This window comes from Mucilaginibacter sp. SG564 (assembly GCF_013149275.1).
Classification (GTDB): domain Bacteria; phylum Bacteroidota; class Bacteroidia; order Sphingobacteriales; family Sphingobacteriaceae; genus Mucilaginibacter.
The window spans coordinates 230,687-288,357 of record NZ_JABGNA010000008.1 but is presented as its reverse complement, the minus strand read 5'-3'; the positions used below and the strand labels follow the sequence as shown (position 1 = coordinate 288,357).

Annotated in this window: 55 protein-coding genes (2 of these 55 running past the window's edge); 23 read left to right on the top strand and 32 right to left on the bottom strand. The window is 41.1% G+C overall.

The annotated features are described in order from the left end of the window. Together FHW89_RS19860 and FHW89_RS19855 are read right to left on the bottom strand one after the other, a co-directional pair. Positions 1-530, bottom strand: the beginning of a protein-coding gene (locus FHW89_RS19860) for an alpha-L-fucosidase (protein ID WP_253952277.1). The gene continues 1,267 nt to the left of window position 1, outside the view; only the first 530 of its 1,797 coding nucleotides appear in the window; the start codon lies at positions 528-530; its stop codon lies off the left edge, out of view. Between the two features lie 204 nt (positions 531-734). After that, positions 735-1,670, bottom strand: coding sequence for a cation diffusion facilitator family transporter (locus tag FHW89_RS19855; protein WP_172336785.1), 936 nt, complete (start codon positions 1,668-1,670; stop codon positions 735-737). A gap of 209 nt (positions 1,671-1,879) precedes the next feature. On the opposite strand from FHW89_RS19855, the gene FHW89_RS28680 reads away from it, so the two are divergent. Further along, a complete protein-coding gene (locus FHW89_RS28680) occupies positions 1,880-2,278 on the top strand; it encodes a hypothetical protein (protein WP_216650633.1) in 399 nt (132 codons plus the stop codon). A 142-nt stretch (positions 2,279-2,420) separates the two neighbouring features. Here the strand turns inward: FHW89_RS28680 and FHW89_RS19845 are convergent, their stop codons facing one another. Then, positions 2,421-2,981 carry a hypothetical protein gene (locus FHW89_RS19845; RefSeq protein ID WP_172336784.1) on the bottom strand — a complete coding sequence of 187 codons (561 nt, stop codon included), beginning with the start codon at positions 2,979-2,981 and terminating at the stop codon, positions 2,421-2,423. A 167-nt stretch (positions 2,982-3,148) separates the two neighbouring features. On the opposite strand from FHW89_RS19845, the gene FHW89_RS19840 reads away from it, so the two are divergent. Next, positions 3,149-3,430 carry a pyrimidine/purine nucleoside phosphorylase gene (locus FHW89_RS19840; protein WP_172336783.1) on the top strand — a complete coding sequence of 94 codons (282 nt, stop codon included), beginning with the start codon at positions 3,149-3,151 and terminating at the stop codon, positions 3,428-3,430. A 143-nt stretch (positions 3,431-3,573) separates the two neighbouring features. Then, positions 3,574-3,903 (top strand): YbjQ family protein, encoded by a 330-nt coding sequence (locus FHW89_RS19835; RefSeq protein ID WP_172336782.1) that lies wholly within the window; start codon positions 3,574-3,576, stop codon positions 3,901-3,903. 136 nt (positions 3,904-4,039) lie between these two features. Here the strand turns inward: FHW89_RS19835 and FHW89_RS19830 are convergent, their stop codons facing one another. Both FHW89_RS19830 and FHW89_RS19825 read right to left on the bottom strand, forming a co-directional pair. Further along, on the bottom strand, positions 4,040-4,237 hold the full coding sequence (locus FHW89_RS19830; protein WP_172336781.1) for a hypothetical protein: 198 nt from the start codon (positions 4,235-4,237) through the stop codon (positions 4,040-4,042). 31 nt (positions 4,238-4,268) lie between these two features. Next, a complete protein-coding gene (locus FHW89_RS19825) occupies positions 4,269-4,763 on the bottom strand; it encodes a hypothetical protein (RefSeq protein ID WP_172336780.1) in 495 nt (164 codons plus the stop codon). 283 nt (positions 4,764-5,046) lie between these two features. Between FHW89_RS19825 and FHW89_RS19820 the strand changes: the two genes are divergently transcribed. Continuing rightward, complete coding sequence (locus tag FHW89_RS19820; protein WP_172336779.1) at positions 5,047-5,640, top strand: helix-turn-helix domain-containing protein; 594 nt, start codon at positions 5,047-5,049, stop codon at positions 5,638-5,640. A gap of 104 nt (positions 5,641-5,744) precedes the next feature. Here the strand turns inward: FHW89_RS19820 and FHW89_RS19815 are convergent, their stop codons facing one another. Continuing rightward, on the bottom strand, positions 5,745-5,933 hold the full coding sequence (locus FHW89_RS19815) for a hypothetical protein (protein ID WP_076372763.1): 189 nt from the start codon (positions 5,931-5,933) through the stop codon (positions 5,745-5,747). 397 nt (positions 5,934-6,330) lie between these two features. Between FHW89_RS19815 and FHW89_RS19810 the strand changes: the two genes are divergently transcribed. The 5 genes from FHW89_RS19810 (at position 6,331) to FHW89_RS19790 (ending at position 10,255) form a co-directional block, all read left to right on the top strand. Then, complete coding sequence (locus FHW89_RS19810; RefSeq protein ID WP_172336778.1) at positions 6,331-7,257, top strand: hydroxypyruvate isomerase family protein; 927 nt, start codon at positions 6,331-6,333, stop codon at positions 7,255-7,257. Positions 7,258-7,503: 246 nt separating this feature from the next. Then, positions 7,504-8,676, top strand: coding sequence for a M28 family metallopeptidase (locus FHW89_RS19805; RefSeq protein ID WP_172336777.1), 1,173 nt, complete (start codon positions 7,504-7,506; stop codon positions 8,674-8,676). A gap of 101 nt (positions 8,677-8,777) precedes the next feature. After that, a complete protein-coding gene (locus FHW89_RS19800; protein WP_172336776.1) occupies positions 8,778-9,329 on the top strand; it encodes a GNAT family N-acetyltransferase in 552 nt (183 codons plus the stop codon). 143 nt (positions 9,330-9,472) lie between these two features. Beyond that, entirely contained in the window at positions 9,473-9,688 is a 216-nt protein-coding gene (locus tag FHW89_RS19795) for a hypothetical protein (RefSeq protein ID WP_166088316.1), read from the top strand. A 273-nt stretch (positions 9,689-9,961) separates the two neighbouring features. Next, positions 9,962-10,255 carry a hypothetical protein gene (locus FHW89_RS19790; RefSeq protein ID WP_172336775.1) on the top strand — a complete coding sequence of 98 codons (294 nt, stop codon included), beginning with the start codon at positions 9,962-9,964 and terminating at the stop codon, positions 10,253-10,255. A gap of 16 nt (positions 10,256-10,271) precedes the next feature. On the opposite strand, the gene FHW89_RS19785 is transcribed toward FHW89_RS19790, so the two are convergent. The 6 genes from FHW89_RS19785 to FHW89_RS19760 form a co-directional block, all read right to left on the bottom strand. Further along, positions 10,272-10,745 (bottom strand): CYTH domain-containing protein, encoded by a 474-nt coding sequence (locus FHW89_RS19785; protein WP_172336774.1) that lies wholly within the window; start codon positions 10,743-10,745, stop codon positions 10,272-10,274. Between the two features lie 55 nt (positions 10,746-10,800). After that, the gene (locus FHW89_RS19780) at positions 10,801-11,385 is read right to left on the bottom strand and encodes an O-methyltransferase (protein WP_172336773.1); all 585 of its coding nucleotides are present in this window, start codon (positions 11,383-11,385) and stop codon (positions 10,801-10,803) included. Positions 11,386-11,504: 119 nt separating this feature from the next. Next, positions 11,505-11,912, bottom strand: coding sequence for a hypothetical protein (locus FHW89_RS19775; protein ID WP_172336772.1), 408 nt, complete (start codon positions 11,910-11,912; stop codon positions 11,505-11,507). Between the two features lie 115 nt (positions 11,913-12,027). After that, positions 12,028-13,443, bottom strand: a complete 1,416-nt coding sequence (locus FHW89_RS19770) for a serine hydrolase (RefSeq protein ID WP_172336771.1) — start codon at positions 13,441-13,443, stop codon at positions 12,028-12,030. Positions 13,444-13,537: 94 nt separating this feature from the next. Beyond that, positions 13,538-14,482 (bottom strand): nitrilase family protein, encoded by a 945-nt coding sequence (locus FHW89_RS19765; RefSeq protein WP_172336770.1) that lies wholly within the window; start codon positions 14,480-14,482, stop codon positions 13,538-13,540. A gap of 79 nt (positions 14,483-14,561) precedes the next feature. After that, positions 14,562-15,359, bottom strand: a complete 798-nt coding sequence (locus tag FHW89_RS19760) for a DUF6597 domain-containing transcriptional factor (protein WP_371742467.1) — start codon at positions 15,357-15,359, stop codon at positions 14,562-14,564. Positions 15,360-15,568: 209 nt separating this feature from the next. On the opposite strand from FHW89_RS19760, the gene FHW89_RS19755 reads away from it, so the two are divergent. The 4 genes from FHW89_RS19755 (at position 15,569) to FHW89_RS19740 (ending at position 20,180) form a co-directional block, all read left to right on the top strand. After that, complete coding sequence (locus FHW89_RS19755) at positions 15,569-16,153, top strand: outer membrane beta-barrel protein (RefSeq protein WP_172336768.1); 585 nt, start codon at positions 15,569-15,571, stop codon at positions 16,151-16,153. A gap of 274 nt (positions 16,154-16,427) precedes the next feature. Then, entirely contained in the window at positions 16,428-19,148 is a 2,721-nt protein-coding gene (locus tag FHW89_RS19750) for a carboxypeptidase regulatory-like domain-containing protein (RefSeq protein WP_172336767.1), read from the top strand. Between the two features lie 173 nt (positions 19,149-19,321). Beyond that, entirely contained in the window at positions 19,322-19,726 is a 405-nt protein-coding gene (locus FHW89_RS19745) for a DUF1761 domain-containing protein (protein WP_172336766.1), read from the top strand. Between the two features lie 67 nt (positions 19,727-19,793). Continuing rightward, positions 19,794-20,180 carry a hypothetical protein gene (locus FHW89_RS19740; protein ID WP_172336765.1) on the top strand — a complete coding sequence of 129 codons (387 nt, stop codon included), beginning with the start codon at positions 19,794-19,796 and terminating at the stop codon, positions 20,178-20,180. A gap of 14 nt (positions 20,181-20,194) precedes the next feature. Here the strand turns inward: FHW89_RS19740 and FHW89_RS19735 are convergent, their stop codons facing one another. Next, positions 20,195-20,626 (bottom strand): DUF6526 family protein, encoded by a 432-nt coding sequence (locus tag FHW89_RS19735; protein WP_172336764.1) that lies wholly within the window; start codon positions 20,624-20,626, stop codon positions 20,195-20,197. A gap of 152 nt (positions 20,627-20,778) precedes the next feature. Here FHW89_RS19735 and FHW89_RS19730 point away from each other — a divergent pair, with 152 nt between their 5' ends. Both FHW89_RS19730 and FHW89_RS19725 read left to right on the top strand, forming a co-directional pair. After that, positions 20,779-21,636 (top strand): aldo/keto reductase, encoded by an 858-nt coding sequence (locus tag FHW89_RS19730; RefSeq protein WP_172336763.1) that lies wholly within the window; start codon positions 20,779-20,781, stop codon positions 21,634-21,636. A 78-nt stretch (positions 21,637-21,714) separates the two neighbouring features. Next, positions 21,715-22,134, top strand: a complete 420-nt coding sequence (locus tag FHW89_RS19725) for a hypothetical protein (protein WP_172336762.1) — start codon at positions 21,715-21,717, stop codon at positions 22,132-22,134. Between the two features lie 413 nt (positions 22,135-22,547). Here FHW89_RS19725 and FHW89_RS19720 read toward each other — a convergent pair whose 3' ends face one another. Beyond that, positions 22,548-22,838, bottom strand: a complete 291-nt coding sequence (locus FHW89_RS19720; protein ID WP_172336761.1) for a YciI family protein — start codon at positions 22,836-22,838, stop codon at positions 22,548-22,550. A 248-nt stretch (positions 22,839-23,086) separates the two neighbouring features. Here FHW89_RS19720 and FHW89_RS19715 point away from each other — a divergent pair, with 248 nt between their 5' ends. Together FHW89_RS19715 and FHW89_RS19710 are read left to right on the top strand one after the other, a co-directional pair. Further along, positions 23,087-24,253, top strand: a complete 1,167-nt coding sequence (locus tag FHW89_RS19715; protein ID WP_172336760.1) for a galactokinase — start codon at positions 23,087-23,089, stop codon at positions 24,251-24,253. 110 nt (positions 24,254-24,363) lie between these two features. Beyond that, positions 24,364-24,894, top strand: coding sequence for an RNA methyltransferase (locus FHW89_RS19710; protein ID WP_172336921.1), 531 nt, complete (start codon positions 24,364-24,366; stop codon positions 24,892-24,894). A gap of 132 nt (positions 24,895-25,026) precedes the next feature. Here FHW89_RS19710 and FHW89_RS19705 read toward each other — a convergent pair whose 3' ends face one another. Further along, positions 25,027-25,998, bottom strand: a complete 972-nt coding sequence (locus FHW89_RS19705; RefSeq protein WP_172336759.1) for a zinc-binding alcohol dehydrogenase family protein — start codon at positions 25,996-25,998, stop codon at positions 25,027-25,029. Between the two features lie 275 nt (positions 25,999-26,273). On the opposite strand from FHW89_RS19705, the gene FHW89_RS19700 reads away from it, so the two are divergent. After that, complete coding sequence (locus FHW89_RS19700) at positions 26,274-26,933, top strand: YdeI/OmpD-associated family protein (protein WP_172336758.1); 660 nt, start codon at positions 26,274-26,276, stop codon at positions 26,931-26,933. 373 nt (positions 26,934-27,306) lie between these two features. On the opposite strand, the gene FHW89_RS19695 is transcribed toward FHW89_RS19700, so the two are convergent. Beyond that, positions 27,307-29,880: a phosphoenolpyruvate carboxylase gene (locus tag FHW89_RS19695; protein WP_172336757.1), complete on the bottom strand. Its 2,574-nt coding sequence runs from the start codon at positions 29,878-29,880 to the stop codon at positions 27,307-27,309. 294 nt (positions 29,881-30,174) lie between these two features. Here FHW89_RS19695 and FHW89_RS19690 point away from each other — a divergent pair, with 294 nt between their 5' ends. Continuing rightward, positions 30,175-32,322: an FUSC family membrane protein gene (locus FHW89_RS19690; RefSeq protein WP_172336756.1), complete on the top strand. Its 2,148-nt coding sequence runs from the start codon at positions 30,175-30,177 to the stop codon at positions 32,320-32,322. Between the two features lie 43 nt (positions 32,323-32,365). Here FHW89_RS19690 and FHW89_RS19685 read toward each other — a convergent pair whose 3' ends face one another. The 10 genes from FHW89_RS19685 to FHW89_RS19640 all read right to left on the bottom strand — a co-directional run bounded on the left by FHW89_RS19685 (position 32,366) and on the right by FHW89_RS19640 (position 49,028). After that, positions 32,366-32,524, bottom strand: coding sequence for a hypothetical protein (locus tag FHW89_RS19685; RefSeq protein WP_172336755.1), 159 nt, complete (start codon positions 32,522-32,524; stop codon positions 32,366-32,368). Between the two features lie 349 nt (positions 32,525-32,873). After that, positions 32,874-34,292, bottom strand: coding sequence for a RagB/SusD family nutrient uptake outer membrane protein (locus tag FHW89_RS19680; protein WP_172336754.1), 1,419 nt, complete (start codon positions 34,290-34,292; stop codon positions 32,874-32,876). A gap of 26 nt (positions 34,293-34,318) precedes the next feature. Further along, the gene (locus tag FHW89_RS19675; RefSeq protein WP_172336753.1) at positions 34,319-37,390 is read right to left on the bottom strand and encodes a TonB-dependent receptor; all 3,072 of its coding nucleotides are present in this window, start codon (positions 37,388-37,390) and stop codon (positions 34,319-34,321) included. Positions 37,391-38,200: 810 nt separating this feature from the next. Continuing rightward, on the bottom strand, positions 38,201-39,685 hold the full coding sequence (locus FHW89_RS19670; protein WP_172336752.1) for a SusD/RagB family nutrient-binding outer membrane lipoprotein: 1,485 nt from the start codon (positions 39,683-39,685) through the stop codon (positions 38,201-38,203). An 18-nt stretch (positions 39,686-39,703) separates the two neighbouring features. After that, positions 39,704-42,970, bottom strand: a complete 3,267-nt coding sequence (locus FHW89_RS19665) for a SusC/RagA family TonB-linked outer membrane protein (protein ID WP_172336751.1) — start codon at positions 42,968-42,970, stop codon at positions 39,704-39,706. Positions 42,971-43,313: 343 nt separating this feature from the next. Further along, the gene (locus FHW89_RS19660) at positions 43,314-44,183 is read right to left on the bottom strand and encodes an AraC family transcriptional regulator (protein WP_172336750.1); all 870 of its coding nucleotides are present in this window, start codon (positions 44,181-44,183) and stop codon (positions 43,314-43,316) included. Positions 44,184-44,191: 8 nt separating this feature from the next. Beyond that, on the bottom strand, positions 44,192-44,548 hold the full coding sequence (locus FHW89_RS19655) for a VOC family protein (protein ID WP_172336749.1): 357 nt from the start codon (positions 44,546-44,548) through the stop codon (positions 44,192-44,194). A gap of 245 nt (positions 44,549-44,793) precedes the next feature. Continuing rightward, the gene (locus FHW89_RS19650) at positions 44,794-45,420 is read right to left on the bottom strand and encodes a response regulator transcription factor (RefSeq protein WP_172336748.1); all 627 of its coding nucleotides are present in this window, start codon (positions 45,418-45,420) and stop codon (positions 44,794-44,796) included. A gap of 17 nt (positions 45,421-45,437) precedes the next feature. Beyond that, positions 45,438-48,386: a sensor histidine kinase gene (locus tag FHW89_RS19645; RefSeq protein ID WP_172336747.1), complete on the bottom strand. Its 2,949-nt coding sequence runs from the start codon at positions 48,384-48,386 to the stop codon at positions 45,438-45,440. Between the two features lie 159 nt (positions 48,387-48,545). Further along, positions 48,546-49,028, bottom strand: coding sequence for a nuclear transport factor 2 family protein (locus FHW89_RS19640; RefSeq protein ID WP_172336746.1), 483 nt, complete (start codon positions 49,026-49,028; stop codon positions 48,546-48,548). 301 nt (positions 49,029-49,329) lie between these two features. On the opposite strand from FHW89_RS19640, the gene FHW89_RS19635 reads away from it, so the two are divergent. The 3 genes from FHW89_RS19635 to FHW89_RS19625 all read left to right on the top strand — a co-directional run bounded on the left by FHW89_RS19635 (position 49,330) and on the right by FHW89_RS19625 (position 50,903). Beyond that, positions 49,330-50,214 carry a helix-turn-helix transcriptional regulator gene (locus FHW89_RS19635; protein WP_172336745.1) on the top strand — a complete coding sequence of 295 codons (885 nt, stop codon included), beginning with the start codon at positions 49,330-49,332 and terminating at the stop codon, positions 50,212-50,214. After that, complete coding sequence (locus tag FHW89_RS19630) at positions 50,204-50,611, top strand: DUF983 domain-containing protein (RefSeq protein WP_172336744.1); 408 nt, start codon at positions 50,204-50,206, stop codon at positions 50,609-50,611. Before FHW89_RS19635 ends, FHW89_RS19630 begins: the two co-directional genes overlap by 11 nt. A 139-nt stretch (positions 50,612-50,750) precedes the next feature. After that, the gene (locus FHW89_RS19625; protein ID WP_172336743.1) at positions 50,751-50,903 is read left to right on the top strand and encodes a hypothetical protein; all 153 of its coding nucleotides are present in this window, start codon (positions 50,751-50,753) and stop codon (positions 50,901-50,903) included. A 139-nt stretch (positions 50,904-51,042) separates the two neighbouring features. Here the strand turns inward: FHW89_RS19625 and FHW89_RS19620 are convergent, their stop codons facing one another. Next, the gene (locus FHW89_RS19620; RefSeq protein WP_172336742.1) at positions 51,043-51,360 is read right to left on the bottom strand and encodes a hypothetical protein; all 318 of its coding nucleotides are present in this window, start codon (positions 51,358-51,360) and stop codon (positions 51,043-51,045) included. A 270-nt stretch (positions 51,361-51,630) separates the two neighbouring features. After that, positions 51,631-53,469 carry an ABC transporter ATP-binding protein gene (locus FHW89_RS19615; protein ID WP_216650632.1) on the bottom strand — a complete coding sequence of 613 codons (1,839 nt, stop codon included), beginning with the start codon at positions 53,467-53,469 and terminating at the stop codon, positions 51,631-51,633. Between the two features lie 146 nt (positions 53,470-53,615). Between FHW89_RS19615 and FHW89_RS19610 the strand changes: the two genes are divergently transcribed. Beyond that, entirely contained in the window at positions 53,616-54,260 is a 645-nt protein-coding gene (locus tag FHW89_RS19610; protein ID WP_172336741.1) for an HAD family hydrolase, read from the top strand. 425 nt (positions 54,261-54,685) lie between these two features. Here the strand turns inward: FHW89_RS19610 and FHW89_RS19605 are convergent, their stop codons facing one another. The 4 genes from FHW89_RS19605 to FHW89_RS19590 form a co-directional block, all read right to left on the bottom strand. Next, complete coding sequence (locus FHW89_RS19605) at positions 54,686-55,195, bottom strand: GNAT family N-acetyltransferase (RefSeq protein ID WP_216650631.1); 510 nt, start codon at positions 55,193-55,195, stop codon at positions 54,686-54,688. 62 nt (positions 55,196-55,257) lie between these two features. Further along, complete coding sequence (locus FHW89_RS19600; RefSeq protein WP_172336740.1) at positions 55,258-55,749, bottom strand: c-type cytochrome; 492 nt, start codon at positions 55,747-55,749, stop codon at positions 55,258-55,260. A 211-nt stretch (positions 55,750-55,960) separates the two neighbouring features. Continuing rightward, positions 55,961-56,824, bottom strand: a complete 864-nt coding sequence (locus FHW89_RS19595; protein ID WP_172336739.1) for an SDR family oxidoreductase — start codon at positions 56,822-56,824, stop codon at positions 55,961-55,963. Between the two features lie 152 nt (positions 56,825-56,976). After that, positions 56,977-57,671, bottom strand: the 3' portion of a protein-coding gene (locus FHW89_RS19590; RefSeq protein ID WP_172336738.1) for an ABC transporter permease. 1,663 nt of this gene lie beyond the right edge of the window; 695 of the gene's 2,358 nt are visible here — the last part of the coding sequence; its start codon lies off the right edge, out of view; the stop codon is at positions 56,977-56,979.

Here is a 57,671-nt window from a genome sequence, read left to right as displayed (position 1 = left end):
TCCTGGTTATGATCCCAGCCGTCAGGGTGTTCCCAATCCAACCAGTGCGAATAATAAAAGCCCAGCTTCATGCCGTGTTTTTTGCAGGCGGCGGCCAGTTCTTTCAATACGTCGCGGTTGGTACCACTCAATTTACTTAAATTGTTGTCGCTTACTTTGGAGTTCCATATCGCTATACCATCATGGTGTTTGGCGGTGATGAGGATATATTTCATTCCTGCTTTTTTGGCCTGTAATACCCACTGTTCGGGGTTTATCTTATCCCAATCAAAGCGTTTGGCCAGTTGCACATATTCCTCTTCGGATATGCGGTTACGGTAGCGGATCCACTCTGCATAGTTATTTCCGTTTCTGAGGCGCTCGCCTTTCCATATCCCTTCGGCCGCGCTGTACAATCCCCAGTGAATAAACATCCCGAAACGGGCATCGGTAAACCATTTAACTTTTTCGCTATCATTTGATACTTGTTGAGCGTTAACAGTACAAATGGAAAAGAATAATAATAAAGAAAGTAAAGTACGTTTCATCATTTTACTGAGGGGATATTTTGTTTAACAATCAGGCACGTTTATAATGGTTTATAAAAGTACAGATCGTTCACACCTTAAAATTTCAGGTATTTATCATTTGATTGAGCGAAATTGGCACAATTCAATTATTCAGGACACCTTATCTGAACTTTCCCGGTTTCCGGAATGCGGAATTATGCTTTGTATGTGGTTTGTTTACAAACCTTAAATATACGTTTGCACATCCGGGCTTATTTTATCCAGGTAAATATCCGGCTGGATGATCACAAAATGGATCAAACCGTACTCATCCTTTACCCGGTTGCGGATTCGTGAAATGGCTTCATTGATCTGTGCGGTATCCAGATCGGGTTTAAAAGCGATGATGAGCATCAGCAATATTTCGCTTGGCGACTGATAAGTTGACAGGATATGCATCAACTTTAATACATCGTCATCATGCTCCACAATTTCGGTGATGCGGGCCTTGGTTTGTTGGCTTATCCCCTCGCCCATCAGCAAACTGCGGCTTTCCCGTGCCAGTATAACAGATACGCCAACCAATAACAAACCCACCAGTAAGGAGGCTACACCATCCAAATAATCGAGGTGATAGCGGTGCCCGATGAATAAACAGATCATCACGATAAACAAGCCGATAACCGCGGCCCCATCTTCAAAAAGCACCAGGAAAGTTGATGGATCCTTACTATTGGTGATAGCCTGCCACCAGGTTTGATCGCCCCGCAATTTATTAAACTCCTTTGCCGATATCACAAACGATGTACCCTCAAACAAAACCGATGAGCAAAGTACAATATAACTCCACATAGGGTTACCCGGCACATCGGGAGTGATGATGTGGTTGATACCCTGGTAAATGGAAACACCGCCACCCAGGCCAAAAATGAGTATAGATACGATGAACGAATAAAAATACAATTCCTTGCCATAACCAAAGGGATGCCTAGTATCGGGTTTCTTTTTGCTCCGGTACAAACCCAGTAAAAGCAGCAGTTGGTTTGCTGTATCAACAAGCGAGTGTACGCCTTCAGAAAGCATGGCGGCGCTGTTACTTATGGCACCCGCCGCAAATTTGGTAACCGCAATAAGCAAATTGGCCGCAAGCGCACTGTAAATTGATTTTTTTGATGATGCCATACCCTAGCTAAATACTCATACAAGGGTATTTGTTTGGATTTATAAAAAGCGAGGATTCGTTTTTGAAAAGCAATCTTACATCATATTTATTTGGTGATAAAAATCTAATTATCAATACAATGCATAAATAATTTTCAATTAATTAAAACCATTCCCGGTTGCGCATGTTATCATATTAGTTAATTTTTAAATCATTTAAAGAAAAAACTATGAAAAATTCAAGGATAACAGCAGCAGCCGTAGCGCTTACCTTCGCGGCTTCTGTGGTGTTTGCCGGTAATCACAAGGCTGATAACCTGCAAAAAGTTAAGGGATCAAATATAAAGGCAATCACGATGGTTACAGATACCATTCCGGATAAAAAGAAGAAGAAAAAAGAACCGAAAACGCCAACTCCGGCGCCTACACCTGCACCAACCCCTACGCCTACTCCAACGGATCCAACCAATCCGAGTCCTACACCTATGCCAACACCAAGCCCGTCAACACCAAGTCCAACACCAACACCCAATCCTAATCCAACGCCTTCGCCTACGCCAAGTCCGTCAACACCAAGTCCAACGCCAAATAACCCAAGCCCATCAACGCCAACGCGTCCGGGTCAGTAATTTGGTTTTGATCGTTATAAAACAAAAAGCCCGCTGTGAAAAATTCACAGCGGGCTTTTTAAATATGTAAGGCGCCTATCGACTAATTGACACCCCCGGATATATTTTCTGATTTAACTTAAATATGAGATGAAAAACCACCTTAGTTGGTTACAAAAGTATAAGGCAAGTTGGTAAATGATCCTGATAGTATTTGTTGAATATTGATTGATATAATATTACCACTACCATCATAATTAACCTGTTTAGATGTAAATGAATAAGTACCTGTTATCACTTTTTTAACCGAATCAATGGCGGTTGTAGTAACAGATCCCGATCCCGGCTCCACGGTACCTATCTGGGTAAAAGGGCCATTAACTACAGTCTGAGTATAATAAGCAAGTTGAACTTTGTTGTTAACAGAATCAACTTTAAAGGTCGCGAATGGAAAACCAGCGGTATTTGTGCTGTTGGGTACAGCTACGCTGATGCTTACTTTTTTCTGTAAAGCAATACCAACAACAGAAAAAGTCTTGGTTTTAGTGGCAGCATTATAAGTTATAGCAGCGCTTACCGTATCCGGATTCCACGCAACACTGTTAATACTAGCAGACAGTATTTTATCGGAAGTTGTAGAAGCAGAAGTAGTTACGTCCTTTTTACAGCTTTGAATACATATAGCTGATAAAAGTAACAGCATTATAAGTTGAGTTTTCTTCATATATAAATTTTATGCAAATAACGCTTTTTAAGAAGTAATAATTACAACCGAAGTTGCTTTTTTCACATATTTTAACATTCGGCGCCGGGTGGGCAATATAATTGAAGTTTGTAAATCATCAAACAATTGATTTTAATTAAGCATATTAGGACCTAAATTTTTTAAGTATGATCAACGTTAATGAATATTTTGAAGGCGCGGTTAAATCACTGGCTTATACAACCGAACATGGCAGGAGTACTATTGGTGTTATTGAAAAAGGCGAATACGAGTTTGGCACATCAAGCCATGAAACCATGACCGTTATAGAAGGCCAGTTAGAAGCTTTATTACCCGGTGAAACTGCCTGGCAAACCTTTACCGCCGGACAAAAGTTTGAGGTAAACGCAAATACCGTATTCAAGGTTAAAACTGAAGTACAAAGTTCATACCTGTGCACCTACCGGTAAACATATAATGTTTTAGCCCTGGGCGCCTGGTAAAATAAAAAGAGGATTATTTGTAATTATGCAGGTTGTGTTTTATCTAATCGTAAAACATAGCAACCTATTAAATGGTTCACCTAAACATCATTACCAAAAATTAAAAAACAATGGATACTTCACTTATTACTACCAGTACCTCTTTAGAGGGTTATCGCGTCACCAAACATTTAGGTGTTGTTCGTGGCATTACCGTACGCAGCCGTAGCGCTTTAGGCAATATTGCAGGTGGCTTTCAATCGCTTTTTGGCGGCAGGCTTTCCATTTATGTAGAGCTTTGCGAAAATGCCCGCGAAGAAGCTTTCCAGCTTCTGGTACAACACGCACAAGCCTTAGGCGCCAACGGCATTATCAATATGCGTTATGATGCCAATGAAGTAATGCAGGGCATTACCGAAGTACTGGCCTACGGCACTGCCGTTGTGGTTGAAAAAGTGTAAAACTATGATATGTTTTGTTCAGAAAAGGGGCGGCAATTAATGCCGCTCTTTTTTTATATCCCACAATGAAGCCCTGAGATACAAAAAAACCGGCTATAGGCCGGTTTACATAAACAATATCAAAAAATACCCGTTTTTAATTAAAATACGAAAGCGGGATGGTTTTCCACATACCATTGGCCAGGTGGCCAATTAGTAATTCATAAATCAGGTAAACCGGCCAAAACAAATAGTGTATCAACAGCAATATCAGCGAATGATTATAATACCAGCTGATCATCAGCGTGTACAAGCCTAATACAAGGTATAGTATACTGGTTTCTCTTTTCTTCATTATTATTTTTAAGCTAATGTAATTATTCGGCTTAATTAGTACAATTTTTCATGTTGTAAATTACGCTGTAATCGGCTTTTGTATTGGTTTGCTGTCTGCCGGTTTTGGCATCATAACTATAGGGCTTCTGGGCAAGGGCATTGCCTCTTAACTGAAATTCAACACTCATGGTATCTTTTGAACCCTCCTGGCTAAATGTCCATAGCGCTTTAATAGCGTTGCCGTTAAGCTTACCGCTGATAGTTCCCTTACGCGCGTCTTTTTCCTTCGGGACCCAGTTCATTTTCCCGGTTACCTGATCACCATTGATCAGTATATTAACTGTGGTGGTATCCTGGGCGGCGGTACCATCGGTATGATAAAAGCAATACTGCATATTTACAACCGGCGCGTCGGCCGCGTTGGCTAATGCCGTATCTTTTTTACCAGCGGTACCAAGGGTATCTGTGTTATTACTGTGGTTGCCTGAACATGAGGCAGCCATCATACCTGCCACAAGCAGGCAAAGTTTTATTTTTATGGCCATTTATAAATATCGATATAAGTTATGACAAATTAATTATCAAAAGGTTCAAGAAAGTGTCATGATATTTACAAACTGATTTATAGGCGGTTAGCAAAACCAGTCGATAAATGGGGCCGGTATGTATTCAACAAATATGCGTGCAGACATAATTGCCGTACAATTGCCGTAAGAAAATGAAGATACCGGAGCAGTTTTGGCGCAAATGCCGTATAAATGCCGTAAGCATGTCGCAAGGAAATTTAAACCGGTAAAATACCTTTGCTCCATATCAAACAATTAAAAAATGAAAGAAACCGACCTATCCAAAAAGATTAAAGAATTACGTATCCGTTTGGGCTTAAGCCAGGACCAGTTAGCTACCGCATCACAACTCAATTTAAGAACAGTACAAAGGGTTGAAAACGGCGAGACCGAACCAAGGGGCGATACGCTGAAACGCTTGGCCAATGCTTTAAATGTTACCCCGAATGACCTTATAGAATGGACCGAAAAGGAAGACCGGGGCTTTTTAACTTTTTTAAATTTATCTGCATTAGCTTTTTTCGCGTTCCCTTTGTTGGGTGTTATTGTACCACTTGCCTTGTATATGCTCAAGAAAGATAAAATAAAGCATATTGATTATACAGGCAAAAAAATACTCAACTTTCAAATATCCTGGTGCTTACTGATATTTGCGGGTTATATCCTGTTCATAGTTATGTTTGTGTTTCACATTACACCTATCCACATGACTTTGGGTATCGGATCATTAGAATCGGCAATGATCGTCCCCTCCATTTTTTATTTATCAAATGCTTGTTTTGTGGTGGTTAACGCTTTCAGGAGTTATCAGGGTAAGCCAGTAGTTTACAAACCGGCTATTCCATTTTTAAGGTAATGCGCTTGCTGCGAAGGCTATAAAATGTGCGGGAAACAGGTACTTTACAATGCTTATGCAGTGTAAACTATAAGTGTTACACTACATACATTGTAAGTTGAAATTTATACTTTCTTTTCGGGCGGGGTCGATACGATCTCGCCAAATTCATTAACGTAAGCCATCATGCTTTCCAGGTCGCTACCGCCGCTATTTTGCTGGCGCTCTTGTTTACGCAGTTCTTTTTCTTCTTTCTTTTTTTGCCTGTTTTTTTCGAGCTGTTTTTTCATGAAGGTTGCTTGCGATTTAGCCATATTGATTAAAAAATTTAGTTAAACAATGCGCTACTCCCGGTTAAAACCTGTAAAACCCTATCAATTAAACAAAAGTTCTGTACCGAACTGAATATGCATGAAGAGGAGGATCATCAATTTAATTTCCGGGCAGCAACGGTATCAGCGGGGATAAAAATGAACCCTGGTCAACAAGGATTGATTAGCGGGTGGCTATATGGGAAATAGCAATAAATTTTCCGTTTATGATACAAATGTACGATTTTTTAGGGAAAATCACGAATGTGTTCATCCTGAAAGTTTGAAGGCGCCCCTATCTGCTATTTGAGTTAAAAGCAACTCGCTGCGGACAACAGTACTCCAAACCCAAAATCACATCTTTTTTTTATATTGCTGCCTCAAATCCCAATTACCTATTATGAAACGCAGAAACTTTGTGCAAAACTCTGTACTGGCAGGTGCATCACTATTAACAACCGGACTTTTAAAAACAGATCCCGCGGCAGCGGAGACCTCCGCCCCCGATAACGGTAAACCTTTTCATTTAAACTATGGCATTCATGATGGTATGTTTAAAAACCATGCCGGCGACGATTTTATTGATCAGATCAAATTTGCATATGACCAGGGCTTTCGTAGTATTGAAGATAACGGGATGGCCCGCCGGCCGGTTGATCAGCAGAAAAAAATTGGCGATACGCTGGCTAAACTGGGCATGGCCATGGGTGTTTTTGTACAACCCGGTTTAGGTAACGATACCAACCTGCTGGCATCGGGCAAAGCCGAATACCTGGATAAGTTTATTGCCAGCTGTAAAGAAGCCGTTGAGGTGGCCAAACGCATCAATGGTAAGCTGGTTACCGTTGTTCCGGGCGATTTTGTGCGTAACCTGCCCATCGGTATACAAACGGGCAATGTAATTGAAGCACTAAAAAAAGGCACCGCCATTATTGAACCTCATGGCCTGGTAATGGTACTGGAACCCCTGAGTGATAATCCCGACTTGTTTTTACGTACGCCCGATCAGGCTTATGCCATCTGTAAGGCGATAGGCAGCCCCTCTTGTAAAATTCTGTACGATATGTATCACGTACAGCGTAACCAGGGTAATATCATCCCCACCCTTGATTGGGTTTATGACGAAATTGGTTATTACCAGATTGGCGATAATCCCGGTCGTAAAGAACCCGGAACGGGCGAGGTTAATTACAAAAACATATTCAAACATATTTATGATAAAGGCTATAAGGGCGTGCTGGGTATGGAACATGGCACGGCAGGTGCTGGTAAAGAAGGCGAGCTAGCCCTGATCAAAGCCTATCGCGAAGCCGATAGTTTTATATAACCGGGCTAACTATAAAAGATGAAAGTAACTATTCCGGTGAATAGTTATGATTTGTTTAAATGGAATTTTCAAGAAAGGGCGTGTGCGATTCCCCTCTTGAGAGGGGTGGAGGGGTGTGTTTTACTGAGCTGATGAATAAACACACCCCTGCCACCGCGCAAATCCAGCACACCCCCTCTCAAGAGGGGAGCCAACACACTTAAAACAGCATTCAATGAATAACAATGTATATATGAATAGTTACAGATGAAATATAAACTTACATTTCTGTTATTGCTAACTGTCAACTGCCTGCTCGCCCAGGACACCGTATTCGCCCGTAAAATGGTGGATACTTTAACTTCGCCCTGCTTTTGGGGCCGCGGTTATACCAAAGATGGGGTACACAAGGCAGCCGCTTTTTTAGCAGGCCAGTTTAAAACTTATGGTTTAAAACCTATGGACGACAAAAACTACCTGCAGGAGTTTAGCTACCCGGTGAATACATTTCCGGGGAAAATGAAGGTGGCGATCAATAATGTAGAGCTCAGGCCAGGTGTAGATTATATTGTAAGTCCGGATAGTAAAGGGGTAACCGGCGCGGGTAAGCTGGAGCAGGTTGATAGTACACACTTTGTTGATAAGGAAAATCGTGTGGTGCTGTCGCTCGAAGATAAACTCACCTGGTCTGTTGAAGGCAAGGTACTTGATTATACACTGATACAGATGGATAAAAAGTCGGTGAAACAAACACCGGCTTCTATTCAGATCGATATCGAGAACCAATTAATCCCCGATTATAAAACGGCAAACATCTGCGGCATTGTCAAAGGCACCTCCAAACCCGACTCGGTATTGGTTATCACCGCGCATTATGATCATTTAGGGGGCATGGGTGGTAATACTTACTTTCCGGGGGCTAATGATAATGCCAGCGGGGTTACACAATTGTTAAGCCTGGCCAAATACTATGGCGCCCATCCGCAGCGCTATAGCATGGCTTTTATCTGCTTTTCGGGCGAAGAGGCCGGGCTGCTGGGCTCTAAATATTTTACCGATAATCCTTTAATTCCATTGAAAAATATCCGCTTCCTGATCAATTTGGATCTTGACGGTACCGGTATCGAAGGCTTAACTATAGTAAACGCTACCGTTTACCCCAAAGAGTTTGCTGCTTTGAAACAAATTAACAGCCAGGGTAATTACCTGGTAAAAGTAAACCCACGCGGAAAAGCCGCCAACAGCGATCATTATTATTTTACAGAGAAAGGAGTCCCTGCTTTTTTTATATATACCCTGGGTGGCATCAAGGCTTATCATGATGTTTTTGACATCAGCAAAACTTTACCACTTACGGAGTATGCCGATCTGTTTAAGCTCATCCTGAAGTTCAACAGCAGCCTGATGCCTAAACAACGTTCTGCACTATCAGCTAATTAACATGTTCGTGATTCCCGCCCGGTGTCTCCCCCCCTTTATCATGCAAAATTTCGGCTTTTGTGTTATCTTGAGTCTTGATTCTTAACTCCTTCTTCTCTATTATGCTCGAACTTAACTTCACCCCGTTTCCTGTTCTCAGTACCGAACGTTTGATACTGCGCCGGTTTACTTTTGACGACGCGCCCAGGCTTTTTGAGCTGCGAAAAGATCCGGTTATTATGCAATATATATCCCGCCCGCTCACAAAAACCATTGATGATGCCATTAACCTGATAAAAGTTATTAACGAATTACTAAGCGGCAATAATGGTATTACCTGGTGCATTACACTTAAAGGTGATCATGAGTGCATCGGCAGCATAGGTTTTTGGCGTATTGAGAAAGAGAATTACCGGGCCGAGATAGGATATCTCCTAAATCCGGCCTACCAGGGTATGGGTATCATGCAGGAAGCCATAGAAACCATTATTAATTACGGTTTTGGGCCCATGAGGCTGCACTCCATACAAGCTAATGTAAGTCCGGGCAACCTTGCTTCGATAAAATTGCTTCAAAAAAACAGCTTTGTAAAGGAAGGACACTTCAAAGAAAACCACTTTTTTAACGGTGTATTTGAAGACACTATAGTTTACACGTTATTAACAAAAAATTAAATATGTTAACAAAATATTTACTTCAGGTATTTTGATTTAAAAATTTTTAATGCATGTTTACAGCACAATTACCAATTATAACTAAAGCCGAAACAATTCGGTTTAAATGGGGTTAACAATTATTAAAAACAAAAGAACTTATCATGGCAACAGAAAAAGGAAGCGGCATTACCGCGTATTCAGTAAAAACCAAAACTAAAAATGTACCAATGATCGATCCTGTTATCGACGTAAAATCAGGAAGGTACATAGCCACTGGAAAAGATAGCGCTGGTAATAAAATGGCAGCTATCATGGGCAAAGCAACTGCCGAAGAGCATATCAAAAACGGTAACGCCAAAAAAGGCACTGGCTGGTAAATAGCACAATAAAAGCCCTGGTATCAATAATATCAGGGCTTTTATTATAAATCTATCTCTCCCCTCCTGTTTTCTTCAATTTCGCCCCGCTTCAAAGGGCATTATCTAATAAACTTTAAGCTAAAATTTTACTTACTAAACGATAGTCAATTATTTGACTTTTAGCCTACTTCGGGGGGTTTTACGCAAAAAAAATGGGTGAAAACACCTATTTCCCTTCATTCTCATTTGTTTTAATTTTGTAGAACCTGTTAATTAAAAACGAATGAGCCGATGTCTGTACGTATTCTTTGTATAAAAACCGATGCTAAACTGCACAAAAACCCTTATGTAGCTATTGATTCATTAGAATGGGTAAACGAACGTATTAATGTAAAGGGAGTTACCGAAAGGGCAAAACTTTATGACTGGATAAAGGATGCCGATGGGGATGCCTATATTATTGATGAATATGGCAATAAAACTTCACTGATCCCTGCTCTTTGTCCGGATGGTAATAAATACGTTAAAACTGTATCTGACGAGTCAATGCCGGATTATTTATTAGCCTTGCCTCAAAGCGCATAAGTTCTGTTTTAAATAATTACCCGTTCCACCTTTTAAACGGATTTACCGATAAAGCCGAATTGTAATATTTTTTGTCGCCGGTAACTTCAACAGTGACCCATGGTGGCAACTTAAACGTTTCCGTTTCATCTTCCAGTTCAATTTCCGCCACCAGCAAACCCTGATTTTCACCCAAAAACTCATCAACTTCCCAAACTTTACCTTCGTAAGTAATGCAATAACGGGTCTTTTCCAGCTCTGACGATGCAAAGTTATTCAGCAATTCTCCCCCCTCATTCACGGGGATGGTATATTCATATTCCAACCGGCTGAAACCTTTTGTTTTGCCTTTTATGGTTATATACCCCAATTCGTCGGTAACACGCACCCGGATGGTTTTGATATCGTCACTTGAAATATATCCCTGGCGAAAATGTTTACCCACGGGTTTATGAAGAAGCTGCCACTGTTCGTGATCAACCAGGAACTTGCGTTCAATTTCAATAGCCATAATTTTTATACCTGAGCGGTAAAGATAGAATGAAACAACATTTATTTTAAAGTTATCATACTGCTTTTTTAACCGCTATCACAATGCCGGTGGCCCAGCATTGTTTGGTAAGTACCAGGTCAGTCCGTTGTTCCAGATCTTCAACTAATTTTATAGCTTTTTCGTGATGGCCATCGGGCCAGTTGGGCTGGGGCAGCATATCATCAATAATATATAGCCCACCCGGGTTAAGCATGGCTATGGCCTCATCAAGCAGCAAATATTTACCGTGCCAGGTATCAGCAAAAATATAATCAAATTTTTGATGCTTGTTTTGTTCAAACCAGTCGGCGCCATCAATGCAAACCAGTTCTAATCGCTTATCATCACCCAAAAACTGATTGGCAATGGCTAAAAAAGGGGCATCGTTATCAATGGAAATAAGTGAGGACGCATTATCCATCCCATCCAATATCCATGAAGTGGATAAACCTGTACCCGTACCCAGCTCCAGGAATTTACCGCCAGGCTTTGCAGCAGCCAGCGTTTTTAGTAAAGAGCAGGTTAAAGGATCAGATGCCATGGTAAAACCCGATTCGATAGTGGCTTTATCAATATCGGTATACGATTGGGGATAAGGTTGTTTGATGTCCTGGTTCATGGGATAGCAGTTTAGATTATGCTTGTTTACTTTTACAAGTATAGCCAACAAAATCATAACTTAAAACAAATTAAGATATATTTTATACCAAAAACCACTTTAGTATTTTGAATTTAAAATCAAAATATCAATTTCAGTAATAACGGGATCACAATAATGCCTATGGTTATCAAAAAATACTTGCGGTACAACTCCCCCCTGCTATCGCGATATATTCTTAAAAGGTTGTTATAGCGTTGATTATAAAAAATCAGTAAATAATTAAGTATTACAAAAGGTACAAAAAAAGTAAACGCTCCTGCAAAAAAGGTATTCAGTGCCCGCTCCCGGAAAATATTCAGGCTCAAAACTACCGGCACGGCGCGGTGTGTAATTATCCGGATCAGAAAAATAAAGGTTAATAAATTGATACCCTGCAAAATAGACATTGGAATTATGGTAAATGCTTTCCAACTGCCCTGCTCTCCTTTTTTGGATCTTTCTACCGTAATAGCGTCAACCCATATCCTGTAATATGTATCCAACATGGTCAATAATTTTTGATTCCTTTATTATTAACCTAAACACCAGGCATAGGTTTTAATAAATGTTGGCGACTAAAATCTAAGGCCGTACAAGCCCGTTAATTTTACAACGCTGCATTTATTTTTTATTAAATGAAGGCAGGATGTATTTACTGATCAGCTCATCTGATGGAGATTTGGAGTTATAATTACCGCCGGTTATGGCAACAACCAAGTCCTGATCTGGGAAAATGTATATTTTTTGACCACCGTTACCCTGTGCCGCCTTGCCATAATAACGTACACCGCCATCGGCGTCGAGGTATTTTAGCCACCAGAGATATCCATAATCAACACCCTGTACTACGGAATGTTTCCGGAACGATTCTGTTACCCATTCGGCAGGAATAACCTGTTTCTTATTCCAGACTCCTTTATTAAGATATAACAGGCCAAATTTGGCCATATCGCGCGGGTGCAGGTAAATTTGGCAATATTCATTAATATTTGACCGGTCGGGCTTAAAATTCCATTTGTAACCGGTAATACCCAGCGGACCAAAAAGATTCTTTTGGCCGAATACCGGCAGATCCATATGCGTAGTTTTCTCTACTATCCGGCCGATAGTGATGGGATTACCAGAGCAGTACCGGCCATCGTTACCCGGCCTATCGATCATCGGCAGATCGAGCGTAAATTTCACCCAATCGTCAGATGCGTCCATGGCTTCCTCAGCACCTGCCGATTTGGGGTTACTTACATCACAATCCAAACCGCTTTGATTGGCCAGCATATTTTCAACAGTAATTGTTTTCTTGATATCGGTATTATTGGCCAGGTTGTATTCCGGAAAATAAGAAACCACCCGCTCGTTTTTACTCTTGATAAATCCCTGGTGAATAGCAATGCCGGTAAGTGCCGATACGATACTTTTAGTTGCCGAGCGCATTTCCTGCAGGCTATCTTTGGTATACTCGTAAAAATACTCTTCAAATACCAGTTTGCCGCCTTTTATAATTAGAACGCTGTGCACATTAGGGTATTGGCCGCGCACAATTTTGTTCATCATTTTATCAAGCAAAGCGGTGTCCAAACCAACTGCGGTGGCATCTCCAGGTTGCAAACCATCCTTAAATTTACCTGGAGTAGTATATTTATACTGATAGGTTTTAACGTCGGCACCCATTTTAGGATACCACATTTTTGGCGAAAATTTAACACTGCGGGCAATGAGCCTATTAGTATCGTTACCTTTGGCGTATCCTATGATCTGGCTGGATGAATTCCTTAAAAAAGTGATCTTATTTTTGCCAACGTCTGTAAAAACATCTTTATCCGCGCTTTTTAATGGATAAACGCTTAATTTAATAATAGCAACCAAACAAGTATCAACCGGCGAGGCAGCGATTGTTAACTTATCCTCCTTACCATATTGGTAAACACCTTCATACTCTTTTAATTGCTGATAGCTTATTTTATAGGATCGTTGTGCAAATGCGAATCCTGTTGTTAACAAAAAAACAAATGCGAATAAGGAGGTTTTTAGGTTTCTCATGTTTCAGGGTTGGTTGGGGTTTGGTTTAGTATGGCTATCGTAAATAAGGGCGTTATATGTCCCTCATTTACGTTGCTAATATTAGCCATATTTATTATTTATACCAAACCACCTTTTGTTGGCTCTGATGTTCCTTTCCAATAATATCCCGATACAGTTCGGGTCTCCGGGCCTTAATATACCGGTAACCACCAGCCATTGTTAATTGATCAGCACTTATATCGGCTATAACAAATTCATTATCCAGCGACCGGCACTCAGCTATAATATCGCCATAAGGATCAATAATCATAGAGCAGCCATTTTTAAGCTGATCATCGTCCATACCTATAGGGTTGGAGAAAACTGCATAAACCGCGTTATCATAGGCCCGGGCGGGCAGCCATTTCATGAGCCAGGCGCGGCCTTTAAGGCTATCAAACTCCCCGCGTAATTGTTCGGCGTTGGCAGTTTTATCCTTCCAGAGTGTGGCATCAACAAAACCGGCACCGGGACGGGTAGATGGCGTGCACATGGTTACATGCGGCATAAAAATAATATCGGCGCCCAGCAACTTGGTAGCCCTCACATTTTCAATAATATTATTGTCATAACAGATTAAGATGCCGCATTTCCATCCCAAAATTTCAAAAACGGTATAGCTATCTCCCGGTTGTAAATACGGGTTGATGAATGGATGCAGCTTGCGATGTTTGGCAACCAGGCCATTTTTATCAACGCACACATAAGGTTTAAACAGGTTATCATTCTCGTCTTTTTCAAACAGACCGGCCAGTATAATGATGTTAAATTCCCGGGCATAAGCAGTAAGTTCGGCTATACTTTCTCCTCCGGGTACCACTTCGGCCAGGTCAAGCATCTGCTGTTTATCCAGGTGCCGGGCAAAAGTATAACCGGTAATGGAGCATTCATGAAAGGCGATCACATCAGCACCCTGCTCCGCCGCTTTTTGCGACATTTGTTTGATAACAGATAGATTATAAGCCTTGTCGCCACTTTTGTTTTCGAATTGCGCGGTAGCTATTTTCAGATTTTTCATAAGCCTTGTGTTTATATACAGCAAAGCTATGCCTGCTTTTAAAGACCACCTTGTAAAAAACCGACAATCATGAAAGCTGCTATACCTGCATGAAATTAATAGCCAGCAGCTTATTGGCTTTGTAAGCCGATGGGGTTATCCCGATATTCTTTTTAAAATGGTTATTCAGATGTGCCTGGTCATAATAACCACTCTCATAAGCCGCATCGGCAATTCTTGTACCTGGCGAACTATTTTGGAGGCTCTTTAAAAAATACTGCAGCTTTACAGTGGCCGAGAAGCGCTTAGGACTTATTCCAATATACTGGTTAAACCTACGTTCAAGCTGTTTTTCGGTTATGGGTAGTACCTCCAACAAATTGGAGATAATTATATTGCCCCTATGGCTATCGATCAGCTTTAAAGCGGCTGTAAGGATTTTATCGGGGTATTGCACATTGGCCAGCTTTGCCGATATAAAGGCTTCAATATGGCCAACTTTACTTTTGATATCAACAGCGTTCAAAACCCTATCCTCCAGATCCGCTCCATCAGTTTTAAAAAGCTCGTTTAATTTGATGCGGCAGTCATTCAATTCAACGGAGGCCATACCCAGCAAAGCATTAATACCATAAGGCTGTAATACAACTACCAGTATACCTAATTTACCTGTTGATTTGAGGTTTTTGTATTGCGTTATCTGCCCGTAAACAAAACTACGCGAGTGGGCATATACCTGCCCTTCGGTCTGTTCAACCATCGGCGATTTGAAATAAAAAACCATGCCGGGGTTGCCATCTGAGAACAAACGATAATTCAATTGCCCACCGAAATCGTTTTCCAACAACAAATAATGTTTAACAATATGGGAAAGATGTGGCGATGGGGGTATTTGCATAACAAACCTGGCAAGAAAGTAAAATTACATTTTTTAATTGCTAAAACTCCAATCAGCCTTATGATGTTGTACACATTAACAATGTTTACACGCACATGATTTTTAACCCGCTGCTCAAAATCATCTTGAATTGAATACCTTAGCCCTATCTTATTATAAACATCCTATGAAACCATCGTGAGCCCCAGCTCCGCAAACAAATTACGCTAATGAAAATCAAACTCATCCTTGCCTTACTTATTTTATCAAGCACACAGGTCTGGTCTCAATCAAAAAATAATATATCCTTGTACTTTGGAGCAGCTGTTAATGATGTAAACATTCACAGCGGCGGTGGCGATTACGATTACAAATCAAAAAGCGGAAGCATTGTGGGCTTTGGGTATACCTATAATTTAACCAACTCCTTTGCCCTGGAAACAGGCTTGCAATACTCCAGCAATAAACTTTTGTTAAGCAATAATGTTCCGGCCAAAGGATATGTCATTAGCACGGGCAGGGCTAAACTGATCACTATACCTGTTTATGGAAAATATACTTTTTTAAAATACCTGTATGTGAATGCCGGGGTCCTGGTCGACTTTGATTTTGGTCACGATAATGATACCGGTATAAATGAGCAAAAAGGCATAGGCGCAGAGATAGGCATTGGGGGTAAATATAGTTTTGACCAGATAACTGTTTTTATAAACCCGTTTTTTGTGGAGCACCGGCTGATAGGGTTTAATCGTAACGGCCAGATTAACAGCCTGGAAAACGCCGGTGTAAAATTTGGTGTGGGGTACAGTTTTTAAGGATTTCCCTTAACAAAAAATCAAGCCGCATAATCGACTCCCCCAACAAGTAACAATGATGTTATGATGCTCCCCTGTGCAACATATTGGTTATAACTTTTCGTTGATACATAAAAACCCATAGTTTTGCATGTTGCCTGTGCCGCAAACGGATAAATTGAACAGCATTCAAATTTACCCCGATTGTAAAAAAATGTTAAATGGCAAGCCCGTTCGGCACGCTGCAACCCTAAATGTTTATATTAGCCCCAGTTAGCCGCTTTATATTATATTAATGATATCAAGAAAATTTTTACTCATCGTTTCCCTGTTATTCTCAATTAGTTTTGCTGCTTCGGCACAACAGGATAGCATCCCTTTAAATACGCTTATTCAAAAAACTGCGAAATTTCAAAGCAGTTACCCTATCGAAAAAGTTTATCTGCATTTGGATAAGCCCTATTATGCCGTAGGCGATACCATTTGGTTTAAGGCCTATGTAACGGTCGAAAAACATCAGCCATCAGGTTTAAGCGGTATTGTTTACGTAGATATCATCAACAGCCAGGACTCCATCATGGATAACCTGCGTTTGCCGGTTAAAAACGGCTTTGCCAACGGAAGTATCACCCTCACCGGCGATACCTATAAACAGGGGCCCTACCGTATCAGGGCGTATACCAACTGGATGCGCAATTTTGATCCGGATTACTTTTATGATCATACCATTAATGTAGGTAACGCCATCGACAACCAGGTGAATACTTTTATCAGCTATAAAAGTTCGGCCAAAAAAGGAACGGTAAAAGTTGATGCGGATATCCTTTATAAAGATCCTACAAACACGCCTTATGCCAATAAAAAAGTAAGCTGGCAATTGGTACGCAACGGCGATGCTATAACCAAGGGCAGCGGTCGTACCGATGATAAGGGCCACTTACAGGTTGATATACCCGAAAATGAGGCTGCTACCATTACATCCAGTTCGTTGGTAACTGCCATTGATATGGGCGAACGTAAATCGGTTACCAATTCATTTTCTTTAAAAGGAGCGGTAACCGCTTATGATGTACAGTTTTTCCCCGAGAGCGGACAGCTTACTAATGGCATACGTTCCAAAATAGCCTTTAAAGCTATCAACTCTAAAGGATTAGGCGTTGATGTAAAAGGCACTATAAATGACGATCAGGGTACGGTTATGGCCAGTTTTACCTCCGCGCATTTGGGTATGGGCGTATGTGCCTTCACGCCCGAAAGTGGCAAAACCTACACCGCAAATGTTACTTTCCCCAATGGTTCTACGGGTACTTATAAGCTTCCGAGGGTACAGGCTATGGGTATAAATCTATCAGTATCCAGTCCCGATGCCGATAACCTGAACGTTAAAATATCGGCCAACGAATTATTTTTACAACGCAAACAAAATAAGAGCTTTTACCTGGTGGCACAAAGCGGCGGTGTTATTTACTATGCCGCCCAAACCGTATTGCAAAATGCCACTTATACCGCCAATGTACCCAAAAACAAGTTCCCTACAGGTATTGTACAGTTCACCCTGTTCTCATCAGGAGGTTACGCCTTGTGCGAACGCGTTGCTTTTGTACAGCATAACGACCTGCTGAACCTGGCTTTAAAACCCGATAAACCATCGTATACCACCCGGCAAAATGTGCGGATAGCAGTATCGGCAAAAAACAGCGCCGCCCCTGTTGAAGGCAGCTTTTCTGTAGCAGTGCTTGATGATACCAGCGTGCCTACCAGCGAAGACGCGGAGTCGACCATATTAAGCAACCTGCTGCTTACATCCGATCTGAAAGGATATATCGAAAAACCGAATTATTATTTCAATAAACCCGACCAGGAAAAACTGGATAACCTGGATATATTGATGCTTACCCAGGGCTACCGCCGGTTCTCATACGAGGATATACTTGCCGATAAAAACCCGCCTATCTTCATCGCACCAGAGCAGGGCATCGAGGTATCGGGTATATTAAGAACCAATACAGGCTTACCGGTAGGCAAAGGCAGTATACGTCTGCTGATACCAGATCGTAATTTTTCGGCAGAAACCATAACAGACCTCTCGGGTAATTTTAAGTTCAGCAATGTGGTGGTGATGGATACTTCTAAAATAACCCTGAGCGCCCGTAATAATCCGAATGGCAAAAATATGGTAATCAGCGTGAACGGCGAATTGTATCAGAAATTAACCAAGAACCCCAACCAGCCCGACGAAATTGTAAATATCGACAGCGCGATGCGCCCATACCTGGATAACAGCCGCAGGCAGTATCAAAACTCCCGCGTGTTGAAAGAGGTAGTAGTTAAATCAACCAAGTTCGAGAAAAAACCAAGCCATAACGACTATGGTACATTTGCGGGTTTGCCCGGCCAGGCCGATCATGAAATATCTGGCGACCAGTTAAAGGATTGCCCCCTGCTGATTAACTGTTTAAGCACTATGGCTTTTGGTTTAACTTATGTAGACAATAACTTTTATATCACCCGTGATTATAATGCAGGTAAAAAAATACCTGTGCAGATATATGTGGGCAGTATGCCGGTTGATGTGAACTTTTTAGCAACCATTACCGGTGCCGAAGTAGCATCTGTAGAAATATTTCTGACCGACGGCGTGAGCGGCATTAACCGCATGAATCAAACCAATGGTATTCTGTTGATCAATAAAAAAGTGATCAAAAAGCAAAAAATAACAATGGCCCAACTGCAGGCGCTTATTCCTAAGCAAAACGTGGTGACTTTTGCCGTACAGGGTTATAGCAAATCCAAAGAGTTTTACATGCCAAAATATGATGTAACCAAACAAAGCTCGCTTGGTGCCGATCTGCGTAACACCATTTACTGGAACCCTAAAGTGATAACCGATAAAAACGGTGTAGCCTCATTCAACTTTTTCAACAGTGATGCCCGTGGCTCATACCGCATAGTTATTGAAGGTCTGGATGCCGAAGGCGATCTTGGCCGGCAGGTAATGCACATCCAGGTGAAATAAACCTCACCCCAACCCTCTCCAAAGTAGAGGGAGTTAAAATAAAAAATTTATCAAAAGCCCTTTCCCTTGGAATGGGCTTTTTTGCATCTGGCGCGATAAGTATTCATCCGCAAATGTGCATATATCAATAAGAATTAATTTCCTTATATTAGAATACACATAAACTTATCATTATGGACATTTCTCACATTAACTGGCTGGCTGTAGTTGTGGCCGGTATATCAGCATTTTTAGTTGGCGGCATTTGGTACTCTCCCTTGCTGTTTGCCAATCCCTGGATGGCCGATAACAAATTCACCACCGATGAAGTAAAAGCCTCCAACAAGGCCCGCATCTTTGGGTTTTCGGCTATATTTTCCATCATCATGGCAGTTAACCTGGGCATGTTTCTGGCTGATGCCAAAACCGATGTATCCTGGGGTGCTACAGCTGGTTCACTGGCCGGGGTCTGGACCTTCTGCGCCATTGCCATACAAGGCCTTTTTGAACTAAAAAGCTGGCGACTGATTTTTATTAATGGCGGCTACAGCCTGGTATCGCTAACCCTCATGGGCACCATTATAGGTTGGTGGAGATAGACGATGAGAAATCCCAAATCTAAACCCGAAATCCTAACTTTTAGGAGCCAATATCTAAATTTACAATATGGATGCAAGGACGCAGACTATACTGAATTTGTTTCATGAGTCGTGGACAGAAACATTATTGCGATATGATGATCTCATCACCAATTACTCCGGTTTTGAACGGTTTAAACCTTTAAGAGAATTTATTTTAAAACTGCAGGTACAGGGCGAGGATAAATATTTTCGCATTGGTACATCAGTGCATTATCTTATTATCTCCAGATCAGTAAACCATGGGCTACGAACGGATCAAAAGTCCATCAAAATAGATGTAATAAATGAAAATGATTATTACGTAACATTTCGGGATGATACAGTAACCTATCGGGAATACCGGCTCCAAACTCTTGATGATCCCCGAATGTACAAATTACTCAAAACGCTAAAAGATACGCTTGTAGATTAATTCTATAATGCCGTCTACACGCGATGATGGTCTGCCCTCCAGTTTCTGATAGCTCTTTTAATTTCGGCAGGTGAAAGATTTTCTTTTATCACCTTTTCTGTTAGCGGGATCAGCTCATCATCTGGTGCGAAACGCAGGGCAGCTATTTGGGCTATGGTAAGCCGGCTATCCAGCGGCTGGCGGGTGAGTATAAAATAACGCAACCCTTCTTCGGCACGTATGGCCCTGTCCTGCGCTTTTAGCGGGAACATGCGCACAAACAAGCTCATCAACAAACAGCAACCAAAAAGCAGCAGGATAAGCAATGCACTCAATAAATTGGCCGAATGCCATTGCAATACTACATTAACGGCCGAAACGATCAATCCAAAAATGAGCATGGCGCTCAGCAAATAATGAAATCCTATAACGGTGCGTTTGTGATTGGCCAGGTTTTGTGATGTCATGGTTTATTTTTGAGCGAAAGATACCACTAAATTAATATCCTTGCTCTTTGCTCCAAAAATCCTTATTCCTAACTCATTATTACAATGGTGTTATAATATTTTTAAACAATGCAGCCATATTTGAGTTGATTTTAATAACAACAACTTACACTATGGCAAACACATTTGAAAAAACGTTCACATTAGGTGGCGATTTCACCATAAACCGCCTGGGCTATGGCGCCATGCGCATCACAGGTCAGGGTGTTTGGGGGCCGCCTAAAGATAAGGATGAATGCATCCGTGTACTCAAACGCGCTGTAGAACTCGGGGTAAATTTTATTGATACCGCCGACAGCTATGGCCCCAATGTATCAGAAGAACTGATAGCCGAAGCGCTTGCACCATACCCTGCCGGATTACTTATCGGCACCAAAGGTGGTTTCCTGCGCACAGGCCCTAACCAGTGGAATATCGATTCATCCCCTGCTCACCTGCAGGAAGCCCTCGAGGGTAGCTTAAAACGCCTGAAACAGGACCGTATCGACCTATATCAACTCCACAGGATAGATCCTAAAGTACCCGCCGAAAAAACCTTCGAGTTTTTACAAAAAGCGCAGCAACAAGGCAAGATCAAACATATCGGCTTGTCAGAAGTAAGCGTAGCCGAGATTAAACATGCGCAACAATTTTTCGAGGTGGTATCGGTACAAAACATGTACAGTGTTGATAACCGCAAATGGGAAGCCGAACTGCAATACACCCGCGAACAAAATATCGCCTTTATACCCTGGTACCCACTGGGCGGCGGTAATGTAAAAGGCGAGCAGGTTTTACAGGGCGTGGCCGATAAACACAACGCCACCATTCACCGGGTAGCTTTGAGCTGGCTGTTGCACTATGCACCCAATATCCTTCTTATTCCGGGCACATCAAGCGTGGAGCACCTGGAAGATAACATGAAAGCAGCCGATATCAAGCTTGACGAGGCAGATATGCTTATACTCGAAAGCTTGAATGACATCAAATAAATCACCCTATAAACCGGGTAAATAAAGGGATGCCATAAAATACGGGCATCCTTTTATTTTTGTATTATAATCAAGTACATGAAGAGTAAAGAAGAGATCCTGAACAGCTATAACACCACCGGCAACGATGGCCTCCCTGAGATATCAGCGCCCGACCTGTTGAAAGCCATGGAAGCCTACAAAGACCAATGGGCCGAAGCAGCTTTTATCGCGGCCCGCCAGCTAAAGGATAGCGACTCCGGATACGCGTTTGTCACCTACGCAGATTATGCCAGCCATGCCCTGCAGCAGATTCGCCAGCAAGAGCAAAACCACGACGAATTTGCCGAAGCCATCACCCTGGCCGCCAACAGTGTATTACCACATTTTATACCACACGACCGCTCGGCACAGGAATTCTCGTTCAATTTTGCCATGCAGGGTAAAACCTATACCGCCCTTTATAAAAAAGATGCCGAAGGTTACTGGCAGCTCAACAGTTGGACCGCCGCTATCTGATATTCCAACGATATCGTAGATAACTCAGCTCGTCTATCTTCCGTTTTGCACCTTAAAGTTATTCTCTCCCGTCAGCAGAACAGCTTCGGGCGAAAGTGGGCAGAACAATGGTGGCCTTGTGCCGCTGTATGGGCATAGCGGACCTTACCTGAAGCGGGGATAATGAGCGAACGAAGTGGAGGTAAGGTTTAGTCCCGATAGCTATCGGGATGGTTCTGCCCGCTTTGCAGGGCTAAGGCCTTGTGCGGCAAAGAAGCATTTCTGCTGACAGCCTTTTGGTTACTTTTGTGGCGACAAAAGTAAAGGCCCTACCGCGGCCAAGAGCGGGTATACGACATACATTTACGCTCTGTATAGTATGCGATTGCCACGCTTCGCTCGCAATGACATGATTTTGATTATCCTCTCCCTCCCTACAACACCGCTACTTTAAACGGCTTCACATCAACAGATTCCCATACTTTTTGGGTAATGTAGGGTTCGTTCTGTTTCCAGGCTTCCAGGGCTTCGTCGGTTTCAAACTGCATGATCATTACCGAGCCTATCATATTGCCCTCGTCATTCAGTAAGGCTCCTCCCTCTATGTAGTTGCCATTTGCTTTCAGCACTCTCACGCCATCTAAATGATGGGGACGCACATCCATACGACGCTGCAATGCGCCTTCGTCTGTATAATCATATCCCGTAACCAGGTACTGTTTCATGTTTTAATTATTGAATTATTGATTTAGTGAATTAGTGATTTGCAGACATTGCCTGCTACTGTAACTTAGCCAACAGGCGGCAAGCGGTTCTGTTTGCCTGTATTGCTATAAAACTATACATTTAAACCTCCTGCCCGGTTAGATTTCTACCCTAAAAAATTAAAAATTTCTATTTTAAATTTATTTTATAAATGTATATTTGACAATTTTTACAATATTTGTTATTCCAAAATAACTAACCTGAAATAATGAAGAATACTTTGCAGCAGGAATTTGCTAAAATTTATAATAAAGAGGCCGACGCCACCTATTTTTCTCCTGGTCGCGTAAATCTTATCGGCGAGCATATCGACTATAACGGAGGCCTGGTAATGCCATGCGCAATAACCTTTGGCACTTACCTGTTAATATCGCCTAATGAAGATGGCGTTTTTCGGTTCAGGAGCTTAAATTTTGATGATAAGGGAGATATTCCTGTGCAGCAGCAATATGAAAAAAGTGGTGATGAATGGTTTAACTTTCCTATAGGCGTAATTCATCATTTTGGTAAAGACGGTCATCAGCTAAAAGGCCTGGATATGCTTTTTTATGGCGATATCCCAATCGGCTCGGGCTTGTCGTCGTCAGCCTCTATAGAAGTAGTTACGGCTTATGCCCTCAATGATATTTTTAACTGCGGTTACTCCAAGCTCGACCTGGTAAAATTGTCAAAATCTGTCGAGAATAACTTTATCGGTGTAAACAGCGGTATCATGGACCAGTTTGCCGTTGCCTTTGGCGAAAAGAATAAGGCTCTTATGCTGAACTGCGATACACTGGATTACCAGGCTGTCGACAGTAACCTGGGCGATCATGTGCTGGCCATCATCAACACCAACAAACCCCGTAAACTGGCCGAATCAAAATATAACGAACGCGTAGCAGAATGCCAGGAAGGCTTGAAAGCCCTGCAACAAGAGCTGGATATCAATTACCTGTGCGATATCGACGCCGAAACTTTCGCCAAAAATCAGCATCTTATTAGCGACCCGGTTGTACTAAAAAGAGTTAAACACGTTATTGAAGAAAATGACCGTGTAAAATTGGCTGCCGTTGCATTGGCTGCTAATAATTTACCCGAATTTGGCCGGTTGATGTATGCCTCGCATGATTCGCTGCGCGATCTGTATGAAGTAAGCGGCGCCGAACTGGATGCCGTGGCCGAATACAGCAAAACCAACCCTAATGTAGCAGGTGCCCGTATGACCGGTGCTGGTTTTGGCGGCTGTGCTATAGCGCTGGTTAAAGCTGATGCATTTGATGATTACAGTGCCGGAATAACCGTATACTACACCAAAAAGATCGGCTATGCTCCATCCGTTTACAGCTCGCTGATCGGTAATGGCGTAGGTTTGCTGAATTTGCTGGTTAATTAATACTTTTGCGCTTATTGATTGGTTCATAGTTGATGGTTCATAGATCATAGTAAGTAAGTGGTGAAGCCATTAACTATGAACCATCAACTATGAAGCATGAACTACCAACTATGCGCAAATTAAAGTTAGATGAGCTGAACCGGGCTTCGGTTGATGAATTTAAGGCACAGGATAAACTGCCTGTGGCTGTAGTGTTGGATAATGTGCGCAGCATGCACAACATTGGTTCTATTTTCCGCACTTCGGATGGCTTCGCGGTAGAGCAGATCTGTCTTTGTGGAATTACGGCCCAACCTCCGCATCGTGAAATTGAAAAGACCGCACTCGGTGCAACACAATCCGTAAACTGGACTTATTTCGCAACCCCTTTACAAGCAGTAGAACAACTGCGTAAAGATGGTTACCGCATTATAGCCGTTGAGCAGGCCGAAAACAGCACCATGCTCAACGAGTTTACTCCGCTCGATAACGAAAAATACGCCCTCATCTTCGGCAACGAGGTAAATGGCGTAAGCGACGATGTGATGCAAAACATCGACGCCTGCATCGAAATACCCCAATTTGGCACTAAGCATTCTTTCAACATTGTAGTATCGGCAGGGATAGTTCTTTGGGATTTCTTTGCCAAGATGGCAATGTAATTATAAAACAAACCTCATTGCTGCGAGGAGGAACTACGTGGCAATCCATTACTTACAAAGCGGCTTTGCTAATTGGGGATTGCCACGCTACGCTCGCAATGACATGGTTTGAAATAACCAGGATGTGACAACTCAAATAACCACCACCAAACGCTTACCCCCATCAACCTCCAGACCCCAAAGCTCGGCGATGTTTTCCAGTTTTACGGTGATGGTGTCTACCTTGAGCTTTCCTGCTGCTGCCAACGCAAACATTTCGGGTAAAATCTGGCTAAATAGCTGGCCAACCTGCGGCTTTGACCAGCCGCCAAGTCCCGAACCCGTCAACTGTAAGTTGACACTGCGGAGATTGGCTGCCGATAGCTGGATCAGATCGCCCGTCATGGCACCGATGGACACATATCTTACCCTGTTGGTAAATGAGCCATTACCTTTTACACAGGCCAGTATCATTTCGGCCGTATGTCCCCACAGGTAATCAATGATTACATCAATAGGTGTGGTGGAGTGAATCGCTGCTAATCGCGCTTTAAAATTTTCGTCATCCTGTAGCACCGAAATCGTTTCGTCGGCACCAAGCGATAACAGATCGTTCAGCGAGGCTTGGTTTCTGCCTGTCACGATCACTTTTTTAGCACCATAGTGTTTGGCTATCTGCACGGCTACACGTCCGGTAAACCCGGTTGCCCCGTTGATCAACACCACATCGCCCGGCTGAATATCTGCTTTAAATTTCAATCCCATGGCTGCACCAATTACAGCATTGGGCAGTGCGGCAGCTGTGGCATCATCTACCCCATCCGGAATTTTTACGATACGGTCTTTATCAATTAAGGCTTTTTCGGCCAGCATACCACTTATGCCCATGCCATATACCCGCGTTCCGTCTGCCAGTAAACAAACACCATCGCCACCTATTACTCTTCCACTTGCTTTTGGGGCATCACTCGAATAATGGTTGCCACTGGCCCTGCCTTTATCCAGGTGCTTTATAGCCACCGCTTTTACCGTTACCAGTGCTTCATCATCGTTTTGAGCTATCGGCTCCGGGAAATCTATGTATTGGGGTAATTCCCCTTTTTGATACATTACTGCTGCTTTCATTTTTATTTATTTGTTTACACAAAAGTAGAGCGGCTGTTGGCAGCGGACGATAACATTTGTTATCAAATGCAGGAAATAAAATTGGCCAAACGCGTCATTGCGAGGAGGAACGACGTGGCAATCCCCTACTTACAAAGCAGCCCTACTTATCGGGGATTGCTATGCTGCGCTCGCAATAACGCTCTGGGACAACGTCGTTTATGCGTTATGTATTTTAGCATAAATTGTTATTAAATTAGCGGACCCATGATCTACGAACTATCAACCAATAAAAAATGAACGCCCTTGCCAAAAAGCTGCAGATAAAACCCAATACCCGCTGGTTATTGCATAACGCACCGGCCAACTACCTGGAAAGCCTGGAGCCTCTGCCCGATGATGTGGATATTGTACACCACACCACGGGAAGCTTTAATGGCATACAGTTGTTTGTTACCAACAGTGTGGAATTGGCGGATGAATTGAAAGTGATCGTTCCTTTACTGAAAGGTGATACCTTATTCTGGATTATCTATCCCAAGAAAAATTCGGGTATTACCAGTGACCTGGAGATGATGAGCAGTTGGGATGCTCCGGCGCAATATGGTATCCGCCCCGTAGCTTCTGCCGCAGTTAATGAGGTATGGACGGCCCTCCGTTTTCGGCCGGTTGATCAGGTAAAAGTTTCTGCAGGCCGTAATGACGCGGTACGGAATAACGAATACAGCGCCTATATTGATGTAGATAAAAAAACGGTAACCCTGCCCGATTATATCAGGGAAACGCTTGAACAACACCCGGGCGTACTGAGCTGGTTTCAGCAACTGGCTTATAGTCATAAAAAGGAATACGTACTATGGATACTCAGCGCCAAACAAGAAAAAACCCGACAGGACCGTTTGGTTAAAATGGTAGAGATGCTGTTGGCTAAAAAGAAGAACCCCTCGGATAAGTAAATGATTTCTCTAATCATGTTCTCGGCTGGAGGCCGGGTAATGGTGGTCACTCGGCTGGAGCCGAGCGACGACAGTGGAGTTATTTTTCAGTTCCCTCCCCACGAGAGGGGTGCGATGGATGGCGCGTAAAGGCAGGGAGGGGTTTAGCCAGCATTGAAACCCCTTCCTCCCCTTCCCGAGGGAAGGAATCGCACGAGGCCCTGGCCTTTGACGGCCTGTCATCCTGAGCGCCGTCGAAGGATCGCGCGTAGAGGCCCCGCCCACCATGCGTCGACGAGCTCAGCATGACACCCGTAAATAAAAAAAGTCATTGCGAAAACCACAATGACTTTTTTTAAAGTCCCCCCTTCAGGGGAGATTTAGAGGAGCTTCCTTACGCCAGGTTCCTGCCCGCATTCACGATGCCATATACGGTACGGATCACGAGTTTATCATATACCTCAATCAGTTCACTGTCCTCACTGCTATTCAGCTTCTGTAAGGCATAATGTTGGATGATCACGAGTGGTAACACGATCTTCTCGCGGATGGCGATAGAACGGCGCTCAACCGGGTATTCTTCCATCAATACGGTGCTGCCGGTAAGGTCGAGCAGCATTTCGCGGGTCAGTTCAAACTCGTTCTTCAGCATTTTCCAGAAAGCGCCGAATTTTTTATCTTTCTCCAGGTATGCCGTTACCCTGAAATCAGATTTCGACATGGACATGGCACAATTATCCAGCATGGTTTTAAAGAAACCTGAGGTTCTGTACAATTCTTTTATTTCGAGCCAGTTACCGTTGTCTTTCATCTTTTTCAAAGCGGTACCAACACCGTAAAAACCGGGGATGCTCTGTTTCAATTGGCTCCAGGAAGTTACAAAGCTGATGGCGCGCAGGTCTTCCAGTTTCAATGGTGCACCGGCGTTACGTTTGGTTGGACGGCTACTGATATTGATACGCGACAACAATTTAAGCGGACTGAATTTTTCCAGGTACTCTACAAATAATGGATGCGCACGCAACGCCATAAACAGCTCATAGCTTTCGTTGGCCATATCTGATATCAGGGCTTTATGCCTATTATCCAACAGATCGTTATGATTAGGGTGCAGGGCTGATATGATACCCGCGTTGATCAACTGCTCCATGTTGAAACGGGCGGTTTCTACCGAGCCATATTGCGAGCTTACAGTTTGTCCCTGTATGGTCAATTGGATATGATCGTTAGCTATCTCGTTACCCATCGAAGCATAAAAACGGTGCGTTTTGCCACCACCACGAGCCGGTGGGCCTCCCCTGCCATCAAAAAACGCCAGGCTGATATCATATTTACGAGCCATAGCGGTCAGTTCAACTTTGGCTTTATATATCGACCAGTTGGCCATCAGGTAGCCACCATCCTTGGTACTGTCAGAAAAACCAAGCATAATGGTTTGCCTGTTACCGCGCTTTTTCAGATGTTCGGCGTAATATGGATGTGTATATAGCTGCTCCATGATCTCGGCCGCGCGCGACAGGTCGTTCACGGTTTCGAACAATGGCATAAAGTCGACACTCAGGCTGTCTTTTTCCCATCCGCTCCATAAAAACAGGTCGATGAGCTGTAAAATATCAGATGCCTGCTGGCAGTTGCTGATGATAAAACGCTGACAGGCCTTTTCGCCATTAGTCTGCTGGATCTCCTGCATCAGGCGAATGGTGTTCAGCGTATCCTGCGTCATGGCATCCGCATCAGAAGGGCAGTGAAAATCGGCTTCGTTAAAGCTAATCTGTTTTAATTTCTCCTCTTCGCCCAGGTCGGCGTAACCTTTAACAATGCCTGTTTTGATGTTTTTTAAACTATAATCAAATACGCTACGCAAAACGCGGCTGTCCTGACGGATATCCAGCGTGGCAAAATAACAGCCAAACAGGCGTACCTTCTGGATCAGGTTTTCTACAATATCCACAAACAAGCTGTCGTGATCGGTAATGATGGTTTGCTTGATAGATTGCAGCAGGCTCAACAATTCGCCTTGCAGATTTTTAGAATCGGGATGTTCGTTGGCATTTTTGTACAGGATCTTTTCCAGTTTAGCCATGGCCTTTTCAACCCCGCGGAAGGTGATGCGGCGTTTAAGTACCCTGAAATCACGATAGTAACAACGGAACAGGCGCTGACGTAAAAAGCTGGCCACCTCTTTGGTGGTTTGCGTATTTACATTAGGGTTACCGTCTCTATCGCCGCCCGGCCAAAAGCCAAGCTCCAACACACGACTGCTGGCGGCATCAATATCAAACTCCTCTTCGAGCTTGGATTGTATGCCCGATACCGCATGATAAAATATATTTTCCAAAAACCACGACAGGCTGATGGCCTCGTCAACCGGTGTTGGTGATGTTTTATTAAAGAAAGGCGTTTTGCCCAACTGCTGCAGCAACACATCGATATTGTTGATATCGTTGTTTTTTACGGCTTCAATCAGGTCGGTCATAATGCCCAGTACCGTGCCAGGGTAAAATTGGGTAGGATGAGCGGTGAGTACCAATCGTAACGAAAAATCTTTGAGTTTTTCGCTGATCTGCGCACGGGTTTCTTCGCTGTTGGTGGCTTGAGCCAACAAACTTTGCAGGTTGCCCGAATCATCAAACTTACCCAATTTATTAAAGGATGAATCTTCAATAGCATCAAACAAAACCACCTGGCGCTCGATATACTGGATAAAGCGGAACATGCGGTTGATCTGCTCGCGGTGGTCGATATCGGGTACATACTTTTTAAAGAACGACTCAATGATATCTGTTGGTGATGCCTGCTTACCGGCGCCCTTTTCGCAATGTGAACTAAAAAATGGCAGCAAAATACCAGTATCCTTTACCTGGTAAAACGGTAATGTTTGAAATAAACTGTTATACAACTCAAACCTGGTAACAACCTCGTTGTTAAAAGCTGTTTCCCGCTGACTGAGTTTTAAAGTTAATGACATAGCTCAAAATATAATTGGGTAAAAATTGATTGGTACAGGCTATTGCGCAAAACCGGGGGTGAATTTAATTATCTAAAATTAAATTTCAGCTAAAAGTAGCGAAATTAATAACAGTATTATGAAATTGATATCAAATTTACTAAAACAAGTCAAAAAAATTAAATTATTGTAAATTTGTAGCCTGATTTAAAATCAAAATGCCATTAAAGGATTTATGCCGTTTAACCATAAGCAAAGATTTTTATAACTTGCTGCTATATTGCCCGGCCGCTGCCAAAAACAAACATTACTTTGATGAATATTAATACCAGGGAAATAAAAAGCTTTTTTTACAGCCAGTATTTTTCTGACGGTTTACGGATCACAGCAGGTATATTACTACCCTCGCTGATATTGCTGGAGTTTAACCTATTTGATTTGGGGCTGACATTTAGCCTGGGAGCACTTTGTATCTGTGTAATTGATAATCCCGGCCCGGTAACACACAAGCGCAACTCCATGGCTATTGGTAATTTATGTCTTTTTCTGGTAGCAGCCATTACGGGTTTTGCCCGGCTTAACTTATATACTCTTGGGCTCGAGATCACTCTTTTCTCGTTTCTGTTTTCGATGTTTACGGTTTATGGTAACCGGGCCGCATCTGTAGGTACATGTTCGCTGCTCATCATGATATTTATGATGGATAAGGCTCAACCACCGGGCAATGTATTGTGGTACAGCGCCACTATCCTGGTGGGCGGTTTATGGTACATGGCTTTCAGTTTGATATTTTTTGGAATCAGGCCCTATCGCGCGGCACAACAGGCATTGGGTGAGAATGTGGCCGATATCGCCAAATTTTTAAGGATCAAAGCCGATTTTTATCTACCTGAGAAAGATATCGACGATAATTACCGGAAACTGGTGTCGCAACAAATACAGGTAAGTCAGCACCAGGATGCCGTACGCGAACTGCTGTTTAAAAGCAGGGTATTGGTTAAGGAATCAACCGGAGCCAGCCGGATACTGGTACTTACCTTCGTCGACCTGGTGGATATGTTTGAACAGATCATGGCGACTCACTATGATTACAGCGAGATCCGCGAGCGCTTCAAAGACACCGGCATCCTGAATGAGATTGCCCGCATACTGCAACACATGGCCGATGAAGTTGACGAGATAGCCTATATGGTACTATCAAATGCCCGGAACCGCCATGTTACCGATTTCAATCTGGAGTTGGAAAAGCTGAAACTAAAGATAGATGATATTGGTAAAAACAACCAGGAAACCAGTAACCTGGTACTCAAAAAGATCCTGATCAACCTGCGCGATCTGGGCGACAGCATTAATAATATATATAACTATTACCATTCCAAAACCGCCCCCAAATCAACCGAGTTACGTGGTGATGTAGAATACTCCCAATTTGTTACTCACCAGGATTATGCGCCGCATATCTTCTTTGATAACTTCACGTTAGATTCGGGCGCGTTTAAACATGCCCTGAGGGTATCATTGGTTTGTTTGGCAGGTTTTATTACGGCCAAAACAGTAGCCCAGGGGCATCATAGCTACTGGGTGCTGCTTACCATCATCGTGATCCTGAAACCCGGTTTTAGCCTATCTAAACAACGTAATTACCAGCGGCTTATAGGTACTATCTGCGGTGGGATTATTGGTATACTCATTTTAACTTTTATACCCGATAACACCGCGCAATTTATCTTTCTTATTGTGTTTATGATAGGCACCTATAGCTTTTCGAGATTGAATTATGTGGTATCGGTAATTTTCATGACCCCATTTGTGCTTATCCTGTTTAAGTTTTTAGGCGTAGGTTTATTGAACGTAGCACAGGAACGTATTCTGGATACCTTTATCGGCTCGTCTATAGCCTTTATAGCCAGTTACCTGATATTCCCTACCTGGGAGTTTGACCAAATACAGGAAACCCTGCGCGATGTAGTAGTAGCCAATATCAATTACCTGATCACCATTGCCGAAAGCTTATCAGGCAAAATAACCGGGACCACCATATATAAACTGGCGCGCAAAGATGTATATGTAAAATCGGCCAACTTATCGGCGGCTTTTGAACGGATGACCTCCGAACCTAAAAGCAAGCAACGTAAAGTAAAGGAGGTACATAAATTTGTGGTATTGAACCATATTTTATCATCGTACATAGCCAATATAGCTTCAGGATTGGTTAAAAAGGAGTCGCAGTTGCCGCACACCGAAGCACTTAAACTGGTTAAAAAAAGTATATCGGTATTAAATGAGAGCAACAAAAAACTTCAGGGGCAAGCTATTGAATTTAATATAGGAAAAACAGCCACCGCAAGTGATACAGAAAAAGTTGAATTATCAGCAGAAGACACTTTATTGAGAGAACAATTAGGATTTATTAATAAGATCAGTTACGATATAGCTAAAATAACTGATAACATCCTCCAATAAAAATGAAGCTAATTATCGGCTGTGGGGACTTACCCGTCTTAAACTAACCATTAGCTTTCTTTGCAGAATTATTACATTTTTTAACGCAGTGTTTAACATATTTCTTTGTATACACTTTGTTATTTTTAGCATGCTTAGTACTCAAACCGGGTTCACTAAAAAACAGCCCACCGGTGATCGCCAATAAGATTAAAGTTTTCATGTTTATCACTTTGGTTATCTATATGACGGTTGAAAACACCAAAACGTTACAACTTCACTTAAAAAAAGTGATTTTAGCGCATCCATAGCCATGTAATATACTATAACGCATCGCATAGCCACATATAAAAAAAAGTCAGTGACCTCGCGTTACTGACTTTTTTAATTAACTATTAACTGACCAAATATCTTAACGAAAACTACTTGGCTTCTACAAACATAATGTGTAAATCAAAATAAGAATATGTGAAAATCACCGATAAGTAGTTATGTTTATAAGTAATATTTTATCTAAAACAACAAAGGCCACCTTAAGTGAGTGCCCTTTGTTGTTTTAGATATACTAATAATTAATAACCTGGATTTTGTTGTGGCTTTATAGCAGGATTCGCATCCAACTCAGCCTGTGGAATAGGCAGAATAGTTTTGGGATCTGTAGGAGCTAAGCTACATTGCGGAGAACTAACTGCTAACGGATTGTTACAAAAAGTGCGCGACATGGTAATGCCATTTCTCATCAGATCAAAGAAACGTTGTCCTTCAAACATAAATTCTCTTCTTCTTTCTGATAAGATCTCGGTTAATAGTTGCGTACCAGTAATGCCGCTAAGCGCAGTTAATCCGCGCTTAGTTTTGATCGTATTTAAATCGATCAATGCCTGAGCATCCTGACCACTTTTATTTTCGGCCTCGGCCCTGTTTAAGATAACTTCCGACAGGCGCAATACTTTGGTACTGTACATCCCTTGGATGCCATCCTGGCTTGTAAATTTCGCATTTTGAAATTCAGTTGGGCTACCGGTAAAAGGAGCTATAAATGAAGTATACCTTACATCATGCGTTTTGTCAAATGCAGCGATCAAATCTGGTGATACCCTGATATCTCCATAACCTGGTTTTAAATAAATCTGACCCAGGTTATCTGATCCTAAACTTTCGGTTGCATTAATTTTGACAGTAAAAATTTCTTCAGCGGTTCCTGGTGTGCTGTAAAAGCTTGGCAAATCAGCCGCCGAAGTTACTACAAATGCTGTATTAGCAATAACCGTATTCGCTTCGGATATTGCGTTTGCATTATCGCCTTTGTATAAATATACTCTCGATAACAATGCCGATGCAGCAAATTTACTTACAGTAAGTTTTGTTGCAGCTGTAGTAGTAGATAAAAGGCCTTTTGCTGTGGTAAGGTCATTAATAACCCTGTCATAAACCTGGCTAACCGTATTTCTGGCAGGATAAAGGCTTACGTCAGAAACTAAAACAACAGGAACGCCCAACTGAGCACCATTTCCTTGGTTATAAGGTTTGGCATATAAACGTACAAGATCAAAATAGGCAAGTGCCCTTATAAACAAGGCCTGTCCTTTTATCACGTCCTTTGCTGTCTGGTCTCCCGCAACTTTATCTACGGCGTTTATAATATTATTAGCTCGTGATATAGTTACATAGATAGCTGTCCAAATAGCAAGTGCATCGGCATCATTTGAGGCATAGGTTTTTTGAAAAGTACTCAGATACCGGTTACTGTTTGCTATAGAAAGATATACGTCATCTGCACTTAGATCTCCATATACATACAATGACCTTGAATAATAGTTTACGCTTCTCAAGCTGGAATACATCCCAACTACGGCCGAGTTTACTCCTTCCAGCGTACTTAGGGAGCTATCAGTGTTTAATGAACTTTTAGGGTCTAAACTCAACTGCTTTGTACAAGCACCAAGAATCACCACCAACGTCATCACACTAAATTTTAAAATCTTTTTCATAATATATTAATTCTAATTATCAAAGTTTATAATATAGATACCTTTACACCCGCTGTAAGACTTTTGCTTGTAGGGTATTTGAACACATCATTACCATTCAGTGCATTTTCCGGATCAACACCCTTGTAGCCTGTAATGGTTAACAGGTTAACCCCGGTAACAAAAACCCTGAATGATGCTAAATGTAATTTATGCGCAAAATCTGTTGGCAATGTGTATCCTAATGACACTGTTCTCAACCGCAGGTAATTTCCGCTTTCCAGATAACGAGTTGACGCGCTGGATGAATTCTTGTTACCATTTGGAGATGGCTTAGGCCTTTCGGCAGTTTGACCAGGGGTTGTCCAATAATTTTTATCAGCGTCCTTATAGTAAGCCCATTGCCAACGCAAACCATCCGAATCAACATAAGATAATGACTGGTCATATACCTTGGCACCGGTAACCGCATATACAAAGAAATTGAAGTCAAATCCCTGATATCTGAAGGTATTGGTCAATCCAAAGTTAAATTTTGGAAGAGATGAACCTACGAATTTTCTATTTTCTGTTCTACTTGCAATAGTATAGCTATTGGTTGTTGTTTTTCCGTCAGCAAGGTACCACAGCGGGTCGCCATTTTTAGGATCAACACCTGCCCATACCGGTAAGAACCATGAGTTAAGCGGCTGCCCCACGCTGGTACGGCCCAAAGTTCCTCCTGCGATATCCTGATTATTAAACAGGCCGGTAACTACGTTTTTATTATATGAGAAGGTAAAGTCAGTAGACCAGTTAAAGCCATTCTTTGATTTAAAGTTATCACTGCTTAAAGTAGCTTCATAACCTTTATTTTCAACAGCTCCAACGTTTCTAAACGTGGTGTTAAAACCACTTGTTCTGGATACTGGCACACTTAACAATACTGAGCTCGATTTTCTGTTATAATAATCAAGAGATGCCCTGAACCTATTACCGAAAAAAGCAGTCTCCAGCCCCACGTCAAATTGTTTGTTTTTTTCCCAAGTCAAATCTGCATTACCAGGGGTACTTGGAGCGCTACCCGCTACACCGTTATAGGTTATACCAGAATAGCTGTATAATTGCTGCGCCAGGTAGTTGTTTGGCAAATTAGTAACAGGGTCAACCGGAAATGTAGCAACACCGGATGTTCCGTAGCTTGAACGTAAGCGTAAATCAGAAAATACATCCTGATTTTTCATAAAGCTTTCTTCAATAATTTTCCATGATGCGCCAACAGAGTAAAAATTAGCATACTTGTTATTAGCACCAAATCTAGATGACCCGTCTCTTCTGATAGAAGAGGTTATGGTGTATCTATTATCAAATGTATAATTGATCTGACCTAAATACGATAAGAAAGCATATTCATCCTGTCCGCCACCTACGCCATTTGGTGTACCAAAGGTACCCAATTCTTGTAGCTTGGCATTTGCACTTCCTTTTCCGTCAGCGCTAAAATAGGCCGAATTATATCTTTGATATTCTGTTAATACTAAATAATCAAACTGATGACGTTTATCATTTAAGCTAAACTGTCCGTACAACGAAGATTGAGAAGTAAATGTATAGACATTGTTTTGACTTTGGATCAACTCACCACTGGTAGCTGGTGTTGCTCCGATACCATTACCTGTTGTTGGATCAAAATAAGTTTTAACACCTGCCTGGATCAGATCTATCCCTATGGTTTGTTTTGCGTTTAACCATGGAGTAATTTTTATGTCTGCATAACCTTTACCTAGTACTCTTAACTGCCTTACTTTTGTGTAGTTCAGCTGGTTAGAGTATAAAAAGTTATCACCTGAAAAACCGCCATAGTCAGCCTCTTGCCCAGTATACAGCGAACCATCAGCTTTGTATGGATAAACGTGAAGTGGGCTATTTACAAAAGTACTTAAGATAGGGCTTGAATAAAGGTTACCGGCATCCGCATCTTTTTGGTTAGAGTAAGAAGTATTCAATGATAAACCCACTTTTAACCAATTTCTGGCTTTGCTGTCAATATTCAAATTTGAAGTAAATCTTTCAAAATTTGAATTCGGAACAGTTCCGTCCTGGTTAAAATACCCTAATGATAAAGAATGTGTTGTTTTCTCATTTCCACCACGAATTGCCAAATCATACGTTTGTGTACTGCCATGTTTAAACGCAGCATCTTTCCAATTAAATGTTTTATTTAACATTGATGCAGGATACTCTTCATTTATATCGGTTTGACTCGTTCCATTAAGACCTAAAACGGCACGTTCGTAGTTATAAGTTTGTGTTCCATTCATTAAGCCAAATTTTCCAAAACTTGGTCTTACCGTACCCACCTGTGTGCTGAAATCAATCACCGATTCGCCGGCTTTACCTCTTTTGGTTGAAATAACAATCACACCGTTGGCCCCTCTTGAACCATACAAGGCGAGCGCGGAGGCATCTTTCAATACTGTTACGCTTTCGATATCGTTGGGATTCATGTTCGACAAAATATCATTACTGTTTGTTGATGCAACTCCTGCTGCATCAAAGGCAAATTGCCCTCTTTCTACAATGATCCCGTCAATTACATAAAGAGGAGAGGAAGAAGCGGAAATAGATCCAACGCCCCTAATCCTAACATCAGATGATGCACCAGGCTGTCCGGAGGTGCTCATAACGGTAACACCCGCGGCTTTACCTTGTAAAACATCATTGATATTGGTTAAAGGAACATCATTAATATCTTTCGACTTTACTACTGAAGATGAAATGGCCGATTTTCCTTTTTCCTGAGAAAGATAGCCTGTAATAACAACTTCTGCTAAGGCCTTTGAATCAGCGCTCAAAGCCACATCAATATTGGTCCTGCTTCCGATAGAAACCTCTTGTGCTGCATAGCCTATAAAACTAAATACAAGCGTTGATCCGGTAGGAGCACTTATTGTATATTTACCATTTAGATTAGTTTGACCACCAGTTGTGGAACCCTTTATTTTCACAGTTGCTCCAGGAATTGGCAAACCATCATCTTTAGATGTGACTGTGCCTGTTACAGTTCTATTTTGTGCAAATGCCATTGAGGCTGTGCAGAAAAAACAAACCATAAACATTTTAAGTAATTTGTGTTTCATACTTTTTTAAATTATTAGATTATACTTTTTAAAATTTCCCTACGTTTCAACTTCAACAAAAAGCTGATAAACCGGCACAAGTCATGTCCTCCGGTGAGGTTCGCCGTACTTTGATAAGTATATATTTGATTTACAGGAACTTGAATGAATGACAGGTTTTGAATAAGGATTGTTTTTTTCATAACATGACCTTCAATTAATATTTAATTAAGGTTAACAAATAAAGTCCGGTCATGTATCCGGTGGGATTTGTCTTGTTTTCATAAATGTAAGTTTGATTTGTAGAAATTGAGCAAATGATAAGGTTTGAATAAGGGTTAGAATCAGTCTTTATAACGTAACCTTTAATTAGAATCTAATTAGGGTTAACAAACAGCATTCAATTATGTATACTGTGGAGTTTGCTTTATTTTCATAAGTATGAGTTTTGCAGAAATTTGAGCAGATAATAAGGTTTAAATAAGGATTAGTTTTTTTATAACATTATAATCTCCAATTAAAATCTAATTAAGGTTAACAAACAGCATCTGGTTATATATACTGTAGGGTTTGCTTTGTTTTCATAAGTATGAATTTTGCAGAAGTTTGAATTAATGATAAAGTTTAAATAATCGATAAGGTTTTTGTATTAAGACCTTTAATTATTAGAGGTCGATTAAAAAATTATAACCGGAGCAAAATACGCATCCGATAATCTATTTTTCTATAAAAAATAAATATAAAAAAAATAGAAATATTAACAATTAATAAGTTAAAATAAAATCCCGGGAACTATAAAAGCGCCCCGGGATTTTATTTAATAGTATATAATTATTTGGTAGCCCACCAAACCGCTGTGGTTGATGGAACTGTACCGGGATAGTTAAGGTTAGAAACTAACTCTGTATTTGGATATAAGAACCTTACAGGTCTTTGACCCGCAGCTAAAATAGAAACTTTAGAAATAGTCAGAAAATTCGGATAACCTGTTCTGCGGTATTCAGTCCAGGCTTCAAAACCTTGTGTACCATTCATGGCATAATACTTTTGGGTAATGATCCGTTTAACTATAGTATCCTGAACTCCGGTTAACTGCACATCCCGAACACCGCTATTAAGATAGGTGGTAGCATTGCCCATGGTAAGCCCTGTTGCTACAAAACTGGCGTTAACTCCATTTATAAACAACGTGCTTACATCTCCAACATATCCAGAAGCCCAGCCCCGGGCTACTGCTTCTGCCTGTAAAAAATAGCTTTCTGATAATGAAAAGAACTTAACAGGTGCTAATGCTGACGCTGGTAACTGCGGATTTCCGGCCACTAATGCTGTAGGAAGCGACACTTTCTTATTAGGATTAGACAGATAACCTCCCTGTGGAATAGCGGTTATGACATGTCCTGTTCCGGCAAGCGGGTCATAAAATTGAAACAACCTTGGGTCATTATTAGCTGCCATGGCATTAACAGCCGTGGCGCTGGCTACCAGGTTTTGGGTTTTTCCAAGTATCGGGGATGCCATTTCGTTATAAAGCGGATTTTCATTACCACCTATACTGTTATAAGTCATTTGCGCATCTGTAGTTAAAAAGGCTGCTTTTGCCTGGTACAACGCCGCAATGCCAGCTGAAGCTTTGGCTGCATCTTTACCTGATATACGTAAATAAGCCTTTAATTTTAATGTATTGCCAAATGCTGTCCATTTGTCTACATCACCCTGAAAAATCATATCCTGGGTGCCAATCGGCGTAAGTGTATTTGGTATTTTTAATAGTGCAACACCTTTGTCAATATAACTAAAAACACTGTCATAAACTGCTTGTTGAGGTTCGTACTTAGGACTTCCGTAGGTAACGCCTTTTAAAGCCTGGGTAAGCGGAATATCGCCAAAAGCATCCGTAGCAACCTGAAACGTATATGCTTTTAACAAATAAGCGATCCCCTTAACATCGGAGCCAGCAGTTTTATTATCAATAATCAACTGAGCATTTATCAATGAACTTTGATAAAGGATTCTCCAGGGAACATCAAAATCGGAATTCCTTAATGCATATTGATCTGTTGTTTTGTACTGGCTGGAAAAAGTACTTTGAGTCCAGTATTGGGCATAAAAACTGCCAGTTATTTGCAAACTGTTACCCATTGCTTGTCCCAATGCAGCTTCAACTGTAGGTAATAACAACGTAGGATCTGCACTTGATGGGTTATTAGGATTCTGATTTACATCCAGAAATTTTTTGCACCCCGTAAATCCAGCCGCGCCAATAAGAAACAGGTATAACCATTTCTTAGTGTTAAATATATTTTTTGTTCTCATTATTAATAGAGTTATTTTTTAAAATGAAACTTTTACGTCAAAACCGTAATTGCGTACAGACGGTTGAGCAGAATAGTCAAACCCTTGCGCATTTCCTGCACCTCCTGAGTTAACCTCGGGGTCAACAAATTTATTCTCTTTTGCAGTCCACAGGAACAAATTGTTACCATATAAACCTACAGAAAGAGCGCCGAAAGGAGTTCCTCTTAACTGGCTCTTATTAAATGTATAATAAAGACCGGCTGAGCGTAATTTAACATATGACGCATCAATAACGCTAACACCTGGGTTTGTACCGCTTGTATACAGATCCTGTTTGTTATATGTTACGCTTGTATTCGGCACATATGCACCGTTTTGCAAATAAGAAGAATTAGGGAATATGGCACCCATCCTTACACCGCCAGTTTCTGCCGATGTTCCGTTAAATCCTGTAATATCTTTTGTTCTGGAATATAATTTACCACCCTGCTTGGTATCAAACAATACGTTTAAAGATAATTGCTTGTAGCGGAAGTTGGTACCCCATGATGCCTGATAATTTGGATTATAGCTACCCAAGTATTGTGCTTTTGCTGTAGCCAGCGGAAGACCTCTTGTTGCGCTTACAACGGTTCTGCCTTGAGGGTCTGTTTGGTTGGTAACCGCGTAAAACTCACCATAAGGTTTGCCAACAGCTGCAACAATACTCATGCCGCCAAAACCACCAAGTACAACCTGATCAATTCCTGGCATCAGCGAAACTACTTTATTATTGTTTTTGGTATATGTTCCGTAAAGATCCCAGGTGATATCATCGGTTTTAACCACTGTTCCTTTTAAGCTTACTTCAATACCTTTGTTTTGAATTTCACCTGCATTTACAACTGAAAAACCATATCCGGTTGAATTAGGAATAGGAATAGCCAGGATCTGATTCTTAGAATTATTTTTATAATAGCTAAAGTCGGCTGATATTCTACCGTCCAGAAATCCAAGTTCAGTACCTATTTCAAAAGAAGAGGTTTTTTCGGGTTTAAGATTAGCGTTTCCAATTGTATTATTGGCTGATAGCCCACCTACGTTAGGGAAAGGGAAAGTGGTATTACCAAAACTACCATTAACGATGGTTCTTGAAAAATAGTTTAACAATTGGTAAGGGCTGGTATCATTACCAACCTGAGCCCAGCTTGATCTTAATTTACCGTAGCTTAAAACATTGGCTATGGAAGAGCCTTTTAATAGTTCTGAGAAAACAAATGAACCGGCTACACTTGGATAAAAGAACGAATTATTTTGTGTTGGCAAAGTAGATGACCAGTCATTCCTGGCGGTTGCTTCTAAAAAGATGAGTGATTTATATGAAAGGTTTAAATCTGCATATAAACCTACTAATCTTCTTTTATTGATATTATCAGTAAGTACAGTAAGCGGTCCGTTACTGTTAGTCAGATTGTACAAGTTTGGCACAACCAAACCGCCAGATGTATTTGTTGAAACTGCTGAAGTATTTTCTTCACGCTGACGAATATTGTTACCCAACATAAATGATCCACTAAAATCATTATTAAATTTATGGGTAGCGGTTACCATTAAATCATGAACAAACTCCGTTACATTAAGCTGATCGATCTCATAGCTACCATTGCTTGATTGTAAGTTACCGGTTGGATCATAATTGTCGCTTTGTGTATCAGCCGGAGCATTAGCATATTTTGGTGCAATAAACCTACGCCTGTCAGAATATGAGTCTATACCAAACCGCTCCTGAATGTTAAGCCAGCTTAAAGGCTTATAACCCAAATTTACGTTACCGGTAATACGGCTTACGTCATCCAGGTTTTTATAGTTTTGCAGTATCCAATAAGGATTAACGGTATAAGCGCCATAATACCCATAGGTATTAGGGTGTGTTACGCCATTAGCATCAACATAACTGCCAAAGCTATTGTATTTATTATTTAAATCCTTTAATGATGTAACAGGTATATCTCTTGGTGTTTGTAAAAGGTTATTGTAAACAGAAGAGTTATTCTGACCACCCGCTACTTCATTAGCATTAATTTTATTATAGTTAAAAGATATACCGGCAGAGAATTTATTGCTAAAATCTGTATGACCGTTAAATCTCACCCCGTATTTATTATAGGTGTCGCTATTGCCCGGAAGAATACCATTACTGTTTAGGGCATTCAATCCTAAATAAAACGTTGATTTCTCTGAACCGCCAGAAAAAGTCAAGTTGTTATCAGCAGCATAGCCCGTGCTGAAAAAATCGCGGATATTATTTGGAAGATTCGAGTAGGCTTTTGTTTGCTGAACACCATCAATTTCCTGCCCCCATGGCTGAACTTTTCCTGTAAAAGGAGCGCCCCAGCTACCATTCTCTCTTGGGTCATTAAAATAAGTTGTATTCGCGTCATTGGTACCTGCTTCAGTATAATATCCCTGACCATATTGATTTTGAAAATCAGGTAATTTAAGGATAGAAGATAAAGTATTTTTTGAATTGAAAGTTATAGACGTTTTTTCGGCATTCTTATTTCCAGATTTAGTAGTGATGATCAAGGCACCATTAGATGCGCGCGAACCATAAAGAGCTGCCGCCGCAGGACCCTTCAATACGGTAATAGAAGCAATATCATCTGGGTTAATATCATTACCCCTGTTGCCAAAGTCAACAGCTGAACGAGCGTCTCCGCTACCAATAACCCCGCCACCAATAACACTGGAGTTATCGATAGGTAAACCATCAACAACAAGCAAAGCCTGGTTATTACCAGAAATAGATGATCCGCCGCGTAAAACCACACGTGAAGAACTTCCCGGAGTTGCTGATGTTGAGGTAATATTTACACCTGCCACCTTACCAGACAAAGAGTTAATGGCGCTTGGGCTTCCGCCTTGCGTTAACTCATCAGCCTTAACTGTTGGTGCAGAGTAACCTAATGATCTTTTCTCTCTTGTAATAGCGTTAGCGGTTACCACCACCTCACTTAATGCTTTAGAATCTGATATTAAAACTACATCAATTGTTGTTTTGTTTCCTACTACAAATGATTGTGATGCGTAACCTATAAAGCTAAAGATAAGCGTTGATCCTTCCGGAGCGCTTATAGTATATTTACCATTTAAATTGGTTTGGCCACCAGTGCTGGTTCCTTTTATTTTTACCGACGCTCCAGGTATAGGCAAACCGTCTTCTTTTGAAGTAACCGTACCGGAAATCGTTTTATTTTGTGCAAAGGCCATAGAAGCCGTGCAAAAAAAGCAAACCATGAAAAGTTTGAGTAATTTGTGTTTCATGCTTTTTGAATTTATTAGTATTACTAAGATCTTAATAGGTACTGATTGAGAAAGGGGAACAGTCAATAGTACCAGGGGGCCGGATGCTGATATTTTGAGAATTTCCGGTAAATAAAAAAATAGAAAATATTTAAGTAGGCGCTATTATCATAGAAGTGTGTTTAATAGTTAATTAATATTATATAAGTCTGGTTCACAGCTCATACCAGTAATACAAACACAATAATAACATATACGCAAATAGGGTAATGTGCGATAATCACCATTTTGATCATTCTCGCACATTACCCTATTAAAGGAAAACTTATTATTATAAATATTATTTAACCTAAGCGAAACATTATCAAGCTGTTTGCCGGTATTTTAAAGGAGTAATTTTATAATGGGTTTTAAACAATCTGATAAAGGAGCTCGGGCATTCAAAACCAATAAGGTTTACTACCTCATTGATGGGATAAGCTGTGCTTTTTAACAGCAATTGCGCTCTTTTTAAACGCAGCTGTATTAAAAACTGATGCGGTGTTAGGTTAAAGGCTTGTTTAAATGTGCGCAACAGGTGATTAACAGAAAGGCATGAATGCTCGGCCAGATCTTCCAGGCTTATATTTTGATTATAGTTGCTGTACAAATATTCTTTTGCCAGGTTAAGCCGGCGCAGGATCTCTATTTTGGTGCTTGGATTTAAAAAGTGAAGCTTTTCAGCCTTTTTAAATATCTCTTCGTTATAGATACTAAAGTAATTAATAAGACAATGGTGTAAATACTCATTAATCAGTAATTCATCATGCATACCGTTATCCAGGTAATGCTTAAGATGATATACATTGTGCCTGATATCACCCGTAAACGGGTAAATAGTTTCGTCAAATTCCTGAAGCTGTTTTACTTTATAACCTCCCCTGCCTACCAGGCGACTATCGGCAGTTGTCCAACAATCCTTAAAATCTTTCAAAAATTGCTGGTCAAAACTAATACTGAAGGATTGTACTGGGATGTCTGAATCGGTATCGGTTGAATATTGTGTACCCCTGTTCAATATTAAAAAAGAATCGGGATATATGGATAAATGCCGTTTACCTATATCGTAACGTTCATTTCCTGCAAAAACAAACCTCAGGCTAAAATCTGAGCTGTACTGCTGATTTTGCTTCTGGCTGCTGCTACGGCTATAAATTTTATTATTATTCCGTAATGTTTTTGAATAATCCATCATATAAAAATTTATATTTCTGTATAATTTCTTTCTTCCAGTAAAATAAACCGGTTACCTGAGGGGTCCAGAAACTCAGCCGCAAGGCCGGTGGGCAGGTAACGTGGAACTGTGGAAAAAAACACGCCCGCGGTTTTATATAAATGATAATCTTTCAAACAATCATCAGTATTTAAAATAATACAGCTCTTAAAGGCGTTGCCGCCAACAACAAGCGCAACATCCAGATTATCGGCCTTTAAAACAGTATATTCCTCACCTTCCGCAAAAAACATATTACTGATCGGGTTAAAGCCTAACTTTTGCGTATAAAAACTTATCTGCGCATCGGCGTCCTCTGCAAAAACAGGGATATATTTCAATTTCATATTGCAATAGCTCTATAAAAGATTTTATGGAAATCAACCCGATATCAATAACATTAACTAGGGGTGATAATTCTTGGTGTGGGTTGCAGCCGATCAGTTAAAACTACTGCACATACCAAAGATAAGTTGGTTGCAAAGGCAACGTATCCCCCAAATAGGGGGATTTATTTATTATTAAACTTTAACAGACATATTAAGTAAAACGCGGGAAGTTGCTCTTTTACAGCGTAAAGACCTTTTTTGGGCTAAATAAGTTTGTTTTGTTTGGCCATCTTTATGGCATCGGCACGGGAGTTAACATCTAATTTTACGTATATATTTTTGATGTGACTGCGTACGGTTTCGAGGTCGATAAATAGTTCTTTGGCTATTTGGCTCCGGCTTTTCCCATCCCCTATCAGTTCCAGTATCTGGGTTTCGCGTCTGGATAAAGGAGACTCCTGGTTTTTTTGAAACGAACGTATAACCAATTTAGCAATATTAATGCTCATGGGGCCACCGCCGTCCTTAACTTCTTTAATAGATTCAATTATTTTAGCCGATGGCGTATTTTTAGTAAGGTATCCTGATGCTCCGTTAGCTAACGCGTTAAATATTAATTTTTCCGATTCATAAACCGTTAATATGAGCACATAACATTGTGGTAATAACTTTTTTAATTTAGGGATAGCATCAACCCCATTGGTGCCGGGTAATTCAATATCCAATAGTACAACATCCGGACGGTCGGTGGTTATTTTTTTAGCGGCTTCATCATAAGAGCAGTAGGTACTTACCACCTCATACCCTTCTGTAGCGCCAATGAGATAAGCATAACCATTCCTAATAGTTTCATCATCCTCAATAATGGTTATTTTTATACTCCGATCCATCTCTTTTAAAAATTAAGCTACAATATTTTTTTAAACTTTAACTCCACCGAAGTCCCTTTGCCTTCTTCCGAAATAATGATCAGCTCGGCATTAATACGTTTTGCCCTTGCTTTTATGTTATGCATACCATGCCCCTTTGACAGGGTACTATCGTTAAAACCCTTACCATTATCTGTAAGGCGCAAACTAATCTCATCTTTATCGGCATATGCCCAGTGCAACATCACCTGCCCGGCGTCGGCGTGTTTAAGCGTGTTATTGAGCAACTCTTTGTATATCATGGTAATATTGCGGCTATACTCCATGGGCAGCTTAACCTGTTTCAGGTTATCGTCTATCTTATTAAATTCAAAATCAACCGGAACATCCTGAAAAAGTTCTATACCGATTTCTTTTATATGCAACAAAGTTTCATATAAATTATCGCTTTTAGGGTCAAGGGCCCATAAAATATCTTTGGTGCCGTTATAAAGAGCGGCTGCATTTTGTTTGATCTGGTCAACAAGACCATGCTGATCGGCCTTAGTTTGATCAATTTTAGCATTTAAAATTTCTGTAAGTATAGAAATTCGGGTGAGTTTATTACCCAGGTCATCGTGAAAATCTTCGGCTGTTTGCTGCCTGATCTTTATTTTTTCTTCCTGCTTAATAGCTTCAATGGCCTGCTGTCGCTGTATTTTGCTATGATGCCAGATATTTTGCAAACCAAAACCTATTAACACAAAAAACAATACGGCCGATATTTGAAAAGTAAGCGTTTTATAAAATGGCGGAACAATTTCAAAACTAAAGTTAGCCGTATCTGGCGAAACCTTACCATCCGGACTGATGGCTTTTACCCTAAATGTATATTTACCCGGAGGCAGCATGGGGTATTCAACAACATTATTTTTTACGGGAGCACAAAAAGTACTGTCTAAACCAACCAGCTTATAACGATATGATACACTCGAAGGATTTTTCAAATAGATACCTAAGAAAGAAATAGCCAGGTGATTTTGATTGTATGTTAACGTAACCCCATCGGTTAAATAAGAAAAGGCGGTGTCCTGACTTTTGCTTATTTGCGGCATTAACTTCACATTTTCAATAATGATATGTGGTGGTGACGGTGATTTTGTTTGTACCCGGGTGTTATAAACCATCACAGATTTTGTAGTTGCTACCCAAACCTGATGGTCTTTATAAAGTATAGCGTTTTGATTGGTTTCAAAAACGGGCTCTTTTGAACCGGAATTATCAATAATCATGAATTTATCTGCGACACTATCAAACTTCATTTGATTAACTCCTTTACCCGTACCTATCCAAACATGATCTGCCTCATCAGTTACCAGGCTGTATATAGTATTTGCTTTGAGCCCATCCTTAACAGTATACCTTTTTAAATGATTATTTTCCAGGTTCCAGACAAATAAGCCGCGGTCATCCGTACCTATTAAAATCTGGTTACGATATTTGATCATGGTAAGGATAGCTGAATTTTTAAGAAAGCTCTGATTGTACGTCTGAACCACCTTTTTATTAACCAATAACACGATGCCATTTTGCGTGCCGATAAATACAGAATCTTTACCTGTTGATACTAATGATGATGAGTATTCGGGCACACCATCCAACTGTTTAAGTAAACCTTTTTCATAATAATAGCACCCTAATGATGTGGCCAACCAGATAACCCCATTACCATCGGCCGTAATAGCATGGTAAGCTATTTCATCACTTCCCTTTATCGACCTGAAGCCTTTTTGATCATATTGCCATAATCCGGCCTGGCTGGTGCCAATCCAAACAGTTTTATTTTTGTCAGTGTACAAACATTGTATGCCCGCCAGATATTTGGAATTGGGTGGGGTTGGTATATTGCTGAGCTTTTTCCCGTCATATCTTATTAACCCTCCCCCATCGGCACCTAACACAATATGGTCGTTCCAATCCTTAGTGATGGCCATAATTATTTTCGATTCCGGCAGGCCTTGCGTACCATCAAAAGTTACATACCTGCTGCCTTCGCAACGATATAAACCATTGCCCAGGCTCCCAAGCCATATATTATTATCCCCATCCACATATATATCCGCGATAGAAATATCCGTAAGGCCGTTGGATGAGTCGTAATGAATAACGTCATCATCCATTAAACAGTAGGCGCCATTATCGGTACCTATCCAGATATTTTTGTACTCATCCTGTTCAATACATAACAGTTGTCCTTTCACGTTTGCCATTTGTTTAGGCGCATAAGGCATTACCTGATTATTATTGGTGTAGAAAAGGCCTTTCCAGGTTAGCAGATAGGCTTTTTGAGCATCAAATTTGTCAAACAACATTTTTCTTACGGCCAGTTGTTCATATTTGCCGTTAAAGGGCGTAGAATATTCCCAGCGTCCATGGTTTAAGGAATAGATGCCTTTCCCGTAAACGGCAGCGTAAAGTTTTCCTGTTTTATCAACAGCTATGGTGGTTACCTTGCTACTGTCATCAAAGGTTACCGGTTCCATTTGGTTACCGGTAATTTTAAATAAGCCATAGCTCATCACTACCCAGATAGTGCCATTTGTGTCCTGGATTATATCGGTTACAATATTGTGTTTTTGAGAAGCTATGGGTTTGTAGCTAATAATCTTGCCGGCAGAAAGCATGGCCAGTCCGTCAAGTGTACCAAACCATACGTGCCCTGCACGATCAGAAAAAATGGTGCTTACATAGTTGTTGGGTAATCCGTTTTGCCTGGAATATCCCGAAAATTCTTTTCCGTCAAAGCGGCAGGCTCCGCCAAAGGTGGCTATCCATAAACGATGATCTTTATCCATCGTAAATTTATTCACCTGCGATTGGATCAGGCCATCGTCAATATCATAATGCGCAAACGTATATTTTTGCCCTAATGCCGGAAATACCTGCACCAAACAAATGAGTACAACACACCAAAACACCCTCACCTGATATAAAAAACACTTGTTCACTTACGCGCAAATTAATAGGTTGCAGTATCACCGCAATTAAATTTCAAAATAAAGCTAAATAAAATAAAAAAAATCACCCTTTTGGGGTGATTCATTTAATATAGGGTATATTGGTCAAAATCCCCTATAAAACTTTATTATAAGATCAGTTATTAAAACTCAATTCTTAGCGGTAACATCACCGGTGGTTCCTGTTGGGGTGGTGGTTTGCAGATCCTCAAACATTTTACAAACCTGGGTAATCTTCCAGTTATTATCATCATCTCTTTCAAGTGTAAGATAATTATGCTGTATACTATCGTGATAGCTAAAATCCACCCTGGCTATCACCAGCGCATCGCTTTTAGCCAGCACTTCGTAATTTGACTGGCAGTTTTGCTGGGTGCCTGCTTCTTTTTTCATGGCTTCAACCAAACTTGATTTATTTTGCAGGATCACTTTATTGCCGCGCGGAATTTTTAATGTATAATTTTCGTCCAGGATCTTGTTAAGCTCTTTATAATTGCCGTTCATATGGCTATCAATAAAATCGCGGATCACGGCTGCGTAGCCTGCACCTTCGGTTTTTGGACCTGTATAAGCGTAGATTGATGTGACTGATAATAAACTTACTAAACAAGCCACCAAAAATTTATTTTTCATTGTGATATTTTTTTATCAAATTTCACTACGGCTGCAAAATAAAAATGTGTGTATAGCACCTTAAAAATATGCGTATAACACCCTAAAAATATGCGTATAACACCACTGGCATTAATTTAAGAAGAAACCATATTGAATAATAAATTTTGAATGTCCCAACGTCAATTTCGTCCTTCATTATTCGATACCGGGTGCTCTGTATCGAATAATGTTATGGTACTATTCAATTATAATTGAATAGTACCATTTAAAATAAAAATAGTACCATTATAAATGGCAAGCTGGTGCGTAATTTTGTTTCATGTTACAAAACATACCACTATATGACATCTGCTCGTTATCTGATATCAATCAGGATGACATACTGATAAGCCGTTTTGCGCCATACCTGGATACCCATAAAAACCTGTTTACCACCCACCGTCATTCGTTTTATCACCTGGTATTATTTACAGAAGGGGCGGGTAGTCACACTATAGATTTTGAAAGCTTTGATGTTAAACCCGGGCAAATTTATTTCATGATACCGGGCCAGGTACATTCCTGGAGCTTTGAGGGTTTTACCGACGGCTACATCATCAATTTTTCGGCATCATTTATACAATCATTTTTGTTGCAGCACGGCTACCTGGATAATTTTTCATTTTTTAGCGGTAACCTTTCTGATGCGGTGATCAATTTACCTGCCGAAACCTATGCGGCCATAAAACCAGTTTTTGAAACAATATTAACAGAAGCAGTCAGTCTGGGCACCTCGGCCGCCGATATGATCAGATTATTGATGCTTCAGATATTTATCAGGGTTAACCGGGTAACCTCGGTACCTGTGGTAAATAATAATTCATCCTACAATCAAACCCTGCTCAAAAACTTTAAAAATTTAATTGAACATCATTATATCGACATCAGGTTACCGAAGGATTATGCCGCTATGTTATATATAACGCCTAACCATCTTAATGCGGTTTGTAAAGATATGATGGGGATACCTGCCGGTGAAATGATCCGTAACAGGATTATGCTGGAAGCTAAGCGTATGCTGACTAATCCTCAACTCAGTATCAGCGAAATATCACTAAAATTAAACTTCAGTGACAACTCCTACTTTACCAAATTTTTTAAAAAGCTGGAAGATGTTACACCCGAAGAATTCAGAAAAAAATTATTATACGATCATGGAAAATAACAACTATAAATTAGCGGCATGGCCAGCTTTTGTACATGCCAAATGCCCGCGCTGCAGGCGTGGTGATATGTTTGCCAATGGCATGTATGGCTTTCGCGGACAGGAAATGCATAAAACATGTTCGCACTGTGGCTTGGTTTATGAGCGGGAGCCGGGCTATTTTTATGTGGCTATGTTTGCCAGCTACGCGCTAAATGTTGCCGAAATGGTAACGATCGCGGTTGCCATCAGCGTTTTAACAGGAAGCCAAAATCCATGGTTGTATGTTTCTGTTATACTTACTGCAGCGGTAATACTTTCGCCATTTAACTTCAGGTACTCCAGGGTTATGCTATTGTATTGGCTTACCCCGGGTCTGCACTATCACCCCGAAATGAGCCGCGACAAAACAAACTGATTTTTTGATGACGATGATGATAAGCGTCGGTGGGTTTTACCTTCCGGCGCTTTTTTTATGATCTAATAATCTTGCCATGATTAAACTATGACGCACACTTGTGGTCATAACTATGTATAACATCTATATTTTTTGAACCATGAAAGCACGATTTAACATCATAAAGAAAGACCTCTATAATGTATTTGTAATGGGTAATGCTGATGAGCAGCAATTAGCAAGGGTTTATTTTTTACTAGCCATTCCTTGTTTTGCTTTACTCTTTACATTCGGTCAATTTCCTAAGTTTTAAGTACTATTTATTAATCCCGGTTTGCAGCAACATGATCTGCAAACCGGGTAAAAACAAGACAGCCATTATATTGCTATAATGACCGCTTGCCAACTGTTTCCCTAATTAAACTAACTAAACTAAAAACGACTATTAATATTTATTGTGCATACCGGCTTAAATGATTCATAACCATTTGCACATTTTTAATATAAAAAACACTATTAAAACCACATTGATTATCCGTCCACCTTTTTGTTTTTAAAAGACTTCGGTAGTCAAAATTGGTGATCGTAGGAAAATCTCCTTTAAGATCAACCTGTGCTACACTATCTGCCTGATGATCCTGTTGCTGCTTAATTTCAGATGGTTGGCTATTAAATGTTTTTATTTCACTATCTGAAGTAAATATTCTGGCACATGCCACGAGTATAAGAGAAACGAAAACTAAAATTAAAAAGTGGTAAAAAAGTTTCATAGTAAATAGCTTTGTAAATGTTAAAGTGGCCCTCTTAAACATGAATCCAAAATTAATCTTACTACAACTCAAATAACAGGGTGATAATACGGTATCGCCTACGTATTTCTACGCATTTTTACATTCCATGAAATAAACTATTGATTTATTGATAATAATTAATGATTAAAACCATTAATTTATCAAAATTAAAAAAGCCTACGAAGGTAAGTAACCACAGTGTTTTTCTTAGAGTGGTTTATTGATTACTAATAAACTTTTGGTCAAATTTTACCGGTAACCTGCAGCCTGCAGGTCAAATAATTCGGCATAACGGCCTCCTTTAAGCAATAGCTCCTGATGGCTGCCTATTTCTATCAGCTCTCCTTTTTCCAGCACCAGGATCCTGTCGGCCATGCGAACGGTGCTAAAACGGTGCGAGATCAGCACTGCTGATTTACCTTTGGTTAATTCGGCAAAGCGCTCAAAAACATTGTATTCGGCCCGGGCATCAAGGGCTGAGGTAGGCTCATCCAAAATCAGCAACTGGGCATCGCGCATGTAGGCCCGTGCCAGGGCAACCTTTTGCCACTCGCCCCCAGATAACTCAACCCCATCGGCAAAGCGTTTGCCTAATTGCTGATCATAGCCACCAGGAAGCTTTGCTGCCAATATATCTGCCAGGCTTTGACGGGCCGAGTTTTCGATAAGCGGGCGGTTTTCCTTTTCGCCTATTTTACCAACTGCGATATTCTGCGCAAAAGACATCTGGTAACGCAGGTAATCCTGGAAAATAACGCCCACATTAAGCCGCAGATCAGCCAGGTCATATTGTTTCAGGTCGATGCCATCCAGTAATATGCGCCCTTCTGTTGGGTCGTACAAACGGGCCAGCAGTTTTACCAGTGTGGTTTTACCCGCCCCATTTTCGCCTACCAGCGCCAGCTTTTCGCCCGGGTATAACGTGAAATTCAAATGGCGGTTGGCCCACCTGTCGGAGTTAACATAACGGAAACCAACGTTTTCAAAAGTAAAACCCTGTTGTATAGTTTTAGGGAATGGCAACGCATTTTCTGCCAATTTGATCTTGGGTATGATTTCAAAAAATTCAAAAAAATCGCGCAGGTAAATAGCACCCTGCGATACTGCCGTAAAATGGGTTAAAATACCTTCGAGCAAAGCACGCAACTGCCTGAATGAACCTGCCAGGAATGCCAGTTCGCCTATAGTTACGCTACCATTAACCGTGCGTACAATAATCACCAGGTAAGCCGCATAATAACCCAGGCTGCCCAACATGGCAAAAAACGTACCCCATAAGGATCGTTTTATGGCAAGCCGTTTATTATCGCCATAAAATTTATCAGACAGGAGTCTGAACCTGTCGATAATAAAACCCGAAAGATCAAATATCTTTACTTCTTTGGCTGTTTCGTCGCTGGCCCCCAGGTAACGTACATAATCAAGTTCGCGCCGCTCAGGTGTTTGCCCACGGGTTAGCGCATAGCTTTGATCGTTAAAATATGATTCACCCAAAAAAGCGGGGATAATAGCAATAAGCAGCAATACAATAAGCCAGGGATTAAAAGCCATTAATCCAGCAGCCAGGAAACCCATGGTAATGAGGTCCTGCACCTGGCTCATTACTTGCGAGAGCAATATGGTGCGGCCTATGGTTTGCTGCCGCGCCCGTTCCAGTTTATCATAAAATACCGAATCTTCAAACTGATCCAGATCCAACGTAGCGGCATGCCCCATGATTCTGACAGAAGTATAGTTGCTAAACAGATCGCCCAATAGGCTATCCATCAGGGTGATGGCCCTGCTAAGAGCATCAGTTAATATGGCCAGGGCAAACTCCAACCCTACCAATTGCCACAGATAGGTCATGTCCTTAACGTGCTCATGGCTCACCATAACCACCTGATCGATGATCAGCTTGCCCACATACAACAGCCCCAAAGGCATGGCCGAACGGATGATACGCAGTAAGGCATTTACCACTGTCATCCAGCGACTGGTTTGCCATACCAGTTTAAAAAAGGCGGGCAGGTTACGTAAGGCCTCAAAACGCTCTTTTAAGGTAACTTTAGTATTAATGGTATTTTTTGGTGGACGGTCGGTCTTCAATATTATCTTCTTTCTTATTGGTAATAAGCGAATTTAACCAATTAGTGCCCTCCCCACCAAAGAGGGAATTTATTTTACACTGAGTTGTTTTTTCATAAACCACCAGTCAAAACCATAACCCAGTTTTTATTACTTTTGCCGGCATTATGACAACTACACTACACAATCAATTCGACAGTATAATTTTTGATCTTGATGGCACCCTTTGGGACAGTACAGCCAACGTGGCCCTGGCCTGGCAGGCAGCTATTTCAAAAGTGGATTATATTGATGAACTGATGACCGTAGAACGTGTTAAATCCATCACCGGCATGACCTACGATGCCATTTTTGATAAACTATTCCCCAATCTTGATACCGAGCAACGCAAAGAAGTACAAGCCCTTTGCGCTGTTAGCGAATTGGAGATATTGCATACCAAAGGCGGTGAGCTTTATCCGCAGCTGGAAGAAACTTTGAAATACCTGGGCACCAAATACAAACTGTATATAGTAAGCAATTGCCAAAGCGGCTATATCGAGCTGTTCCTGGACCTGAATAATATGCACGCGCATTTTTTAGGGCACCAATGCTTTGGCACCAAAGGCAATCCTAAGGCTGATAATATTAGGGATATTGTAAATGTTCATCAGCTTAAAGCACCAGTGTACGTAGGCGATACCATGGGCGACTATACCGCAGCAAACCAGGCCGATGTGCCTTTTATTTTTGCCAGCTATGGTTTTGGTAAAGTACCCGATGGAATGGTAGCTACTATAGACAGTTTTAGCGAACTAACGGAATTACTGTAATATCCCTATATTAAAAAACGGGTGTTTTTTTCCTTACTTATTTTCTGTTGCTTTGATCAGGGTTTCCATCTGTATGATTTGCGATGACAGCGATAGCAAACATATCTTTTAAGCGGCAGCCAAAACAAAAATAATTTTACTAAAGGGCCACGTGGTATGCGACTAACGCTGGTATTATTACAACGCTTACAATAAACATTATGTGTATGGCTTGTTCGCCTTGAAGCGATGGAAAGAATGGGTTTTTCTTCAATTTCAACAGTCATGGTCAGCTAATTAAGGGGGTTTTTTACTGCCCGACTGAAATAAAACTATCAAAAGTGCATAGTTATCCAATAAGTTCACATTTCAATCGAGGGGCGACTAAAGTTAACTTAAAAATAATAAATTCTATAGCTTTTTTTGCTTAAAAAATAAAATCAATATTATCCATCAAGCAATAATTGCATAAAAAGCAGGTCGAGCCACCGATTAAACTTAAATCCAACCTCTTTAAAGTGCGCAACTTGTCTAAAACCCAACGACTGGTGTAGATGATAACTAACCTGATTTTCGCTATCGATACCTGCTATCACCGCATGAATACCATTCTTTCGTGCTATATCAATAAGCGGCCTGAGCAAAAGCTTGCTGATACCTTGTCCCTGAAAAACCGGATCAACATAAACGGAATGTTCAACAGTATAACGATAACATGGCCAGGCGCGAAAATGCCCGTAAGTACAAAAACCGGCTATTTTGCCGCCCGTTTCTGCCACTAGCACCGGAAAACCGTTATTCACTCTTTCCTGGTACCATGCCTGACGCATTTCAAGCGTATGGGGTTCTTCGCTGTAAACCGCGGTTGTATTTAATATGGCATCGTTATAGATGTGCAGAATGGACAGCAGATCACCCTCATTCGCGTTTCTGACATTTATTATACTGTTCATCATTTACTTATAAATCAAAACACCCCAAACTTTAGGTAAGGGGCGCTTTCGATATTGTTTTCGGATTAACCTTTTTTTTCTGGAGCCGGGCTGCCCGCGCCTGGCTGACCTCCCGGAGGCATACCGCCAGGGGCTCCACCTGCGGGAATAACTACTTCGGGGTGTGCGGTACCGCGGTGACAGGTATTACAGTTAACACCAGATTGCAAGATCATGCCTAATGAATCTTTTTTGGCGTGAAAATATTTCTGGTTTATTTTATTCATCATCTTAAACATATCACGGGCCATTTCCTTTTCAGGTTTAGCATCGCTTGCCCAATCCATTTTTTTGGTTTCCTCGTTACGCACATGACAAAAGTTGCAATGTACCCCTAAGGAGTGCTCCCACTCTTCCATTACTTTATGAAGATTATCGCCAGAAATATTTTTCGGCAACACTTTCAAGTTTTTAAAACCCTCATCCTGCGGCTTTTTAGGGGTCATGGATGTCATGGCACCTAATACCACAATGGATAATAACCCAACGGTAGCAACTATTTTTCTATTAAAAGGCATTATTGTCATATTTAAGTCACCGAAAATAACTATTAACTTTTAATGCCACAACACCGAATTCCGTAAAAAAGGTAATTTTTAAGATACATTTTATGGAATCGGGATTCGGGGGGAGTTAAGAATCGAGAGCCAAGAATCAAGATGAACCTTGTTTTTCGTTTATTTAAAATGTTTTTTTTTATCTTGATTCTTGACTCTTGGTTCCTGATTCTTATCCGGCATTAATAACCGGCCAGATCAAATAGCGGGAAAGCAATTTTTCGCTGATGGCCCATAGCCTATTCCGCGACTCACTGTCCGTCGCGATAACTGAAGTTTTGGCTGCCTTCTTTTTTATAAAATAGGCTCCATTATGTTTTTCGAGTTTTGAAGCGGTAGCAAGGTATATGATGGTTTGGGCTCCTTGCTCAGCAGTTATCATAAACGGGCGGGCAAGTAACATCATTATTTTATTGAAACCTTTGAGCATGGCCCCAAAACCCGTTTTTACCAAACCCGGATGCGCGGAGAATGCCAGGATACCTTTATCTGCATATTTTTCGGCCAGTGACTGGGTGAAATAAATATTGAACAGCTTACTCATACCATAAGCCTTCATTGCGTTATATGATTGTGTCCACTGTAAGTCATCAAACTGGGGCTTGCTCCATTTATGCGCTTCTGAACTTACGTTTATAATGCGTGCCTGTCCTTTTTGCAGCAAGGGCATAAGGCAGTGGGTTAGTAAAAAATGGCCCAGGTGATTAGTGGCCAATGTCATCTCAAATCCGTTCTTGCTTATCTGGCGTTCTTCAAAAACGCCCCCGGCATTGTTGATGAGTATATTAATGGCAAATAGTTTTTCTGTTAGCTCGTCTGCAGCTTCGCGCACACTTTGCAAATCGGCCAGATCGCACCGTACCACATATATTTCTTTATTGCCGGTTTTACCTATTATTTGATTTTTGAGCCTTTCGCCTTTAGGCGTATTACGCACCAGTAAATAAAGCGCGTGCCCTTGTGCTGCCAACGCCAAAGCGGTTTCCTCGCCTATGCCCGATGTTGCACCCGTAATGATGGTTGTTTTTAAAGCCATACCCTCTACCCTCTGAAAAAGATAACTTTCAGATTTGCAAGATACTTGTTTTTTTAGCCCATAACTTGCTAAAGAGGGATTTTTTTGATTGGCATCAATACTTTTACAATTCTATTGAAATACTCAAATTTTATTATGCAGGTTTTCCTTTATTATTCGCTTCTTAAACTCTTCACTGGGTTTGCCAATGCCGCTTTAACGGATTGAAAACTAATCGTGATAAAAGCTATTATTATTGCCGTTAAGCCTGCCAATACAAACACATACCAGCCAATATTGATGCGGTAAGCAAAATCTTCGAGCCATTTATTCATGCTGAACCATGCGGCCGGAATAGCTATAGCTATAGCTATAAGCACCAGTTTGATAAAGTCTTTTGCCAGCAGGCCAATAATTTCGCTAACGGTGGCGCCTAATACCTTTCGAACACCTATTTCGCGGGTGCGCACTTGCGCCGTAAAGGCGGCTAAACCTAACAAACCCAAACACGAGATCATGATAGCAATACCCGCAAAATAATTAAACAGGGTTCCTTCCCGTTGTTCGCCTTTATAAAGATTGTTAAAAATATCATCCAAAAAGGTATAGTCAAAAGGGTATTGTCCATTGTATTGTTTAAACTGATCCTGGGCAGCGTTAATAGCTTTTTGCGCGTTACGACCATCTGTTTTGATATACATGGAATTTAAATCCTTTGTATAGTAAAAAATAGAAGGTGAGATCTTCTCCCTCATGGAAGCGAAGTGAAAATCTTTTACCACACCTATTATGGTGCCATTAGTTTTCCACATCCTGAATCTTTTCCCTATCGGATTTTTTAAGCCAATTTCTTTAACCGCTGCCTCAT

What these genes read in the sequence shown, in the direction of transcription:
- FHW89_RS19685 (WP_172336755.1), bottom strand. Translation starts at nt 32,524, where the DNA reads ATGAAAACTTTAATCTTATTGGCGATCACCGGTGGGCTGTTTTTTAGT.
- FHW89_RS19755 (WP_172336768.1), top strand. Translation starts at nt 15,569, where the DNA reads ATGAAAATCAAACTCATCCTTGCCTTACTTATTTTATCAAGCACACAG.
- FHW89_RS19845 (WP_172336784.1), bottom strand. Translation starts at nt 2,981, where the DNA reads ATGAAGAAAACTCAACTTATAATGCTGTTACTTTTATCAGCTATATGT.
- FHW89_RS19830 (WP_172336781.1), bottom strand. Translation starts at nt 4,237, where the DNA reads ATGAAGAAAAGAGAAACCAGTATACTATACCTTGTATTAGGCTTGTAC.
- FHW89_RS19855 (WP_172336785.1), bottom strand. Translation starts at nt 1,670, where the DNA reads ATGGCATCATCAAAAAAATCAATTTACAGTGCGCTTGCGGCCAATTTG.
- FHW89_RS19610 (WP_172336741.1), top strand. Translation starts at nt 53,616, where the DNA reads ATGACAACTACACTACACAATCAATTCGACAGTATAATTTTTGATCTT.
- FHW89_RS19725 (WP_172336762.1), top strand. Translation starts at nt 21,715, where the DNA reads ATGAAGAGTAAAGAAGAGATCCTGAACAGCTATAACACCACCGGCAAC.
- FHW89_RS19635 (WP_172336745.1), top strand. Translation starts at nt 49,330, where the DNA reads ATGTTACAAAACATACCACTATATGACATCTGCTCGTTATCTGATATC.
- FHW89_RS19665 (WP_172336751.1), bottom strand. Translation starts at nt 42,970, where the DNA reads ATGAAACACAAATTACTCAAACTTTTCATGGTTTGCTTTTTTTGCACG.
- FHW89_RS19600 (WP_172336740.1), bottom strand. Translation starts at nt 55,749, where the DNA reads ATGCCTTTTAATAGAAAAATAGTTGCTACCGTTGGGTTATTATCCATT.
- FHW89_RS19715 (WP_172336760.1), top strand. Translation starts at nt 23,087, where the DNA reads ATGAAGAATACTTTGCAGCAGGAATTTGCTAAAATTTATAATAAAGAG.
- FHW89_RS19800 (WP_172336776.1), top strand. Translation starts at nt 8,778, where the DNA reads ATGCTCGAACTTAACTTCACCCCGTTTCCTGTTCTCAGTACCGAACGT.
- FHW89_RS19805 (WP_172336777.1), top strand. Translation starts at nt 7,504, where the DNA reads ATGAAATATAAACTTACATTTCTGTTATTGCTAACTGTCAACTGCCTG.
- FHW89_RS19745 (WP_172336766.1), top strand. Translation starts at nt 19,322, where the DNA reads ATGGACATTTCTCACATTAACTGGCTGGCTGTAGTTGTGGCCGGTATA.
- FHW89_RS19825 (WP_172336780.1), bottom strand. Translation starts at nt 4,763, where the DNA reads ATGGCCATAAAAATAAAACTTTGCCTGCTTGTGGCAGGTATGATGGCT.
- FHW89_RS19655 (WP_172336749.1), bottom strand. Translation starts at nt 44,548, where the DNA reads ATGAAATTGAAATATATCCCTGTTTTTGCAGAGGACGCCGATGCGCAG.
- FHW89_RS19835 (WP_172336782.1), top strand. Translation starts at nt 3,574, where the DNA reads ATGGATACTTCACTTATTACTACCAGTACCTCTTTAGAGGGTTATCGC.
- FHW89_RS19625 (WP_172336743.1), top strand. Translation starts at nt 50,751, where the DNA reads ATGAAAGCACGATTTAACATCATAAAGAAAGACCTCTATAATGTATTT.
- FHW89_RS19630 (WP_172336744.1), top strand. Translation starts at nt 50,204, where the DNA reads ATGGAAAATAACAACTATAAATTAGCGGCATGGCCAGCTTTTGTACAT.
- FHW89_RS19815 (WP_076372763.1), bottom strand. Translation starts at nt 5,933, where the DNA reads ATGGCTAAATCGCAAGCAACCTTCATGAAAAAACAGCTCGAAAAAAAC.
- FHW89_RS19820 (WP_172336779.1), top strand. Translation starts at nt 5,047, where the DNA reads ATGAAAGAAACCGACCTATCCAAAAAGATTAAAGAATTACGTATCCGT.
- FHW89_RS19650 (WP_172336748.1), bottom strand. Translation starts at nt 45,420, where the DNA reads ATGGATCGGAGTATAAAAATAACCATTATTGAGGATGATGAAACTATT.
- FHW89_RS19680 (WP_172336754.1), bottom strand. Translation starts at nt 34,292, where the DNA reads ATGAAAAAGATTTTAAAATTTAGTGTGATGACGTTGGTGGTGATTCTT.
- FHW89_RS19720 (WP_172336761.1), bottom strand. Translation starts at nt 22,838, where the DNA reads ATGAAACAGTACCTGGTTACGGGATATGATTATACAGACGAAGGCGCA.
- FHW89_RS19790 (WP_172336775.1), top strand. Translation starts at nt 9,962, where the DNA reads ATGTCTGTACGTATTCTTTGTATAAAAACCGATGCTAAACTGCACAAA.
- FHW89_RS19785 (WP_172336774.1), bottom strand. Translation starts at nt 10,745, where the DNA reads ATGGCTATTGAAATTGAACGCAAGTTCCTGGTTGATCACGAACAGTGG.
- FHW89_RS19620 (WP_172336742.1), bottom strand. Translation starts at nt 51,360, where the DNA reads ATGAAACTTTTTTACCACTTTTTAATTTTAGTTTTCGTTTCTCTTATA.
- FHW89_RS19760 (WP_371742467.1), bottom strand. Translation starts at nt 15,359, where the DNA reads ATGCAAATACCCCCATCGCCACATCTTTCCCATATTGTTAAACATTAT.
- FHW89_RS19690 (WP_172336756.1), top strand. Translation starts at nt 30,175, where the DNA reads ATGAATATTAATACCAGGGAAATAAAAAGCTTTTTTTACAGCCAGTAT.
- FHW89_RS19770 (WP_172336771.1), bottom strand. Translation starts at nt 13,443, where the DNA reads ATGAGAAACCTAAAAACCTCCTTATTCGCATTTGTTTTTTTGTTAACA.
- FHW89_RS19795 (WP_166088316.1), top strand. Translation starts at nt 9,473, where the DNA reads ATGGCAACAGAAAAAGGAAGCGGCATTACCGCGTATTCAGTAAAAACC.
- FHW89_RS19675 (WP_172336753.1), bottom strand. Translation starts at nt 37,390, where the DNA reads ATGAAACACAAATTACTTAAAATGTTTATGGTTTGTTTTTTCTGCACA.
- FHW89_RS19640 (WP_172336746.1), bottom strand. Translation starts at nt 49,028, where the DNA reads ATGAAAAATAAATTTTTGGTGGCTTGTTTAGTAAGTTTATTATCAGTC.
- FHW89_RS19705 (WP_172336759.1), bottom strand. Translation starts at nt 25,998, where the DNA reads ATGAAAGCAGCAGTAATGTATCAAAAAGGGGAATTACCCCAATACATA.
- FHW89_RS19695 (WP_172336757.1), bottom strand. Translation starts at nt 29,880, where the DNA reads ATGTCATTAACTTTAAAACTCAGTCAGCGGGAAACAGCTTTTAACAAC.
- FHW89_RS19710 (WP_172336921.1), top strand. Translation starts at nt 24,364, where the DNA reads ATGCGCAAATTAAAGTTAGATGAGCTGAACCGGGCTTCGGTTGATGAA.
- FHW89_RS19700 (WP_172336758.1), top strand. Translation starts at nt 26,274, where the DNA reads ATGAACGCCCTTGCCAAAAAGCTGCAGATAAAACCCAATACCCGCTGG.
- FHW89_RS19740 (WP_172336765.1), top strand. Translation starts at nt 19,794, where the DNA reads ATGGATGCAAGGACGCAGACTATACTGAATTTGTTTCATGAGTCGTGG.
- FHW89_RS19810 (WP_172336778.1), top strand. Translation starts at nt 6,331, where the DNA reads ATGAAACGCAGAAACTTTGTGCAAAACTCTGTACTGGCAGGTGCATCA.
- FHW89_RS19750 (WP_172336767.1), top strand. Translation starts at nt 16,428, where the DNA reads ATGATATCAAGAAAATTTTTACTCATCGTTTCCCTGTTATTCTCAATT.
- FHW89_RS19595 (WP_172336739.1), bottom strand. Translation starts at nt 56,824, where the DNA reads ATGGCTTTAAAAACAACCATCATTACGGGTGCAACATCGGGCATAGGC.
- FHW89_RS19840 (WP_172336783.1), top strand. Translation starts at nt 3,149, where the DNA reads ATGATCAACGTTAATGAATATTTTGAAGGCGCGGTTAAATCACTGGCT.
- FHW89_RS28680 (WP_216650633.1), top strand. Translation starts at nt 1,880, where the DNA reads ATGAAAAATTCAAGGATAACAGCAGCAGCCGTAGCGCTTACCTTCGCG.
- FHW89_RS19660 (WP_172336750.1), bottom strand. Translation starts at nt 44,183, where the DNA reads ATGATGGATTATTCAAAAACATTACGGAATAATAATAAAATTTATAGC.
- FHW89_RS19735 (WP_172336764.1), bottom strand. Translation starts at nt 20,626, where the DNA reads ATGACATCACAAAACCTGGCCAATCACAAACGCACCGTTATAGGATTT.
- FHW89_RS19670 (WP_172336752.1), bottom strand. Translation starts at nt 39,685, where the DNA reads ATGAGAACAAAAAATATATTTAACACTAAGAAATGGTTATACCTGTTT.
- FHW89_RS19605 (WP_216650631.1), bottom strand. Translation starts at nt 55,195, where the DNA reads ATGATGAACAGTATAATAAATGTCAGAAACGCGAATGAGGGTGATCTG.
- FHW89_RS19765 (WP_172336770.1), bottom strand. Translation starts at nt 14,482, where the DNA reads ATGAAAAATCTGAAAATAGCTACCGCGCAATTCGAAAACAAAAGTGGC.
- FHW89_RS19780 (WP_172336773.1), bottom strand. Translation starts at nt 11,385, where the DNA reads ATGAACCAGGACATCAAACAACCTTATCCCCAATCGTATACCGATATT.
- FHW89_RS19730 (WP_172336763.1), top strand. Translation starts at nt 20,779, where the DNA reads ATGGCAAACACATTTGAAAAAACGTTCACATTAGGTGGCGATTTCACC.
- FHW89_RS19775 (WP_172336772.1), bottom strand. Translation starts at nt 11,912, where the DNA reads ATGTTGGATACATATTACAGGATATGGGTTGACGCTATTACGGTAGAA.